Annotated in this window: 55 protein-coding genes (2 of these 55 running past the window's edge); 28 read left to right on the plus strand and 27 right to left on the minus strand. The window is 71.8% G+C overall.

Annotation, left to right across the window (positions count from 1 at the left end):
* On the plus strand, nucleotides 1-506 hold the 3' portion of the coding sequence (locus AB0I28_RS06095) for a hypothetical protein (protein WP_357489992.1). Its footprint begins 427 nt before the window's first position; only the last 506 of its 933 coding nucleotides appear in the window; its start codon lies off the left edge, out of view; its stop codon occupies nucleotides 504-506.
* A 13-nt stretch (nucleotides 507-519) separates the two neighbouring features.
* Here AB0I28_RS06095 and AB0I28_RS06100 read toward each other — a convergent pair whose 3' ends face one another.
* Nucleotides 520-1314 carry a hypothetical protein gene (locus tag AB0I28_RS06100; RefSeq protein ID WP_357489994.1) on the minus strand — a complete coding sequence of 265 codons (795 nt, stop codon included), beginning with the start codon at nucleotides 1312-1314 and terminating at the stop codon, nucleotides 520-522.
* 168 nt (nucleotides 1315-1482) lie between these two features.
* On the opposite strand from AB0I28_RS06100, the gene folB reads away from it, so the two are divergent.
* From folB to AB0I28_RS06125, 5 genes are all read left to right on the plus strand, one after another.
* Nucleotides 1483-1851, plus strand: coding sequence for a dihydroneopterin aldolase (gene folB, locus AB0I28_RS06105; protein WP_357489996.1), 369 nt, complete (start codon nucleotides 1483-1485; stop codon nucleotides 1849-1851).
* Nucleotides 1848-2363 (plus strand): 2-amino-4-hydroxy-6-hydroxymethyldihydropteridine diphosphokinase, encoded by a 516-nt coding sequence (folK, locus tag AB0I28_RS06110; RefSeq protein ID WP_357489998.1) that lies wholly within the window; start codon nucleotides 1848-1850, stop codon nucleotides 2361-2363. Before folB ends, folK begins: the two co-directional genes overlap by 4 nt.
* A gap of 10 nt (nucleotides 2364-2373) precedes the next feature.
* Nucleotides 2374-2892 (plus strand): DUF3180 domain-containing protein, encoded by a 519-nt coding sequence (locus tag AB0I28_RS06115; protein WP_357490000.1) that lies wholly within the window; start codon nucleotides 2374-2376, stop codon nucleotides 2890-2892.
* Between the two features lie 144 nt (nucleotides 2893-3036).
* On the plus strand, nucleotides 3037-4314 hold the full coding sequence (locus AB0I28_RS06120; protein WP_357490002.1) for a hypothetical protein: 1278 nt from the start codon (nucleotides 3037-3039) through the stop codon (nucleotides 4312-4314).
* Between the two features lie 130 nt (nucleotides 4315-4444).
* Nucleotides 4445-4888, plus strand: a complete 444-nt coding sequence (locus AB0I28_RS06125) for a hypothetical protein (RefSeq protein WP_357490004.1) — start codon at nucleotides 4445-4447, stop codon at nucleotides 4886-4888.
* A gap of 633 nt (nucleotides 4889-5521) precedes the next feature.
* Here AB0I28_RS06125 and AB0I28_RS06130 read toward each other — a convergent pair.
* A complete protein-coding gene (locus AB0I28_RS06130; protein ID WP_357490007.1) occupies nucleotides 5522-6520 on the minus strand; it encodes an ATP-binding cassette domain-containing protein in 999 nt (332 codons plus the stop codon).
* Nucleotides 6521-6523: 3 nt separating this feature from the next.
* Here AB0I28_RS06130 and AB0I28_RS06135 point away from each other — a divergent pair, with 3 nt between their 5' ends.
* The 3 genes from AB0I28_RS06135 to AB0I28_RS06145 are packed head-to-tail and all read left to right on the plus strand — an operon-like array spanning nucleotide 6524 to nucleotide 8954.
* Complete coding sequence (locus AB0I28_RS06135; protein ID WP_357490009.1) at nucleotides 6524-7243, plus strand: ABC transporter permease; 720 nt, start codon at nucleotides 6524-6526, stop codon at nucleotides 7241-7243.
* A complete protein-coding gene (locus AB0I28_RS06140) occupies nucleotides 7240-7923 on the plus strand; it encodes an ABC transporter permease (RefSeq protein WP_357490011.1) in 684 nt (227 codons plus the stop codon). Before AB0I28_RS06135 ends, AB0I28_RS06140 begins: the two co-directional genes overlap by 4 nt.
* A gap of 32 nt (nucleotides 7924-7955) precedes the next feature.
* Nucleotides 7956-8954 (plus strand): glycine betaine ABC transporter substrate-binding protein, encoded by a 999-nt coding sequence (locus AB0I28_RS06145; protein WP_357490013.1) that lies wholly within the window; start codon nucleotides 7956-7958, stop codon nucleotides 8952-8954.
* A gap of 69 nt (nucleotides 8955-9023) precedes the next feature.
* Here the strand turns inward: AB0I28_RS06145 and AB0I28_RS06150 are convergent, their stop codons facing one another.
* The 5 genes from AB0I28_RS06150 to AB0I28_RS06170 form a co-directional block, all read right to left on the minus strand.
* Nucleotides 9024-9791, minus strand: coding sequence for an ABC transporter permease (locus AB0I28_RS06150; protein WP_357490015.1), 768 nt, complete (start codon nucleotides 9789-9791; stop codon nucleotides 9024-9026).
* Complete coding sequence (locus AB0I28_RS06155; protein WP_357490017.1) at nucleotides 9788-10738, minus strand: ABC transporter ATP-binding protein; 951 nt, start codon at nucleotides 10736-10738, stop codon at nucleotides 9788-9790. Before AB0I28_RS06155 ends, AB0I28_RS06150 begins: the two co-directional genes overlap by 4 nt.
* Before the next feature lie 166 nt (nucleotides 10739-10904).
* Nucleotides 10905-11543, minus strand: coding sequence for a PadR family transcriptional regulator (locus tag AB0I28_RS06160; protein WP_357490019.1), 639 nt, complete (start codon nucleotides 11541-11543; stop codon nucleotides 10905-10907).
* Nucleotides 11544-11557: 14 nt separating this feature from the next.
* Nucleotides 11558-12502, minus strand: a complete 945-nt coding sequence (locus AB0I28_RS06165; RefSeq protein WP_357490021.1) for an epoxide hydrolase — start codon at nucleotides 12500-12502, stop codon at nucleotides 11558-11560.
* Nucleotides 12503-12512: 10 nt separating this feature from the next.
* Nucleotides 12513-13124: a TetR/AcrR family transcriptional regulator gene (locus tag AB0I28_RS06170; protein ID WP_357490023.1), complete on the minus strand. Its 612-nt coding sequence runs from the start codon at nucleotides 13122-13124 to the stop codon at nucleotides 12513-12515.
* A gap of 65 nt (nucleotides 13125-13189) precedes the next feature.
* Here AB0I28_RS06170 and AB0I28_RS06175 point away from each other — a divergent pair, with 65 nt between their 5' ends.
* A complete protein-coding gene (locus AB0I28_RS06175; protein WP_357490025.1) occupies nucleotides 13190-14080 on the plus strand; it encodes an alpha/beta fold hydrolase in 891 nt (296 codons plus the stop codon).
* Here the strand turns inward: AB0I28_RS06175 and AB0I28_RS06180 are convergent, their stop codons facing one another.
* Nucleotides 14081-15127, minus strand: coding sequence for an MFS transporter (locus AB0I28_RS06180; RefSeq protein ID WP_357490027.1), 1047 nt, complete (start codon nucleotides 15125-15127; stop codon nucleotides 14081-14083).
* Entirely contained in the window at nucleotides 15124-15738 is a 615-nt protein-coding gene (locus AB0I28_RS06185) for a disulfide bond formation protein DsbA (protein WP_357490029.1), read from the minus strand. The genes AB0I28_RS06180 and AB0I28_RS06185 overlap by 4 nt, the downstream gene beginning before the upstream one ends.
* A gap of 66 nt (nucleotides 15739-15804) precedes the next feature.
* Between AB0I28_RS06185 and AB0I28_RS06190 the strand changes: the two genes are divergently transcribed.
* The 4 genes from AB0I28_RS06190 (at nucleotide 15805) to AB0I28_RS06205 (ending at nucleotide 23326) form a co-directional block, all read left to right on the plus strand.
* Nucleotides 15805-17181 carry a PLP-dependent aminotransferase family protein gene (locus AB0I28_RS06190; protein WP_357490031.1) on the plus strand — a complete coding sequence of 459 codons (1377 nt, stop codon included), beginning with the start codon at nucleotides 15805-15807 and terminating at the stop codon, nucleotides 17179-17181.
* 86 nt (nucleotides 17182-17267) lie between these two features.
* A complete protein-coding gene (locus AB0I28_RS06195) occupies nucleotides 17268-19004 on the plus strand; it encodes a glycerol-3-phosphate dehydrogenase/oxidase (RefSeq protein WP_357490033.1) in 1737 nt (578 codons plus the stop codon).
* A 42-nt stretch (nucleotides 19005-19046) separates the two neighbouring features.
* A complete protein-coding gene (locus tag AB0I28_RS06200; protein ID WP_357490035.1) occupies nucleotides 19047-22757 on the plus strand; it encodes a hypothetical protein in 3711 nt (1236 codons plus the stop codon).
* 14 nt (nucleotides 22758-22771) lie between these two features.
* Nucleotides 22772-23326: an adenylate kinase gene (locus tag AB0I28_RS06205; protein WP_357490037.1), complete on the plus strand. Its 555-nt coding sequence runs from the start codon at nucleotides 22772-22774 to the stop codon at nucleotides 23324-23326.
* Between the two features lie 82 nt (nucleotides 23327-23408).
* Here the strand turns inward: AB0I28_RS06205 and AB0I28_RS06210 are convergent, their stop codons facing one another.
* The 3 genes from AB0I28_RS06210 to AB0I28_RS06220 all read right to left on the minus strand — a co-directional run bounded on the left by AB0I28_RS06210 (nucleotide 23409) and on the right by AB0I28_RS06220 (nucleotide 26719).
* Entirely contained in the window at nucleotides 23409-25526 is a 2118-nt protein-coding gene (locus AB0I28_RS06210; RefSeq protein WP_357490039.1) for a hypothetical protein, read from the minus strand.
* Between the two features lie 10 nt (nucleotides 25527-25536).
* Complete coding sequence (locus AB0I28_RS06215) at nucleotides 25537-26208, minus strand: hypothetical protein (RefSeq protein WP_357490041.1); 672 nt, start codon at nucleotides 26206-26208, stop codon at nucleotides 25537-25539.
* Nucleotides 26209-26278: 70 nt separating this feature from the next.
* Nucleotides 26279-26719, minus strand: a complete 441-nt coding sequence (locus tag AB0I28_RS06220) for a hypothetical protein (protein WP_357490043.1) — start codon at nucleotides 26717-26719, stop codon at nucleotides 26279-26281.
* 63 nt (nucleotides 26720-26782) lie between these two features.
* On the opposite strand from AB0I28_RS06220, the gene AB0I28_RS06225 reads away from it, so the two are divergent.
* The gene (locus tag AB0I28_RS06225) at nucleotides 26783-27793 is read left to right on the plus strand and encodes a WYL domain-containing protein (RefSeq protein WP_357490045.1); all 1011 of its coding nucleotides are present in this window, start codon (nucleotides 26783-26785) and stop codon (nucleotides 27791-27793) included.
* Between the two features lie 29 nt (nucleotides 27794-27822).
* Here the strand turns inward: AB0I28_RS06225 and AB0I28_RS06230 are convergent, their stop codons facing one another.
* Nucleotides 27823-28383 (minus strand): hypothetical protein, encoded by a 561-nt coding sequence (locus tag AB0I28_RS06230; RefSeq protein ID WP_357490046.1) that lies wholly within the window; start codon nucleotides 28381-28383, stop codon nucleotides 27823-27825.
* Nucleotides 28384-28456: 73 nt separating this feature from the next.
* On the opposite strand from AB0I28_RS06230, the gene AB0I28_RS06235 reads away from it, so the two are divergent.
* The 5 genes from AB0I28_RS06235 to AB0I28_RS06255 all read left to right on the plus strand — a co-directional run bounded on the left by AB0I28_RS06235 (nucleotide 28457) and on the right by AB0I28_RS06255 (nucleotide 33221).
* Nucleotides 28457-29827, plus strand: a complete 1371-nt coding sequence (locus tag AB0I28_RS06235) for an FAD-linked oxidase C-terminal domain-containing protein (RefSeq protein WP_357490048.1) — start codon at nucleotides 28457-28459, stop codon at nucleotides 29825-29827.
* Between the two features lie 57 nt (nucleotides 29828-29884).
* Nucleotides 29885-30460: a dihydrofolate reductase family protein gene (locus AB0I28_RS06240; protein WP_357490050.1), complete on the plus strand. Its 576-nt coding sequence runs from the start codon at nucleotides 29885-29887 to the stop codon at nucleotides 30458-30460.
* Between the two features lie 218 nt (nucleotides 30461-30678).
* A complete protein-coding gene (locus AB0I28_RS06245) occupies nucleotides 30679-30960 on the plus strand; it encodes a hypothetical protein (protein ID WP_357490052.1) in 282 nt (93 codons plus the stop codon).
* Nucleotides 30961-31041: 81 nt separating this feature from the next.
* Nucleotides 31042-31335, plus strand: coding sequence for a hypothetical protein (locus AB0I28_RS06250; protein ID WP_357490054.1), 294 nt, complete (start codon nucleotides 31042-31044; stop codon nucleotides 31333-31335).
* Between the two features lie 323 nt (nucleotides 31336-31658).
* Nucleotides 31659-33221, plus strand: a complete 1563-nt coding sequence (locus tag AB0I28_RS06255) for a long-chain fatty acid--CoA ligase (RefSeq protein WP_357490056.1) — start codon at nucleotides 31659-31661, stop codon at nucleotides 33219-33221.
* Between the two features lie 103 nt (nucleotides 33222-33324).
* On the opposite strand, the gene AB0I28_RS06260 is transcribed toward AB0I28_RS06255, so the two are convergent.
* The 4 genes from AB0I28_RS06260 to AB0I28_RS06275 are packed head-to-tail and all read right to left on the minus strand — an operon-like array spanning nucleotide 33325 to nucleotide 35913.
* The gene (locus AB0I28_RS06260; RefSeq protein WP_357490058.1) at nucleotides 33325-34191 is read right to left on the minus strand and encodes an arylamine N-acetyltransferase; all 867 of its coding nucleotides are present in this window, start codon (nucleotides 34189-34191) and stop codon (nucleotides 33325-33327) included.
* Nucleotides 34192-34239: 48 nt separating this feature from the next.
* Nucleotides 34240-34848 carry a hypothetical protein gene (locus tag AB0I28_RS06265; protein ID WP_357490060.1) on the minus strand — a complete coding sequence of 203 codons (609 nt, stop codon included), beginning with the start codon at nucleotides 34846-34848 and terminating at the stop codon, nucleotides 34240-34242.
* 52 nt (nucleotides 34849-34900) lie between these two features.
* Entirely contained in the window at nucleotides 34901-35080 is a 180-nt protein-coding gene (locus AB0I28_RS06270; RefSeq protein ID WP_357490063.1) for a DUF397 domain-containing protein, read from the minus strand.
* On the minus strand, nucleotides 35077-35913 hold the full coding sequence (locus AB0I28_RS06275) for a helix-turn-helix transcriptional regulator (RefSeq protein WP_357490066.1): 837 nt from the start codon (nucleotides 35911-35913) through the stop codon (nucleotides 35077-35079). Before AB0I28_RS06275 ends, AB0I28_RS06270 begins: the two co-directional genes overlap by 4 nt.
* 263 nt (nucleotides 35914-36176) lie before the next feature.
* On the opposite strand from AB0I28_RS06275, the gene AB0I28_RS06280 reads away from it, so the two are divergent.
* Both AB0I28_RS06280 and AB0I28_RS06285 read left to right on the plus strand, forming a co-directional pair.
* Nucleotides 36177-36371 carry a hypothetical protein gene (locus tag AB0I28_RS06280; RefSeq protein WP_357490069.1) on the plus strand — a complete coding sequence of 65 codons (195 nt, stop codon included), beginning with the start codon at nucleotides 36177-36179 and terminating at the stop codon, nucleotides 36369-36371.
* On the plus strand, nucleotides 36361-36564 hold the full coding sequence (locus AB0I28_RS06285; protein ID WP_357490071.1) for a hypothetical protein: 204 nt from the start codon (nucleotides 36361-36363) through the stop codon (nucleotides 36562-36564). Before AB0I28_RS06280 ends, AB0I28_RS06285 begins: the two co-directional genes overlap by 11 nt.
* A 447-nt stretch (nucleotides 36565-37011) precedes the next feature.
* Here the strand turns inward: AB0I28_RS06285 and AB0I28_RS06290 are convergent, their stop codons facing one another.
* Nucleotides 37012-37848 (minus strand): L,D-transpeptidase, encoded by an 837-nt coding sequence (locus AB0I28_RS06290; protein ID WP_357490074.1) that lies wholly within the window; start codon nucleotides 37846-37848, stop codon nucleotides 37012-37014.
* 206 nt (nucleotides 37849-38054) lie between these two features.
* Between AB0I28_RS06290 and AB0I28_RS06295 the strand changes: the two genes are divergently transcribed.
* Both AB0I28_RS06295 and AB0I28_RS06300 read left to right on the plus strand, forming a co-directional pair.
* Nucleotides 38055-39707, plus strand: a complete 1653-nt coding sequence (locus AB0I28_RS06295) for a DNA repair helicase XPB (protein ID WP_357490076.1) — start codon at nucleotides 38055-38057, stop codon at nucleotides 39705-39707.
* Nucleotides 39708-39831: 124 nt separating this feature from the next.
* The gene (locus AB0I28_RS06300; protein ID WP_357490079.1) at nucleotides 39832-40809 is read left to right on the plus strand and encodes an aldo/keto reductase; all 978 of its coding nucleotides are present in this window, start codon (nucleotides 39832-39834) and stop codon (nucleotides 40807-40809) included.
* Nucleotides 40810-41101: 292 nt separating this feature from the next.
* On the opposite strand, the gene AB0I28_RS06305 is transcribed toward AB0I28_RS06300, so the two are convergent.
* From AB0I28_RS06305 to AB0I28_RS06325, 5 genes are all read right to left on the minus strand, one after another.
* The gene (locus AB0I28_RS06305) at nucleotides 41102-42262 is read right to left on the minus strand and encodes a hypothetical protein (RefSeq protein ID WP_357490081.1); all 1161 of its coding nucleotides are present in this window, start codon (nucleotides 42260-42262) and stop codon (nucleotides 41102-41104) included.
* A gap of 11 nt (nucleotides 42263-42273) precedes the next feature.
* Complete coding sequence (locus AB0I28_RS06310) at nucleotides 42274-43395, minus strand: VanZ family protein (RefSeq protein WP_357490084.1); 1122 nt, start codon at nucleotides 43393-43395, stop codon at nucleotides 42274-42276.
* 256 nt (nucleotides 43396-43651) lie between these two features.
* Nucleotides 43652-44557, minus strand: coding sequence for an aminoglycoside phosphotransferase family protein (locus tag AB0I28_RS06315; RefSeq protein WP_357490087.1), 906 nt, complete (start codon nucleotides 44555-44557; stop codon nucleotides 43652-43654).
* A gap of 15 nt (nucleotides 44558-44572) precedes the next feature.
* Nucleotides 44573-44776: a hypothetical protein gene (locus AB0I28_RS06320; RefSeq protein ID WP_357490872.1), complete on the minus strand. Its 204-nt coding sequence runs from the start codon at nucleotides 44774-44776 to the stop codon at nucleotides 44573-44575.
* A 38-nt stretch (nucleotides 44777-44814) separates the two neighbouring features.
* Nucleotides 44815-45612: a DUF2785 domain-containing protein gene (locus AB0I28_RS06325; protein ID WP_357490090.1), complete on the minus strand. Its 798-nt coding sequence runs from the start codon at nucleotides 45610-45612 to the stop codon at nucleotides 44815-44817.
* 100 nt (nucleotides 45613-45712) lie between these two features.
* Here AB0I28_RS06325 and AB0I28_RS06330 point away from each other — a divergent pair, with 100 nt between their 5' ends.
* Both AB0I28_RS06330 and larE read left to right on the plus strand, forming a co-directional pair.
* The gene (locus AB0I28_RS06330; RefSeq protein ID WP_357490093.1) at nucleotides 45713-48025 is read left to right on the plus strand and encodes a helicase-associated domain-containing protein; all 2313 of its coding nucleotides are present in this window, start codon (nucleotides 45713-45715) and stop codon (nucleotides 48023-48025) included.
* A 928-nt stretch (nucleotides 48026-48953) separates the two neighbouring features.
* Nucleotides 48954-50375, plus strand: a complete 1422-nt coding sequence (gene larE / locus AB0I28_RS06335; RefSeq protein ID WP_357490096.1) for an ATP-dependent sacrificial sulfur transferase LarE — start codon at nucleotides 48954-48956, stop codon at nucleotides 50373-50375.
* On the opposite strand, the gene AB0I28_RS06340 is transcribed toward larE, so the two are convergent.
* Nucleotides 50368-50937 carry an isochorismatase family protein gene (locus tag AB0I28_RS06340; protein ID WP_357490098.1) on the minus strand — a complete coding sequence of 190 codons (570 nt, stop codon included), beginning with the start codon at nucleotides 50935-50937 and terminating at the stop codon, nucleotides 50368-50370. The genes larE and AB0I28_RS06340 overlap by 8 nt on opposite strands.
* Before the next feature lie 119 nt (nucleotides 50938-51056).
* Here AB0I28_RS06340 and AB0I28_RS06345 point away from each other — a divergent pair, with 119 nt between their 5' ends.
* Together AB0I28_RS06345 and AB0I28_RS06350 are read left to right on the plus strand one after the other, a co-directional pair.
* The gene (locus AB0I28_RS06345; RefSeq protein WP_357490101.1) at nucleotides 51057-53036 is read left to right on the plus strand and encodes a hypothetical protein; all 1980 of its coding nucleotides are present in this window, start codon (nucleotides 51057-51059) and stop codon (nucleotides 53034-53036) included.
* Between the two features lie 36 nt (nucleotides 53037-53072).
* The gene (locus tag AB0I28_RS06350; protein ID WP_357490103.1) at nucleotides 53073-53462 is read left to right on the plus strand and encodes a cold-shock protein; all 390 of its coding nucleotides are present in this window, start codon (nucleotides 53073-53075) and stop codon (nucleotides 53460-53462) included.
* A 61-nt stretch (nucleotides 53463-53523) separates the two neighbouring features.
* On the opposite strand, the gene AB0I28_RS06355 is transcribed toward AB0I28_RS06350, so the two are convergent.
* The 3 genes in view from AB0I28_RS06355 to AB0I28_RS06365 are tightly spaced (each overlapping or abutting the next) and all read right to left on the minus strand, a layout consistent with a single transcriptional unit that may run on beyond the window.
* The gene (locus AB0I28_RS06355) at nucleotides 53524-54318 is read right to left on the minus strand and encodes a 1,4-dihydroxy-6-naphthoate synthase (protein WP_357490105.1); all 795 of its coding nucleotides are present in this window, start codon (nucleotides 54316-54318) and stop codon (nucleotides 53524-53526) included.
* On the minus strand, nucleotides 54311-54916 hold the full coding sequence (locus tag AB0I28_RS06360) for a futalosine hydrolase (RefSeq protein ID WP_357490107.1): 606 nt from the start codon (nucleotides 54914-54916) through the stop codon (nucleotides 54311-54313). Before AB0I28_RS06360 ends, AB0I28_RS06355 begins: the two co-directional genes overlap by 8 nt.
* Nucleotides 54913-56030 carry the 3' portion of an MFS transporter gene (locus AB0I28_RS06365; protein ID WP_357490109.1) on the minus strand. The gene runs 400 nt beyond the window's last position, so 1118 of the gene's 1518 nt are visible here — the last part of the coding sequence; the start codon falls outside the window, past its right edge; the stop codon is at nucleotides 54913-54915. Before AB0I28_RS06365 ends, AB0I28_RS06360 begins: the two co-directional genes overlap by 4 nt.

Here is a 56030-nt window from a genome sequence, read left to right on the forward strand (position 1 = left end):
ACGTCGAGGAGGGCGCGGTCGTCCCCGAGGGCGTGCGCTGCGGCGACTGCGACGGCCCCTTGTGGACGGCGCTGGATCTCGACACCGCCGAGCCGGCCGTCGCCGAAGCCCTGGCGCACACCGGATGGAGCGGGCGACTGCGCGTCGACCTGTGCCACCGCTGCGACTTCACCGCCGACGTGGTCTTCCGCGACGTCGCCCCCGACGGCACCAGCACCCGTTCGCCGCACACCCCGCCGGGCGCGGGAGCGGAGTCCGACCCGCCCACGCACCGGCTCGTCCCCGGCGAGCGCTCCCCGGCCCGGCGGCCCGACGTCGCGGCCGTCGGCGGGCTCCCCGAATGGACCGACGACCCGCGCTACCCGGCCTGCCCGAACTGCTCGGCGACGATGGACTACGTCGCCCAGATCGAGCTCGGCGACCCCTGGGACAGCTACCTCGACGGGTACCTGACCTTCTTCCTGCACACCGAATGCCGGCTGGCCGCCGCGCTCTGCCAGGGCTGACCGGCCGGGCCCGTCACAGCAGGATCGGCACGAACACCTCGGTCGATGCCGCGTCGGCGGCCTTGGGAAGCCCGTGCTCGACGGTGAAGGCGCCCTCCGACCGTCCACTGGGGAGCGCGCTCGGCTCGGGCGCGGTCGCCCCGCCGACGATCTTGCCCTCCTTGTCGCGGAACAGCGCGGTCGCGCGGGTGCTCGGCAGAACCATGCCGTAGGCGGAGTCCACCGCGAACATGAGCTTCTTCGGCGGACTGGAGCGGTCGGTGGCGACCTCGCCGACGGTGATCGGCGCGAACGCGTGGACGCTGTTGACCGGCGCCCACCACTCCTTCGTGGCCACCTCCACGTCCATCCTGCTCACACCCGAGGCCGGAGCCGCGAAGGTGTTGCCGAAGCCGACGCGCTCACCGGGCAGCACCACGGTCACCTCGGCTTTCAGGAACACCGACTCGGCGGGGATCACGTCCTCGCCGTCACGGCCGACGAAGCGGATCTCGAAGCTGTTGAGGTAGGCGACCCGGTCGCCGATGTTCTCCACGACGACCCCGTAGGACAGGATCTCCTTGCCGCCCCTGGTCTCCAGCGACCAGCTGCGCTCGGGGATCTGCAGGGCGCCGGCGGCGGGCGGGGTGAGGTCGGGCGCGTTCACCGTGGGAGGCGGAGTCGCCGGAGCCGACCCCGAGGAAGAGGGCGAGGGCAGCGCCGGCCCGTCCACCGGCGGCTCGTCCTTCGCGCAGCCGATCAGTAATCCGGTTCCGGCCACGGCGGCGAGTCCCAGCAGCGCTCGGCGATCGAAGCGGTTCGCGCCCATCACGACTCCTTCGGTTCGGGGGCGGTGACGTCCGGGCGGCCCGAACGTCACCTTGAGGTCGTTGTGGGCGAATACCCGCGCCGGGGCGCACATAATCTCGGTGACGAACTCCGTTTCGGCGCCGCGCGTGGCTCCGCCCGGCGCCGCGAGGTCGGCTAGCGTACGTGCGTGACAGATCGCATCACCCTCACCGGCCTCACCGTGCGCGGTACGCACGGCGTCTACGACTTCGAACGCGCCGAAGGGCAGGACTTCGGCTGCGACGTCGTCCTCGAAGTCGACACCCGCCCCGCCGCCGAAAGCGACGACATCGCCGACACGATCCACTACGGCGAACTCGCCGACGCCCTCGCCGCCGTCCTCGCCGGGGAACCGGTGAACCTCCTGGAGACGCTCGCCGAGCGGCTCGCCGCGATCTGCCTGGCCGACGAACGCGTCGCGGCCTGCGAAGTCACCGTGCACAAACCCCAGGCGCCCATCGCGCACGCCTTCACGGATGTTTCGGTGACCGTCCGACGGGAAAGGCACAGCGGATGACCCGCGTCCTGCTCTCCTTCGGCGGCAACCTCGGCGACCCCGTCGCCGTCTTCCGCGACGCCCTCGCGGCGCTCGGTGACGCCGTCGTGAAGGTGTCGCCGGTCTACGAGACACCACCCTGGGGGGACGCCGACCAGCCCCCCTACCGCAACGCCGTCGTCCTCGCCGACCGCGCCGACCTCGACCCCGAGGGATGGCTGACCCTGGCGCAGGAACTGGAGAACACCGCCGGCCGGGTCCGCGACCCCGCCCGCCGCTTCGGGCCGCGCACCCTCGACGTCGACATCATCGCCGCCTGGGACGAGTCCGGCGAAGCGGTCACCTCCGACGACGAGCGGCTCACCCTGCCGCACCCGAGGGCGCACCTGCGCGCCTTCGTGCTCGTACCCTGGTCGAAGATCGAACCGGAGGCCGTCCTACCCGGGCACGGCCGCATCGCCGGGCTCCTGACCGACACGACACTGGCCGCCGACGCCCGTCAGGTGACACCGACGGGCGAGGCCCTGGGATAGGTTCTGCGCCATGCCTGCGTCCACACCGAAGAAGCCGACCCTCCCCCCGACCCGGCCGTCCACATTGTTCGTGGCCGCCCTCGGTGCCGCGGCCGTCGGGCTGCTCATGGTCACCAGGTTCTACGGCCGGATGCCCGGCGCCTCCTGGTTCACCGGAGTCACGCTCCTCATCGTCGCCCTCGTGTGCGCCTACACCGCCGTGCAGACCCGCGCGCGCATCGAACGCCGGCCGGGGACCCGGCCCGTCGAGGCGCTCAGCATCGCCCGATTCGCGGCCTTCGCGAAGGCCTGCTCGCTCGGCGGCGCCCTGTTCACCGGCTGGTACGCCGCGATCCTGGTCTACACGATCGCCCAGCGCGGACGCCTGTCCGCCGCCGCCGACGACCTCCTGCCGACCGCGTTCAGCTTCGTCGCCGGGCTCCTGCTGGTCGCCGCCGCCCTGTGGCTCGAACGCGCCTGCCGCATTCCCCGCCGCCCCGACGACGAGTCCACAGAGGACGACGTGCCGGACGGCGGCGAACCCGCCTGAGGACGCCGTCGGCAAGCATTAGGCCCATTTAAGGTCCATCGGCCGCCGAGGGGGTGTCGTGGGACACCCCGAGCCTTGTACCGTGCGGATCGACCCCGTCTTACCCCCGAGACGCATGGGTGATTTCCGCAGGAGTGAGCCGTCATGGCGTATGACGACGGAGGCCGCAGATACCCCGACGGGTACGGGCCGCCCGACGACACCAAACCACCCGCCCACGGCGACTATCGTGACGATCCGCACGGCTATGCCTCGTCGCCGGACTACCGCGACGACCCCTACTCGACCTCGTCGGACCTGCCCACCGTCGACAACCGGTTCACGCCCGACCCCGTGAGCGCGCTGGGCGACCGCCTCGACCACGTCTACGACGAGGTCGGCGACCGGGGCGACACCAACGACCGCCTCCTGGTGCACATCGTCTTCGAGGTCGTCCTCATGCTCGGCGCGGCCGGCGTGCTGTTCTGGGCCTGGCAGACCGACGTCGACGCCTTCAAGGGCACCCCCTTGAAGAACCTCGTGCTCACCTTCTCCGCGGTGCTGCTGCTGGCCACCGCCACCGCCCTGACCCTGCGTGTCCGCGCGGTCAACCTCGGCCTGTTCGCCTTCGCGTTCACCGCGGCGGCCCTGTTCTACAAGTTCTACGACGCCCAGGGCACGGCCGTCTCGGCGGTCATCGCCGTCGGCGCGTGCGCGGCCGCCGGGATCCTGCTGAGCCTGCTGATCCTGCTCCTCAAGATCCCCGGCTGGGCCGCGGGACTGGGCGTCGGCCTGGCGCTGCTCGCCGCCGTCGGCTGGCTGAAGGTCCCCGCGACGGTGCCCGACTACGGCTTCGACATCGACGACCGCGGCATGATCATCATCGGCGTCGCCGTCGCGCTGTCCCTCGTCGGCGGAGTGGTCGGTTCGCTTCCCGGCACCCGCCGCCTCCTCGGCGCCTGCCGCGACGCCGACAACGGCGGCAAACGCACCCGCGGCGCCGTCACCCTGACCCTGTTCGGGACCGTGGCCGCCTCGGTGCTCGCCGGTGTGGCCGGCGTGATCGTGGCGCTGGGAACGGCGCAGGGGCTGCCGACGCACGGCGTGCAGGGCACGACGCTGCTGTACGGAGGACTCGCGCTGGCCGCCGCGTTGCTGGGTGGGACGAGCGCGCACGGAAGGCGCGGCGGGTTCGTGGGGACACTGCTGGCGACGGCGTTGCTGCTGGGAGTCGTGCAGCTGGGGACGTCGAAGGGGTGGGACGTCGGGCCGGTCGTGTACGTGGCGGGCGGGCTGTTCGCGGGGCTGCTGGTGACCTGGCTGGTCGAGGGGCTGGGGAAGCCGGAGGAGCCGCGGGACTACGGCGGCGGTCGCGACGGGAGCGGCAGCGGCGGCGACGGCGACTCGCGGCGGGACCGGGAGTCGTTCGCTTCGCTGCGGTGAGGCGCGGTTGAGCGTGCGGGGTCTTCCTTCGGGAGGGCCCCGCTTACGTTGGTGGCTAGGATCCGTTCGCCATGGCAGGATGGCGGCATGACGGCCCGAAAGGTACATGCCGCGTAGGCGGCCGGGCGCGATGCGCGCCCAACAATGGACACCGCCCGCTTACGCGCGCATCGCGATCCGCGGACTGTCGGCGGCGACATGCCGTGACATCGCGCGTGCCGAACTGAGGGACGATCATCCGTTCCTTTGGCGCGGCGGCACCGCGCTGGCCCTGCACGGCCTGGGGAAGTTCCTGGCACGGCCGGGGAGGTACCTGTATCTCCGGCGCTCGCTGTGCACGGCTGGGGCGTGTGAACTCATCGACGACGTGGCGCACGCTCGGGACTACCTCGCGATGATTCTGCCGGTACTGCCGTTGCGTTCCCGGCGTGAACTGGGCCGGATGCTGGCGGGGCTGGACAAGGAGATCCTGCGCCGGACGATCCCGGATCCGTTCCCGCCCGAAGGGACGTGGCGGGTCCTACAGGGACTCTGCGGGTGGGAGTGGTGGCATCGGCGGATATACGAGGGGTGAGGGCTGCGTCGGAGCTGGGTCGTTCCGCTTCGGCAGGGCGTCTCGGTTCGCCACGGCACGGCACGGCCGGTCAACAGCTCAGCCGCTCGACGGGCTCAGCCCAGCGTCTCGGCAGGGCACAGCGTCTTCCTCGCGCCAGAGCCGGCTGGGTGGCTCCGCCCCCAGCACCCCCGCCGGGACTCCGTCCCGAACCCTGCTGGGAGGCTCCGCCCCCAGACTCCCGCTGGAGCTTTGCCCCAGACCCCGCCAGGAACTCCGTCCCTGGACCCGGCACTCCGCCGAACCTTGGGGTGGCGTGTTCTCGGCGGCGTCGGGTGGGTCTCGCTTCTGCCTCTTCGAGCCGCGCGGCCACCACCCGCCACCTGCGGTGGCGGTGGCAGTGGCGGTGAGCCGCGCCCGTCGCGCTGACGGTGCGGCGAGCTGCGCCGTCACATCGCCGTGGTCATGCCATCCCCGCCACGGCGCGGTCTAGTCGCACCATCACCGCAGCACGGCGGGGCGTGGACGGCCGAGCCAGCGCCGTCGCACGGCGCCCCGCGCCGCCCGTTCACGGCCGCCGCGCCGTCGCACGGCGCCGCCCGTCCAGGTCCCGCCGAGTTGTCCGCGGCCCGCCGTCGAATCCCCGCCCGGGCCTTACGCCGCCACCCCCGTTGTACCCGTCGTGCCGTCCGCTTGGGCCGCGCGGTAGATGTCGTCGGCTGTCATCGCTCCCAGCAGCTCCTCGCCCGAGCGCACGACCACGTGCCCCGTCCCGCCCTCCAGGAGGGCTGCCAAGGCGTCGTACAGCGTCGCCGCCGCGGAGACCTCCGGCGAATCGCGGTCCACGTCGTCCATCGGGCGCAGCATCGTCGGGTCGATGGTGGTCACCGAGAGCCGTTTGATGCCGCGGTCGGCGCCCACGAACTCCGCCACGAAGGCGGAGGCGGGGCGTGCCAGAAGCTCGGCGGGCGGCGCGTACTGCTCCAGCTTCCCGCCCTCCGACAGCAGCGCGATGCGGTCGCCCAGCCGCACGGCCTCGTCGACGTCGTGGGTCACCAGCAGGATCGTCTTTCGCACCGTCTCCTGCAGACGCAGGAACTCCTGCTGCAACCGCCCGCGCACGATCGGGTCCACCGCGGAGAAGGGCTCGTCCATCAGCAGCACGACGGGGTCGGCGGCCAGCGCCCGGGCCACGCCGACGCGCTGGCGCTGCCCGCCCGAAAGCTGATGGGGGTAGCGCTTGCCGTGCAGGCCGCTGTCGAGGCCGACGAGGTCGAGGAGTTCCTCGACCCGTGCCTTGATGCGCGACTTCGGCCAGCCCAGCAGCTTCGGAACCGTGGCGACGTTCTGCGCGACGGTCTGGTGCGGGAAGAGTCCCACATGCTGGATGACGTAGCCGATCTTGCGGCGCAGGCCGACCTTGTCGATCTTCGCGGTGTCCTCGCCGTCGAGCAGGATGCGCCCGGCGGTCGGCGCGATGAGGCGGTTGACCATGCGCAGCACGGTCGACTTCCCGCATCCCGACGGCCCGACCAGGACGGTCAGCGAGCCGGCCGGGACGTGCAGGTCCAGATGGGACACCGCGACGCTCCCCCCGGCATATTCCTTTCGAACACCCGACAACTCGATCTCGGCCGCGGCGGTAGCGTCCATGTCATGCCTTTCCGAGGTGGAGCGGACTTGCGTCCGGACGACGTGTCGGCCATGCTCGACGCCGTGCCGGACGATCCCTGGTTCTCCTGGTCGTACATACAGAACAACGCCGATGCTCTCGGCGCGGCCTTCACCGAACATGTGGAGCTGACGGCCCTGGCGATGCTGTTCGCCGCGGTCCTCGCGATCCCACTGGGGGTGTGCGCGTACCGGGCCCGCTGGCTCACGGCTCCCATCCTCGCACTGTCGGGCGTTTTGTACACGGTGCCCTCACTGGCGTTGTTCGCCTTGCTGGCGCCGTTCTTGGGTTTGACGGCGACCACGGTACTCGTCGGGCTCGTCATGTACGCGTTGTTGATCATCGTAAGGGGCACCCTGACCGGTTTGCGGCAGGTCCCCGAAGAGGTCCGCGACGCCGCCGACGGCATGGGATACGGCAGTTTCGCCATGCTCATGCGCATCGAGATACCCCTGGCGATGCCTTCCATACTCACCGGCCTGAGAATCGCCGCCGTCTCGACGGTCGCTCTGGTCACCGTCGGCGCCGTCCTCGGCCGCGGCGGCCTCGGCGGACTCATCCTCTCCGGCTTCCGGAACAACCTGTACAAACCGCAGATCGTGACCGCGACCGTGTTGTGCGTCGCACTCGCCCTCGCGTGTGATCTGCTCCTCTCCTGGCTCGGCAGGCTGATCACGCCCTGGACCCGGAAGGCGGCGCGGTGAACGACGTCATCTCCCAGGCCGTGACCTGGCTCAACGACCCCCTGAACTGGACCAACCCCGGCGGCGTCTTCGACCGGCTCATCGAGCACCTGTGGCTGTCGGCCCTCGCCGTCCTCCTCGGCTGCCTCATCGCCTGGCCGCTGGGCATCTGGGTCGGGCACACCGGTCGCGGCGGCGGCCTCACCGTCGGCGTCTCCAACGTCACCCGCGCGATCCCGACGCTGGCCCTGCTCAGCCTCCTGCCGCTGACCGCCCTCGGCTTCGGCGCGCCCTCGGTCGTCCCCGCCCTCGCCGTCTTCGCGATCCCGCCGCTGCTCGCGACCGCCTACAACGGTGTCCGCGACGCCGATCCCGACGCCCGCGACGCCGCCTACGGCATGGGCCTGTCGGGCCGCCAGGTCCTCTGGCGCGTCGAACTGCCCCTCGCCGTCCCGCAACTCGCCAGCGGCTTTCGCACGGCGTCGGTACAGGTCGTGGCGACCGCGACCCTCGCCGCTCTCGTCAACGGCGGCGGCCTCGGCCTGATCATCTCCCAGGGCTTCGGTCTTGGCATGTCGGTCGGCGGCGGCCAGATCCTCGCCGGTGGCGTCCTCGTCGCGATCGTCGCACTGGTGATCGAAGGACTCCTCGCGATCGCTGAGAAACTCCTCACACCCCGGTCACTTCGTCCAGCTCGGTGACTACGTCGCCCACGTCCAGTACGGTCTTCCTCATGTCCCTGACACGGAGCAAATCCCTCATCGCGGTGCCTGCGATCGGGCTGATGGCCCTCGCGCTCGCCGCGTGCGGCAAGGCCGGTTCCTCGGGAACCGACGCCCCGGAGGACGTGGCTGGCGCGGGTTGCGCGCCGGTCGCCGGGACCTCCCTGGTCGTCCTCGAAGACGACAAGAAGCTGCAGAACGCCGACAACATCATTGCGGCCGTCAACGCCGACGCCTCAAGCGAAGCGCTGCTGGCGGCCGTCAACAAGGTCGCCGCCGCGCTCGACACGCAAAAGCTCATCGGCCTGAACAAGGCGGTCGACATCGACCGCAAGACCCCGGCACAGGCCGCCGAGGAGTTCGCCGCGGCCAACGGTCTGGCCGACGGCCTGTCCGGCGGCTCGGGCGAGCTGACGGTCGGGCACGGCAACTTCTCGGAGTCGAACACGATCGCCGAGCTGTACAAGATCGCCCTTGAGGGCGCCGGCTTCACCGTCGAGCTCCAGGACGTCGGCAACCGCGAGCTCTACGAGCCGGCTTTGGAGAAGGGCGACATCCAGGTCATGCCCGAGTACGCCGCGACCCTCGCGGAGTTCCTCAACGGCAAGGCCAACGGCAAGGACGCCCCGCCGGTCGCCTCCAGCGACCTCGCGGCGACCGTCACGGCTCTCCAGGGCCTGGCCGAGAAGAACAACCTGGTCGTCGGCGAGGCCTCCCCGGCCGCCGACGTCAACGCCTACGCGGTGACGAAGGAGTTCGCCGACCAGCACCAGATCAAGACGCTGTCCGACTTCGCCGCCAAGTGCAGCGGCAAGGAGTCGATCCTCGGCGGACCGCCGGAGTGCCCGGAGCGCGCCTTCTGCCAGCCGGGTCTCAAGGAGACCTACGGGATCGAGTTCGGGCAGTTCTCCAGCCTCGACATCGGCCCCTCGACGCAGGCGGCGCTGAAGGCCGGCGAGATCACGCTGGGCACGGTGCTGTCGACCGACGGCGGACTCGCGGCGGGCTGACCGCGGGTAGCGACGGTTCGAAGAACGACGAAGGCCCCGGCCGATGCCGGGGCCTTCCCCATGTCGAGATCAGACCTTGCGCCGGTATCCGCGGAAGGTCAGCGTCGACAGCCACACCATCGCCGCCGCGAGCGCGAGCAGCCAACCGCCGCGGACGAGGGTCGCGCTCCAGTCGGCCGACTCGGCGAGCGCGCCCCGCGCCGCTTCGAGTGACCAGTCGACGGGATTGGCCGCGGCGATGCCCCGCATCCAGCCGGGCATGAGGGATTCGGCCATGAAGGCCGAGGACAGGAAGGTCAGCGGCAGGAGCAGGAAGATGCTCAGGCCGATGACGCTCTCGCGTTGCCGGACGGCCATGCCGAAGGCGTTGGACAGGGCGGTGAACACCGTTCCGAGCACCATCGACAGCACGATCAGCGTGATGGGGCCGAGTGGTCCGCCGGGGTAGTGGGCGCCGGCGGCCCAGCCGAGCAGGACGATGACCGCCGACTGGAACGCGGTGCTCAGTGCGGCGACGATGACGTTGGCGTTCATGATGGCGCCGCGCGCGACGGGTGTGGTGAGGAAGCGGTCGAGGGTGCCGCGCTCGATCTCGTCGATCGTGGTCATACCGGCCCACATGTTGGCCGAGACGGCGTTCATCACGACGATCCCGGGCACCCGGTAGTCCAGATAGGACCCGGCGCCGAAGCCGGGCAGTTCGACGACGCGCCGAAAGAGGTTCCCGAACAGGAAGAGCCACACCACCGGCTGCATCAGGGTGATGACGAGGACTCCGGGCTGTCGTGCCAGGGCCTTGAGCTGCCGGTGGGTCAGCCACCAGGTCTGTGCGATCACGAGGAGGCTCCCGTCCGGTCGAAGCGGCGCCCGACGTGGCGCAGGTAGACGTCGTCGAGAGAGGGCCGCGCGACGGTTACCGCGGCGGCGGGGGAGCCCGCCCGGTCGAGGGCGGCGAGGACGCCCGGTACGGCGGCGGCGCCGTCGTCGGCGCGGGCCGACAGCAGTCGCCCGTCGAGGGTCACGTCCCGCACGACCGGCCCGATCGCCTGCCGCACAGCGCTTTCGTCGGCGTCGTCGCGTAGTTCTATGTGGACGGCGTCGCCGCGCAGCTCGCCTTTGAGCGCGTCGGCGGTGCCGGTGACCAGCACCCGTCCCTTGTCGACGATGGCCAGCCGGTCGGTGAGCCGGTCGGCCTCCTCCAGGTAGTGCGTGGTGAGCAGGACCGTCAGGCCGTCGGCGTCCGAGAGCCGCGCGATCTCGGCCCACACGGCCGATCGCGCCTCGGGGTCGAGCCCGCTGGTCGGTTCGTCGAGGAACAGCACCTGGGGGCGGTGCACCAGGCCGAGCGCGACGTCGAGGCGGCGGCGCATGCCCCCGGAGTAGCCGCGGACGGGACGGTCGGCGGCCTCGTCGAGATCGAAGCGGGTGAGCAGCTCGGCGACGCGGACGCGCAGGGCCGCGCCGCCCATCCCGTACAGGCGCCCTTGCAGGGTCAGGTTGTCGCGCCCGCTCGCCAGGGGATCGGTCCCCGAGTTCTGCGCGACGACGCCGATGGCGCGCCGGACCCGCTCGGGGTGGCGCGCCAGATCGTGCCCGGCGACGGTCGCGCGGCCGGAGTCGGCGCGGGCGAGGGTGGTGAGGATCTTGACGGTGGTGGACTTCCCGGCGCCGTTCGGCCCGAGCAGGCCGAACACCTCCCCGGGCTCGATGGCGAGGGACAGCCCGTCGAGCGCGCGAACGCCCGGCGGATAGGTCTTCACGAGGTCGTGGGCCTCGACGTGCATGGGGGGACTCCAGTTCGCGGGTGTGCGGTGTCCCGCCCGCGGGGGTGGAGTCCCTGGTTAACCTTGCGAGTGCCAACTCGTCGACCAGGTGTCCCGTTCCCGCGGGACGGTTCGCGAGGTTCAGCGCCCCGGTGCGGTGTTCCCGCACCGCGCCGGGTGCGCGGCTTCAGTCGGTGTCGAGCAGCTCCTTCCACACCGAGGGCGGGCGTGTGCCCCTCTGGTGGTAGTCGCGCCACTCCTTCACTCCCGACAGCGTCTCGTCCTCGATCTCGGTGAGCAGCCCGCGGACCCAGGCGGCCTCGGCCTCGCGCATGGCGAGGGTGTACTCGACCTCGATGAGGAGGACGCGCGGCAGCTCGCCGGCGGCGGCCAGCTGCTCGCGCTGGGCGGCGCTCTCGGCGTTGAGCGCTTCGAGCCGCTGCCGGAGCAGTCGCACGACGCGGTCGGGGGAGAGCACCCCGAGGATCGACAGCGCCGCGCGGAAGCGCGGGTACTCGTGCTGCGGGACGGCGACGAGCTCGCCGAGCCAGTCGGTCAGCTCCTCGCGTCCGGCGGGGGTGATCGCGTAGGGGGTGCGCTCGGGGCGCCGCCCTTCGCGTTCGGTGGTGGCGGCCTCGATGTAACCGTGCTTCTCAAGGTTCTGCACGACGGTGTAGAGCGAGCCGACCTTGATGTTCATGTCCTGCTCCTTGCCGGTGCGGCGAAGGATGCGGGCCATCTCGTAGGGGTGCAGGGGCTCGCCCGGGGCGAGGAGGGAGAGCAGCGCGAGGGCCAGGATGTTGCCGACCTTGCGCCGCTGCGTCACGTTTCCCCTCCTCATTACTCGTAGACGAATATACGTCGACGAGTAATGGCGGTCAAGCTCCTTCGCGCAGCTCCCGGAAGAACCCCCGCACGTCGCCGACCAGCAGATCGGGGGCCTCCATCGCCGCGAAGTGCCCGCCGCGATCGAACTCCGACCAGCGCACGACGTTGTGGTCGCGCTCCACCAGCCGCCGGATAGCCGGGTCGGTGGGGAACACCGCGACCCCCGTCGGCACGCCCGCGGGCCCCGGCGGCGTGACGGGAGCCGGTTCCGGTGGCGCGCAGCCGTTCGGCTGCCGCGATCCGCTCCGCCTCGACCGGCGACAGGTCGGCCAGGTCGCCGTCGGGGAAGGCGAGGCCGCCGTTGATGTGGACGCCGACGACGTGGTCGGCGTCGACGCGGCCGAGTTCAGGCGAGACGATCGACCCGGTGTCGCCGCCCTGGGCGCCGTAGCGGCGGTAGCCCAGCCGCGACATCAGTTCCGCCCACGCCCGGGCGATGCGGGCGTGGTTCCAGCCCGGCGACAGCGGTGTCGAGTACCCGAAACCGGGCACCGAGGGGATGACGAGGTGGAAGGCGTCGGCGGGGTCGCCGCCGTGCGCGCGGGGGTCCGACGGCGGGCCGACGATGTCGAGGAATTCGACGAAGGACCCCGGCCAGCCGTGCGTGAGGATCAGCGGCAGGGCGCCGGGTTCGGGGGAGCGAACGTGCAGGAAGTGGATGTTCTGGCCGTCGATCACGGTGGTGAACTGCGGGAGGGCCGCGATCCGCGCCTCCCAGGCGGCCCGGTCGTAGTCGTGGAGCCAGCGCTCGGCGAGGCCCTTGAGGTAGCCGAGCGGGACACCGCGCTCCCAGCCCTCGCCGACTTCGGCGGGCCAGCGGGTCGCGGTGAGGCGGCGGCGCAGGTCGTCGAGGGCTTCGGGCGGGGTCCGCGGATGGAAGGGTCGCAGGTCTGCCATCCCACCGAGACTAGGTCCGGCGCGGCCGGAAGACCCGGTCGAGGTGATGGCCGATCACGGCGAGGGCGTCCGCGGCGGTCCGCTGCCCCAGGACGACGCTGGTGCCCAGTCCGCCGTACATGCCCATGAGCGCGGCGGCCTCGGCGCGCGGATCGGTGCCGTCGGCGAGCTCACCGGCGTCGGCGGCGGCCTGGAAGCGGCCGGCGACGTAGCGCTCCAGGGCGTCGGGGTCGCCGAGGAAGCGCTCGCCGGCCAGTTCCGGTGAGGTCATGGCGAGCACGGCGTAGGAGGTGTAGACGATGTGCAGCATCCGGCTGTCGGCGTCGGTGGGGAAGACCTCGCCGACGATCGTCTCGATGACCTCCCGGTGCCCCGGATCCTCGCCGAGTCCCCGGACGCGGGTGGCGAGACGATCGGCGAGCCGGGTGCCGACATGCTCCACGGCGGCGAGGAGGAGTCGCTCCTTGGTCTGGAAGTAGTACTGGACGAGCCGCAGGGAGACGCCGGCCTCCTGTGCCACGGCGCGCATGGTGACCGAGTGCAGTCCGGTGGCGGCCACGATCCGCAGCAGGGCGTCGGTGATCTGCGCGCGGCGCTGTTCGTGGTCGGCGAGTTTCGGCATCGCTTCCTCGGGGTGGCGGTCGTCGGAGTTTGCTGATACAAATGTATCAACAAGGGAGGTCGGCGATGTCCACAGGTGGTACCCGTCCCGGCGTGGCCCGCTTTCGCAGCGCACGCGCCCGGGAGAAGTTCCAGCGCGGCTATGAGACGGCCTTCGCGCTGTGGCCGCGCCCCTTCGAGCGAATCGACGTGGAGACCCGTTTCGGGCCGACCTGCGTCCACCGCCACGGCCCGCGCGAGGGCACGCCGATCGTCCTGCTGCACGGACACGGCGGCAACGGCTCCCTGTGGTATCCCCAGGTCGCGGCCCTCGCCGCCGAGCACCCCGTCTACGCCGTCGACGCCATCGACGACCCTGGTGGGAGCACCCAGAGCGCGCCGCTGACCGGGTCGCAGGACTACGCCGTGTGGCTCGACGAGGTCCTGACCGGCCTCGGCCTGACGCGGGTGCACCTCGTCGGCCACTCCTACGGCGGCTGGCTCGCCCTCAACCACGCCTCCCGGCGCCCCGATCAGGTCGCGACGATGACCGCGCTCGACCCGGCGGGCATCGAGGACGTCCGCATCCGCTTCCTGTTCAGCGGCATCGTCGGCATGCTCCGGCTGGTGACGCGCTCGCGGACGCTGCCCCGGCTGGCGCGGCGAACCGCGAACGCCGCGCTCGTCATCGACTGGCGCGTGTTCGGCCGCGTCCTGGACGCGGCCTTCACCTTCGGGCCGCAGCGCACCGCCGGGCGCCGCTACACCGACGCCGAACTGTCGGCGATCAAGGCCCCCGCGCTGGTCCTCATCGGCGGCCGCACGACGCTGTTCCACCCGGCGAGCGCGGCCGAGCGGATCCGCGCGCTGATCCCGCACGCGCGGGTCGAGACCATCGAGGGAGCCGGTCACGGGCTCCAGTTCGAGTTCCCCGACCGCGTCAACGCCGCGATCCTCGCCAACGCCGCCCGCGCCTGATCACACCGCCGGCGCCACCTGCGGCCGCCCCCGCTGCGTCCACCGCACGACCGGCCCGGTCGCCAGCCCCGCCGCGAGGAACAGCGCGCCGAGCAGGAGCCAGCCCGGTACTCCCCACCCGAGCACCGCCACCGTCAGCAGTCCCGGCCCCGCCATCCGCGCGACGGGCACGCCGGTGCCGAAGAACCCCTGGTACTGCCCCTGCGCGCCCTCCGGCGCCAGCCCGAAGCTGATCTCCCACGAGCCCGCCGCCAGCAGCATCTCCCCGAGGACCTGGAGCGCGGCACCCGCCAGCAGCACCAGCCCGGCCGCCCACGCGCCCTCCCACATCCCCGACACGGCGAGGACCGCGCACGAGACCGCCAGCGCCACGCCCGCCCACCGCACGTACCGGGAGGCGTCGGCGAGGCCGCGGACACCGCGCGCGACCCGCACCTGGAACAGCACCACACCGCCGGTGTTGAGCACGAACAGCGCCGCCACCGTCCACTTGGGAGCGTCGGTGCGCTGCGCGATCCACAGCGGCAGGACCACCGACAGCAGCGGCATCGTCAGCAGCATCACCGCGTTCAGCCCCGTCAGGACCGCGTACGGCCGGTCCCGCAGGACCGTCGGCCGCCCCGCGCCCGCCGTCACCACGCCGGCGACCCTCCCGACCCGCGCCCGCACCTTCGTGCGCTCCCCGCTTTCGACGAGCCCGGCCAGCAGCGCCTGACGCGCCGCCGCCAGCCCGCTCTGGCAGGTCGCGTACACGACCAGCACCGCCAGGAACGGCCAGAACGAGCGCACGACGAGGAACGCCGAGACCGCCGCGCCCGTGCCGACCGCCAGCCCGACGGCGACCGCACGCGGGCCGTGCCGGTCGGCGAGGGCACCGACCGGCACCCCCGCCAGGGCGCCGACGCCCCACGCGGCGGTCAGCGCCAGCCCCACCCGCACCGGCGACAGGCCCACGATCGTGGTGAAGAACAGCGCCGAGGTCACGTAGTAGGCGCCGTCGCCGATCGAGTTGGCGAGCTGCGCGCGGGCCAGGCGGCGGCCGTTCACCGCGTCACGGGACGCGGCCGGTTGCCGCGCTTGAGCTCGTAGAAACCGGGAGCGGCGGCCAGCGCGACCACACCGTCGAGGATGCGGCCGGCGTCCTCGCCGCGCGGGATCGGCGTGATGACCGGCCCGAAGAACGCGACCGGCTCGCCGTCGGGACCGGGCAGGTGGATCGTGGGCGTGCCCAGGTCCTCGCCGACGAGGTCGAGCCCGGCGTGGTGGCTGGCGAGCAGCGCCTCGTCGTACTCCTCGGTGCCGGCGGCCTCGGCCAGACCCCCGTCAAGGCCGAGTTCGGCCAGCGCGTCGGCGTAGAGCTCGGGCCCGATGGCACGTTTGTCACGGTGAATGCGGGTGCCCAGCGCGGTGTAAAGGTCGCGCAGGACGTCCTCGCCGTACTTCTGGGCGGCGGCGATCGCGACGCGCACGGGCCCGCGAGTGTCGGCGAGCCAATCGGCGTACCAGGCGTCGAGCCCTTCGCGGCCCTCGTTGAGGACGGCCAGACTCATGACGTGGAAGCGGACCTCGACGTCGCGGACCAGCTCGGCCTCCAGCAGCCAGCGGGAGGCGTTCCAGGCCCAGGGGCACTTGGGGTCGAACCACATGTCGATCTTCATGAGCCCGAATCTATGGGTCACAATGGCCGCCTGCCAGATCCAATTCCAGGTGGAATGATCAGGCCAATGGACTTTCATGTCAGCCTCGCCGAGGGCGACCTCACCGCGGGCATCTACCGGCGGTTCCGCGAGGCGATCGTCGAGGGCCGGATGCGGCCCGGCGAGCGCCTGCCCTCGACGCGAGAGCTGGCCAAGAGGCTGTCGGTCGCGCGCAACACCGTCGCGGTGGCCTACGAGCGGCTCACCGCGGAGGGCTTCTGCACGGCCAGGGTCGGCGCGGGCACCTACGTGACCTACGCGGCGCCCGGGGAGCCGGCGACGGGCGGGACGGCGCCGACACCGCGCCCGCAGTGGCGGACCGAGCCCGCGCCGGACCCGCGACGCTTCGACTACGACTTCCAGATCGGCGTCCCCGACCCCGCCCTGTTCCCCTACGAGACGTGGCGGCGCCTGGTGTCGCGGGAGCTGCGCCCATCGGCCGCGCCCGCGCCGGGCTACGCGTCCGCCGCCGGGCATCCCGGGCTCCGCGAGGCCGTCGCCCGCCACATCGGCCTGGCGCGGGCGGTGCTCGCCGACCCCGAGGACGTCCTGATCACGCAGGGCGCCCAGCAGGCCCTGGACCTGGCCTGCCGGGTGCTGGTGGAGCCGGGCGACACCGTGGCCGTCGAAGATCCGGGCTATCCACCGGCGCGCGACCTGTTCGCCGCGCTGGGCGCGAAGGTCGCGCGGGTTCCCGTCGACGACGAGGGCATCGAGGTCGAGCGGATCCCGCGCGGGACCCGGCTGGTCTACGTCACGCCCTCGCACCAGTTCCCGCTGGGCATGCCGATGAGCCTCGCGCGGCGGCGGGCGCTGCTCGACTGGGCCGAGCGGCACGACGGTGTGATCGTCGAGGACGACTACGACAGCGAGTTCCGCTACTCCGACCGGCCCCTCGAACCCCTGTTCAGCCTGGGCGGCGGGCGGGGGCGCGTGCTCTACGTCGGGTCCTTCTCGAAGGTGCTGTCCCCGCTGCTGAGGGTGGGTTTCCTGGTCGCGCCGAGTGCGCTGCGGGGGCCGTTGCGCACGGCGCGGCGGCTGTCGGGCTGGCACGGCGAGTGGTGGACGCAGGCGGCGCTGGCGAGGTTCGTCGACGAGGGGCAGCTCGGCCGGCACGTCCGCAAGGCCACGCGCGTGTACGCCGCCCGGCGGGCGCGGCTGGTCGACGGGCTGGCCGGGATGGACGGGCTCACGGTCGTGCCCGGGCCGGCGGGCCTGCACGTGTGCGTGCGCGGCGACTTCGACGGTGCGGCCGTCGCCGGGCGTGCCGCGCGGCTGGGCGTGCGCGTGCGCGAGGTGAAGCGCTACGGGGGCACGCGGGACGGGCTGGTGCTGGGTTTCGGCGTCATCGGCGAGGAGCGGATCGGGGAGGGTCTGCGGCGGCTCGGCGGCGTCCTCGGATGATCTCGGCGCCGGCTTGGGGAAGCAAGGTCAGGTGACGCGGACCCCTTCCCATCCCAAGGGGAGCGGGTGGGGGATACGGTCAACACGTGCCTCGTGATCCAAAGACAACCCGCAACGAAGCCGCACGCCTCGGACCGCGGCGGCGAGCGGCCGATTCGGCCGCCGTTCGCACGCGGAAAGTCGACGTGTGCGTGATCGGCGGCGGCGTCACCGGCGCCGGCGCCGCCCTCGACGCGGCGAGTCGCGGCCTGTCGGTCGCCCTCGTCGAGGCGCGGGACCTCGCGGCCGGCACGTCGAGCCGGTCCAGCAAGCTCATCCACGGCGGCCTGCGCTACCTGGAGCAGTTCGAGTTCGGGCTGGTGCACGAGGCCCTGACCGAGCGAGGGCTGCTGTACACGCGCCTGGCGCCGCACCTGGTGCGTCCGGTGCCGTTCCTGGTCCCGCTGGAGGCCCCGGTCTGGCAGCGCGCGTACTACGGCGCCGGCGTGGCCATCTACGACACTCTCGCGACCGCCCTCGGGCACGGGCGCGGCATGCCGTGGCACCGGCACCTCTCGAAGCGCGCGGTGCGGCGGCTGTTCCCGTCGCTGCGCACCGAGGGCCTGCACGGCGCGATCCGCTACTACGACGGCCAGGTCGACGACGCGCGTTTCGTGATGTCGCTGGCCCGCACGGCCGCCTCCTACGGTGCGCACGTGCTCACCTCGACGCGGGTCGTGGACCTGCTGCGCGACGCCCGCGAGGTCGTCGGCGTGCGGGTGAAGGACATGGAGAGCGGCGAGGAGTACGAGATCCACGCCCGCACCGTCATCGCGGCCACCGGCGTGTGGAGCGACGACGTGTCGCAGATGTTCACCGACCGGCCGGGCCTGCGGGTCCGCGCCAGCAAGGGCATCCACCTGCTCGTCCCGCGCAGCGCCATCAACGGCGACGCCGGGCTGATCCTGCGCACCGAGAAGTCGGTGCTGTTCGTGATCCCGTGGGGCGGCCACTGGATCATCGGCACCACCGACACCGACTGGACCCTCGACCGTGCGCACCCGGCCGCCTCGGCCGCCGACATCGAGTACCTGCTGGACCACGTCAACACGATCCTCGACCGTCCACTGAAGACCAGTGACATCGAGGGCGTCTACGCCGGTCTGCGGCCGCTGCTGTCGGGGGAGAGCGACCAGACCTCGAAGCTGTCGCGCGAGCACGCCGTCGTGGAGCCGATGCTGGGGCTGATGCTGGTGGCCGGCGGGAAGTTCACCACTTACCGGGTGATGGCCTCCGACGTCGTCGACCACGCCGCCCGCCGTCTCGGGAACGTCCGTCCCTCGCGGACGGCCGACATCCCGCTCGTCGGCGCCGACGGCTTCCACAACGCCTGGGCCGACCGCAGCGGCATCGCCCGCCGCCACGGCACCACCGTCGGAGTCGTGGAGCACCTGCTGGAACGCTACGGCGCGCTGGCGCTGGAGGTGTTGAAGCTCGTCGAGGAGGACCCGGCGCTGGGCGTCTCGCTGACCGGCGCGCCGGAGTACCTGGCCGCCGAGGTCGCCTACGCCGCGCGCGCCGAGGGCGCCCTGCACGTCGACGACGTCATGGCCCGCCGGACCCGGATCTCCATCGAGACACCGCATCGCGGCACGGAGTGTGTGGAGCAGGTCGCCGACGTCATGGCCGCCGAGCTCGGCTGGGACGCTGCCGCCCGCGACCTGGAGGTCCGCCACTACCTGGCCCGCGTCGACGCCGAACGCGACTCGCAGCGCCAGCCCGACGACACCACCGCCGACGCCGCCCGCCTCGGCGCGGCCGACGTGCGCATCCCCCACCCCTAGAGCCATCCGGCGCTACCCTCGCCAACAAGGAGGGGATGCGCGATGCGGCTCGACGACGCTCTGCGCCGCCACGGCGTGCACCGTGTCGTCGAGGTCCGTGCCGGTGGCCGGATCTCCTCGGGTTACGCCGTGGCCGCCGACCTGGTGCTCACCACCCGGCACGGTCTTCGCGACGCCGAGGCGGCCGAGATCCGGCCCCTGGAAGGTGATCCGGTGCCCGCCGAGGTCGTCTGGCGAGGTTCGGACGCGGTGGACGCCGCGGTGCTGCGCGTCCCGTCGGAGCCCTGGCGCGACGACCCGGGCATCGCCTGGACCCGTTGGGGCGAACCGGAAGGCGACGGGGTTCCCGTCGTCGCGCGAGGCTTTCCGAAGGCCAAGGCCGCCGAGGGCCTGCGTGACCTGGAGACGATGCGCGGCACCGTCGACCGGGCCACCGGTCTGGCGGCCGGGCGCCTCTCCGCCGACATCCGCACGCCGGAGCTGCTGTCGGGCGAGGAGGGCTACTGGCGCGGCATGTCCGGCGCGGTGGCGCTTGCCGAACCCGGCCTCCAGATCCTCGGTGTGGTCGCCTTCGACCCGACCGCCTACCGGGGCCGCCGCCTCGAACTGATCCCGGCCGCCGCGCTGCTGGCCGACCCCGCCTTCGCCGAACTCGTCTCCGCGAGCGCGCTGGAGCGCGTCACCGCGCGAGCGCCGTCCACCGTCGACACCAGGCTGATCGGGCCGTCGGTGCCGCTGCCCGCTGAGCACTCCGACTGGCAGCTGCTGCTCCCGAAGTACGCCGTGGTCCCCTTCCAGGGCAGGGAGGAGGCTCGCGCGGGCCTGCTCGACTGGTGCCGAGGGTCGCGGCCCTTCGACCTGGCCGTCATCACCGGTGAGGGCGGCGCGGGCAAGACCCGCCTGGCCGCGCAGCTGTGCGCCGAGATCGCCGTCGAGGGCTGGGACGCCGGTCTGATCGCCGAGACCGCGCTCAAGCCCGCGCCGGAGGTGCTGCGCCCGACGCTGGCCGTGGTCGACTACGCCGAACCGCACGCCGAGCCGGTCGGATCCTTCATCAGCGCCATGAACGGCCGCGGCCACGGTCCGCCCGTGCGGCTGCTCCTGATCGCCCGCGCCGACCTGCGCGAAGGCCGCTGGTGGCGCGATCTCAACGCCCGCAGCGAAGGCGTCGCCGATCATCTGCGCCCGCCGGTCGCCGCGCTCAACGCCGCGCCGCTGTCCACAAAGGATCGGCGCGCGCACGCGTCGGCCGCTCTGACGGCCTTCGCGGCCGCGCCCGGAACCGAGCTGCCCGACCTCGACGCCCCCGAGTACGCCCACCCGATGCGCCTGCACATGGCCGCCCTGCTCACCGCCCGCGACGAAGCGCCCGGCTCACGTGCGAGCGTCCTGGCGCAGTTCCTGGCACGCGAGGAGCGGCTGTGGCTGCGCGCCTGGTCGGCCGACCCCGACGAGGACGACCGGATACTGACCACCCAGGCCGTCGCGCTCGTCGCGCTGGCCTCACCGGGGCGCGGCGAGGTCGGCGAGATCCTGGCCGCACTGCCCGATATGGACGGACCGGCGCTGCGGCGGCTGACCCGCTGGATCGGCACGGTCTTCCCCGGCGGCGAGGACCGGCTCGTCTTCGGTCCCGACATCCTCACCGAGGAACTGCTCGACAACACCGAGGGCCTCCACCTGCTGCTGACCGAACTCATCGGCGCCACCGACGACCGCGCCCGCCTCGCCCGCATCCTCGACACCGCGACGCTGGCCGGCGCCTCGCCACGAGTCCGCGCGTCGCTGACGGTCGCCCTGCGCGGGCACCTGGCACGAGTCGCGGAGCTGGCGTTGTCCGACGAGCGCGGCACCCTGGTCCCCAGTCTCGACACCTGCCTGCGCATGCTCACCCGTGACCCGGAGTGCCGCCCGGCCCTCAACGCCGCCTGCGCCGACGTTCCCGACGGCATCGGGAACCCCTTCCAGTACTGGCCGCTGCGCTCGACCATCGCCGCCGGAGCCGTCGACCGGTACAAGACCCTCAAAGACGCGGAGAACTTCGCCGAGCAAGCCGCCGACCTGGCCACCTACTGGCTCCACGACGGGCAGATCGAGCTCGCCGACCGCGTCGTCGACGACGCCCTGCGCACCGGACATCCCGTGCCGCTGCTGCACACCAACGCCGCCATCGTCGCCTTCTGCACCGCCCGTCCGGCCGAGGCGACCGAGCACATCGACGAGGCGGTTCGGCTCAACGACGGCGATCCGGGCCTGCTCGCGGCGGCGCTGATCAACCAGGCGGTGGTCCGGTCCTGGCGGCGCGACCTGCATGGGGCCGCCACGTCGCTGCTGGAGGCGTCGAGGATCGTCGGCGAGGATCCGGCGGTGGAGGCCATGGCGCGGTTCACCGCGCACCTGCCGCCGTGGGAGCCGGGCGGGACCGACAACCTGCCCGCCGGTTTCCTGCTGCACAACCGATCCGCCGTCCCCGACGGCCTGCCGGAGGACCTGCGCAAGGCGGCGGTGACGCTCGCGCTCACCGTCGTGGCACGCTCCGGCGAGGCACAGCCGGACCGGCAGAGCGCCCACCACCTCGCCCAACTCGCCGGCGAGGTCGGCGACGACCTCGAAGCCCACGACCAGGTGGCGATGCTGGAGACCGCCGTCGCGTTCTGCCGGCGCGGCCCCGACGGCGACGCCGGCGCGCTCGTGCCCGGCGTCTCCCTCGTGGGGGCGCGCCACCGGATCGGAGACTCCACCGGTGTTCTCGACGAACTGGCCTGGGCCGTACCCGCCGCCGTCGACGCCGGCGGCCCTGAGACGCTGCTGGGCCACCTGCACGCCTTCGAGGCCGAGGCGCTCGTCGATCTCGGCCGCCACCGCGAGGCCGTCGCGGCGCTCGGCCGGGCCGAAAACGCCGGGAACCTCGACACGCAACCCGGTCTGCGACGGCAACTGCTGCTCCTGCGCGAGCGGGTGGCCACCGCTCTCGGTGAGCTGCACGATGCCCTCGCCTTCGCCGAGGCCGGCGTCGAGCTGGTGCGCGAGACAGTCGCGGCCGATCCGGCCCGGCGCCGGGACCTGCTGTTCAGCCTCTCGGCGGTCGCCACCGCCCGGGGAGCCCTCGGCCTCGACAGGGAGCCGGTCGCGACCGAGCTGGCGTCGCTGTGGCGGGAGTTCCGCGACCGCCTGGAGCCCGACGAGGCGCTGGGCCTGGGCTTTTCCTTCCAGGAGCAGGGGTTGCTCACCGAAGAGGCGGACGCCGAGTGGCTGGCCGGGCGCGCCCGCGCCCAACGGGTCGCCGCGGAGGAGGCCTCACGGGAGTCCTCGGAGCTGGCCGTCGCCGCGTCCCTGGCGGTGCTGCTGATCCGCCTGCGCGACCGCCTGCCCCTTGACGCCGAGGCGGTCGCCGAATGCCGCGCGATGATCGAAGGAGAACTCGACGCCGAACCGCTGTACCTCGCCCAGCTCGTCATGATCGGCGCGCTGGGCCGCCTCCGCGCCGGTGACCCGGCCGGCGCGCGGCGGGAACTCGCCGAGGCCGAGGCCGTCGCCGAGCGGATCACCGATGCCGAATCGGCGGCCGGAGTCCGCGTCCGGGTGGCGAGGGTCTACGCCGAGGCCGCCGACCCCGTCACCGCCAAAGCACTGTTCACCAGCGCGCACAACGCTTTGCGGGACCTCGCGGACTCTGTCCGTCGCACCGAACTCCTCGCCGAAACCGAGACCGGGCTCGCCGCGCTGGAAGCCCTCCCCGAAGCCCGCGACTGACTACCATCCCTCGAATGGCCCAGCGCATCCTCATCGTCGGCTCCTGCGCCGCCGGTAAGTCCACCCTCGGCGCGGCCCTCGCCACGAGGCTCGCCCTGCCCCTCGTCCACCTCGACCAGCACTACTGGCGGCCCGGCTGGATCGAACCCTCCACAGAGGACTGGCGCGCGCAGGTCGCCGGCCTGGTCGCCGAACCGCGCTGGGTCATGGACGGCAACTACGGCGGCACCCTCGACATCCGCCTCCCGCGCGCCGACCGGATCGTGCTCCTCGACCAGCCCCGCCGCCTGACCCTCTACCGGGCCGTGCGCCGACGGGTCCTGCGCAACCGCGTCGACGAACTCTACGGCTCGCCCGAGCGCATCACCTGGCCGTTCCTGAAATGGATCTGGGACTACCCGGCCCGAGGCCGGCGGATCCTCCTGGAGGCGATCGCCGAGTACGCGCCCGGCACCGAGTTCGTGCGGCTGCGCGGACCCGACGAGGTCACCGCCTGGCTCGCCGCGCAACCGGAGTCGGGAGAGGGCTTAGCACGAAAGACCGCCGGAACCCGGCGGTCTTCGAGGTGAGGAGAGCGCGGCGGCTAAGGAGCGTTATCCGTAGATATACAAGAAGGAAGCCGCCACATGGCCTCACCGCCACCCTATCCCGTTACTCCGGAACCAGCTCACCGAGCCGCGCCAGCCCATACGCGCGCGACCCCTCCGGCAGACCGTCCGGCACCTCCAGGCCCACCCAGGTCACCGGCTCCTCCACGGGCACGTCCGGATCCCACGGCCGCACCTCGGTCCCGTTGCCGCGCAGCAGTCCCAGTAGATAGCGCATGCGCAGACGGGCCTTGCCGAGCTCGGCGCGGACCATCAGCGACGCGGGCGCGGCATTGCCCTCGACGGTGTTGAAACCCGGCTCGCCGCGCAGGAACAGGTGCAGCCACCTCGCCGTCCAGCTCCCGTCGTCACCGCGCGCGAACACCACCGGCAGCGCCACGCGGCCCGAACCGCGCACGTCGGACCTCACCCGGACCGTTCGCGGCTCGAAGGGCAGCCCTTCCTGCTCGGCGGAGCGCTCCATGTAGCCGAAGAAGGACTCGGCGACCTCGGCGAAACCCTCGCCGGAGTACACGTGCACCTGCGGCATGACGTACCGGGCCTCGATCCTGCCCAGGTCCACGTCGATGAACTCCGAGGCCCCCGAGGGCGCCCCGACGATGTCCCCGGAGTGCGCACCGCCGTATCGCTCCAGGTCGGTGAAGGACAGCCAGCCCACCGAGGCGAAGTCGTCGTCGAGAAGCAGCGCCGACAGGTCGAAGTCGGTGGACCGGGAGCTCTCCCGCCAGTGCGCGAAGAACCTCAGCAGCTCGCCGTTCACCGCGCTGACCGACCCCCGGTGCAGGACACCGAAACCCGCCGCGGTCCCCTTTTGAGACAACCCGAGCGCGAGGTCGAGGAGCCCGGGTTGGTAGACCAGCAGCGGGATCCGGGGCAGACGCGCAGCGATCTCGGCGTCCAGGATCGCGCACAGCTCCCCGACGAGCCCCGGATCCAGCGGTGGCAGGGGATCGGGCAACACCCACGGCCGGCAGTCGCGGTTGACGAACAGGCGCGGCCCGCCCGGCTCGGCACGATCGGCGAAGTGCTCCCGCAACGACAGCAGCACCCTCCCCGACGCCCTCGGCGCGGCCGCCCGCACGGCGTCGAGAAGTCCAGGAGTCCCGAGCCGCGCGAGACGGTCGACCGAGCGCAGCAGCGTGCCCGGAGCCCTGCCGAGCAAGGAGAGCGCCCCGGTGGTGTCCCCAGTGGACAGGGAATCCTCGATCCGGGCCGCGAGCGTGCGCACGGTCCGCGAGCCGCGTGCCACCGCGAAGACCTCACCGGCCAGCGGCCAGCGCGGGTGCTCGTGCGGGTGCAGGCGCTCGCCGAGGCGCTTCCAGCGCTCGCGGTGGCGGGCGACGTCGGCGAGCCGGTCCTCGTCGGCGGCCACCACGGCGTCGAGGGCCGACAGCAGCGCCCTGCGCTCCGCCCGCCGGAAAGGGCGAAAGCGCGTCGGTTCGAGGAGTGTCACGTCGCCGTCCGACAGCGCGCAGGCCGCGCGCAGGACGTCGGTGACCGTGTCGGCCAGCGGCGGCAGGCCGCGCAGGATCCGCTCCCGGTTGACGACGGCCTTGTTCTCGCGGACGGGGACGGCCTCGGGCACCGGAGCGTCCACAAGGGTCTGTGCGAGCAGGCGCAGGTCGTACAGGTCCTCGGCGTTGAGCGGGACGGTGCTCGCGGCGAGCGCGAGGTACAGCGCGGCGGCCTCCTCGTCGGGCGTCCCGCCCAGATGCAGGACGGTGACGCGGTCGGTGGCCATGTCGAGGAAGAGCTCGTGGGCGGCGGCCATTTCCTCGTGCGAATGGTGGTAGCGCCCGTATCCGGGCAGTTCGAGGAGGTTGAGGGGTTGCTCGGGGGTGACGAGGAGTTCCCGGGCGAGGCCCAGCCAGAACTCCATGGTGTCGGGGACTGCGGCGGGGAAGTCGCGGAAGTAGACGTTGTGCTCGACGTGGCCGCCGACCAGCGCGCGCACCGCCTTGAGCACGCTCTTCCCCAGCCGTGTCACCGCTTCGGGCGCGAAGCCCGACAGGTGCGTCAGCAGGTCCGCCGACAGGGTGAAGCCCGCCGACAGCAGCGCGGTGTCGAGGCGGCGCGCGGCCGCCGTTCCGTCGCCGGGAGCGGCCGTTTCGGGCGAGAGGGCGGGCACGCGCAGGGTCTTGCGGATGAGCAGGGCCTCCATGCGCCCGAAGTTACCGGGCGGCGTCGAGCCGCTCGCGGGAGCGGGCGAGCAGGGGCGTGTAGTCGTGGTCGGGGAACAGGCGGGGGAGGGCGTCGAGCATGTTCGCGATCCGGCGTGCCGCCGACTGGAACTCCCACTCGCCGAGCGGTGCCCGGGTGAACAGGTGCTGCCAGCCGAAGGCGCCCTTGGTCAGGAGCAGGAACTCGGCGTAGGCGGGGAAGTCGAGGTCCATCCGCCACAGGCCGAGCGTGTGGTCGTCGAACCACACCTCGGGGTCGGTGACTCCCGGCTGGAGCCTGATCGCGGTGTAGGAACCGCTTCCGGTGAAGGGCGCGGAGTCGATGACGCGCAGGTCGGCCGCGACGCGTTCCTCCTCCTCGGCTTCGTCGTCGGAGTCGAGCATCGAGGTGAAGTCGGGAGGGTCGGCGCTCACCGCCTGAGCGAGGGGTTCGAGGTAGAACTCGCCGGTGACCGGCGCGTAGGGCTCCACGGTGGTCCACTGACCGGCGATCGCGCCGAAGCCGACCGAGCGCTCGTACAGCGCCGCGTCGAGGACGACTTCGTCCACAGTGGTCTCGGCCGCGGGCTCGCGGAGCTCTTGCAGGACCCGCACCCCAGGGCTGGCCCGCAGTTCGTCCTGTACGCGGAACCACGCGCGGTCCCAGGCGGTCGGCTCGGTCATGCCGGGGATTCTCGCAGCAGGACCGCGAGGGCGGCCGGCGCCCCAGACGCCGGCCGCCGCGCTCCCGCCCTCAGGCCCGGGTGAACTCCATGATCCAGTTCTTCTCCCACGTCCGCCCGCCGTCGGCTGAGTAGTACTGCTCCCACAGCGGGCTGTCGGTGTCGGTCGCCGACCACACGAAGCGCGCCCGGACCGGCTGCCCCTCGTGGGTGTCGTCGCCCTCGAAGACACCACGCGGGCCGTCGAAGGTCCCGACCACCGGCGGGAAGAGCCGGCCCTTGGAGTTGGTCCAGTACAGCGACCACTCCTTCGTCTCCACGTCGAAGAGCCGCAGTGTCGCGCCACGGGACTTCGGGAAGACGATCTCGTCGAAGTTGCCGCCGCCGTCGAAGAAGGAGCGGCACTCGACGGTCGCGGGGTACTCGTCCCATTCGGTCGAGCCGGCGAAGTGCTTTTGAAGCTGGCGGTTGACGACCGTCCAGGACCCGATGAGGAAGTCGAAATCGTTCATGTCCCCCATGCTCGCGGGCATAGCTGACATCTTCTGTCAGCATCCTGGGATAAGTTCGGCGGCATGCGCGCCAGCCGTCTGCTCTCCCTGCTCCTGCTCCTCCAGAACCGCGGCCGGATGAGCGCGCCCACCCTGGCCGCCGAACTCGACGTGTCGGTGCGGACCGTCTACCGCGACATCAACGCGCTGACCGCCGCCGGGGTCCCCGTCTACGGCGAGCACGGCCCCCTGGGCGGCTACCAGCTCCTCGACGGCTACCGCACGCGCCTGACCGGCCTGACCCCCGCCGAGGCGGAGGCGCTGTTCCTGTCGGGGATGCCGCAGCCGGCGGCCGAGCTGGGCCTGGGCGCCAACCTGGCCGCCGCCGAGCTGAAGCTGACCGCGGCGCTGCCGGTGTCCTACCGGGAGGCCTCGGGCCGCATCCGCGAGCGCTTCCACCTCGACGCGCGCGGATGGTTCCGGGAACCCGACGAGGTCCCGCACCTGCTCACCGTCGCCGACGCGGTCTGGCGGGAACGGCGGATCCGCGTCCGCTACCGCCGCTGGGAGCCCACCCGGGAGACCGTCACGCGCACCCTCGACCCCCTCGGCCTGGTCCTCAAGGCCGGGACCTGGTACCTGGTCGGCGCTCGCGGCGGGCAGCCCCGGACCTACCGGGTCGCGTCGGTGCGCTCCGTCCAGGTCCTCGACGAGCCCGCCGCCCGCCCCGAGGGTTTCGACCTCGCCGCGCACTGGGCCTCGGGCGTCACCGAGTACGAGTCGCGCGCCAACCGCACCCACGCGCGTGTCGCGGTGTCGGCGAAGGGCTTCGCCGACCTCACCGACATCCTCCCGAACCTCTCCAAGGCCGTCCTCGACGCCGCCTCACCGGCCGACGCCGAGGGCTGGCGCGAGGTCACGCTCCCCATGGAGTCGACCGGCCACGCCGTCGGCCAGCTCCTGCGCTTCGGCCGCGAGGCGCGCGTGCTCGGCCCGCCCGACCTCGTCGAGGCGATCACGGGCGAGATCGAGGCCGTCGCGAATCTCTACGGCCGCAGCGTCGATGCCGGCCAGGAGCGTTCGTTCAGGGAGTGAACCAGGGTGCGCGGCATCGCCGAGCACGCCTAGATGGGCGTCTCCTCGACCACGATCGCGACCATCTCGTCGAAGGTCTCGTTCGGGGCCTGACCGCAGTCGTCGGTGCGCGTGGTCATGTCGCCGACGGTCAGCCCGTACTGGAACATGTCCGCGCACTGGTGGTCCGGTTTGTCCTTGCTCGGGGGCGCGAACAGCTCCGCCGACACCGCCAGCGTCTGCAGGCGCCGGAGCAGCTCGGGACTCAGCGCGCCCTTCTCGCTCTTGCCCGCCGAGCCGGTGAACTCCCAGGTCCCGTCCTCGGCGACGACCAGCCGCTCGTCGATCCCGGCGAACCCGCCGGTCTTGGTCACGATGATCTGCAAGGCGTGGCCGGGCTCGACCCGCCCGTCGTCTGGAGGCATCGACGCGTCTCCCGAGGAACCCGAAGTGACCGGGCCGGGAATCACGCCGTCGGCGCCCGGCGCGCTGGACCCTGCCGTACCGTCGCCGGGACTCGAACCGCCGCACGCGGCGAGGATCAGCCCCGTCGCCGCCACGGCCGCCGAAACGGCGAGAAATCGTGTCACCCGCATGGCTTTGTGACGCATCGTGCCAGCCTACGGTTCCCCCAGCCCCACCCCGGGTGGACGCGCGCGGGTGAGTCCGGGCAGCATCCTGGGCATGACCGAGATCATCGCCGAGCTGACCGCCGCGCTGCCCGCCGGAGCCGTGGTCACCGACCCCGACGTCCTCGCCGCCCACACCCGCGACCACGCCGACCTCTGCGACGCCGGCACCCCGCTTGCCCTGATCCGGCCCCGCGACACCAACCAGGTCAGCATCGTCGTCGCCCTCGCCTCCGCGCACGGAGTCCCCGTCGTCCCCCAGGGGGCCCGCACCGGCCTCGCCGGCGCCGCCAACGCCGTCGACGGCTGCATCCTGCTGTCGATGGCCGCGATGAACCAGATCCTGGAGATCGACCCGGTCAACCGCCTCGCCGTCGTCCAGCCCGGCGTCGTCAACGCCGACGTCACCAAGGCCGTCGCCGAGCACGGCCTGCGCTACATGCCCGACCCCGGCTCCTACGAGTCGTCCACCATCGGCGGCAACGTCGCCACCAACGCCGGCGGCATGTGCTGCGTCAAATACGGCGTCACCGGCGAGTACGTCCTCGGCCTCGAAGTCGTCCTCGCCGACGGGCGCGTCATGCGCTGCGGCCGCCGCACCGCCAAGGGCGTCGCCGGCTACGACCTGACGCGCCTGTTCGTCGGCAGCGAGGGCACCCTCGGCGTGATCACCGAGATCACCCTGCGTCTCCAGCCGGCGCCGAAGCCCGCACTGAGCCTCGCGGCCGTCTTCGAGTCGACCACCGCGGCGGGCGCCGCCGTCACCGCCATCACCGCCGCCGGATGCGTCCCGAGCCTGCTCGAACTCATCGACAACGTCCACCTGCGCGCCATCGAGGCGCTCGCCCCGCAGGGCCTGCCGACCGAGGCCGCCGCGCTGCTCCTGGCCGCCTCCGACACCGGCGTCCCCGAAGACCTCGCCACCATCGCCCGGCTGTGCGAGGAGGCGGGCGCCACCGAGGTCTTCCAGGCCACCGACGCCCAGGAGGCCGACGCGCTGCTCACCTCCCGGCGGCTGGCCTACCACGCGATGGAGAAGCTGGGCGCGGTCATCGTCGACGACATCGCCGTCCCGCGCTCGCGCCTGGCCGAGGCCCTCGACGGGGTCGCGGCCGTCGCCGAGCGCACCGGCGCCCACGTCGGCGTCATCGCGCACGCCGGTGACGGCAACCTGCACCCCAACATCGTCGTCGACCGCGACGACGCGGCCTCGGTCGAGCGGGGGCGGCAGGCCTTCGAGGAGATCCTGGCGATGGCCCTGGAGATGGGCGGGACCAGCACCGGCGAGCACGGTGTCGGGCTGCTCAAGCGCGACTGGCTGGAGAAGGAGCTCGACGGCGTGAACTACTCGGTGCAGCAGTCGGTCAAGGCCGCCTTCGACCCGGCGGGGATCCTCAACCCGGGGAAGGTCCTCGGCGCGCGCTGAGCGAAATGTCGTACCCCTCGCCCATAGTGGGATCCATCGACACGAAGGAGGACGACAATGGCCAAACTCGTCTACGCGATGATCGCGTCCCTCGACGGCTACATCGCCGACGAGGACGGAGACTTCTCCTGGGCCGAACCCGACCCCGAGGTGCACGGCTTCATCAACGAGCTGGAGCGGCCGCTGGCGACCTACCTGTACGGGCGCAACATGTACGAGATGATGACCGCCTGGCAGGACCTGCCGGTCGACGAGCGCGCCGAGATGAACGACTTCGCCGAGTTGTGGCGTGCCGCCGACAAGATCGTCTACTCGACGACCCTGCCGGAGGTGTCGACGCCGAGAACGAGACTGGTGCGCTCCTTCGACCCCGAGGCCGTCGCGCGGTTGAAGGACACGTCCGAGGGCGACATCGCGGTGAGCGGGCCCGGCCTGGCCGCGCACGCGCTGCGCGCGGGTCTCGTCGACGAGTGCCACCTGTTCGTGGTCCCGGTCGTGCGCGGCGGGGGCCTGTCGTGGCTGCCCGAGGGCGTGCGCCTCGACCTTGAGCTGATCGAGGAGAAGCGCTTCACCGGAGGTGTGGTCTTCCTGCGTTACGGGGTGAAGAGGGGTGCCCCGCCTGCGGCGCGGTGAGGGGACACCTCCTCGGTGAGGCACCACGTGCACGGCCAGCCGGACGCAACGATTCCCAGCGCCGGTGGGCGCGAGTTCTCGCACCGTCGCCGGACGCATGGGCGTCGCCGGGCCGACGCATGCCCGACACAACCGTCCACAATGGGTGGTCCTTCGCTAGCCTGTCCACGTGCGCTTCCTCCCCTGACCCACCACGGGCAGAAAGGGTGACGACGACGATGGCCACCGACGACCCCCGCGACACCATCGGCCGCCTCCTCGAAGGCCTCGGCGACCGCCTCGACTCCGAACAGGTCCGGGCCACGCGCGCCCACCTCGACGCCGGCGAACCCCGCAAGGCCCTGGAAGGCCTTCTCACGGCCCTCAGCGGCCACGAGGTGCCCCTCAGCGCCGCCGAACAACAGGCCCTCCTCACCCTCGCCGCCGAACTGGACCTGCCGGCCGAGCAAGTACCCCCGTTGCGCGTGAGCGACGACCTCGACGGCTACCACGACTCTTGAGGCGCGGTGGCGTCTGCGCGCTTCGTTCGCGGTGGCTTTTCCGCCAACGTCTCGCCCACGCTGCATGACTAACCTGACACCGTGATCAATGCTCAGGTCCGCGGTGAGACTGGTGAAGTCCTCGTTCGGGGCGAATCCGGCCTGAACTGGAGCAACGAGATGGCCGGCCTCGATCGGTCGTCGTTTCCGATGATCGGCCACGTGTGCCCGTACACGGACACCATCTTCAACAGCTGGCAAGTCCCGACCCTGATGGACGAACTCCTCCGGCTGCCAGCCGGCGTGGCATCCGCCGAAACCATCGAAGAACTCCGATCGCTTTGCCAGTTCGTTCTCGACGGCCCACACCGATACCTGTGGTTCCTCGGTGACTAGCGCCGAGAGAACACGTCCAGCGACGTCGACCACTTGAGCCCGATCTGATTTTTGACGCTGCTCAGGCAGCCTCGCCCACCGCCGCTCCCCACCACCCCCGCCAGGCGTCCTCGTTCGCCGCCGCCCAACGGCCCCGGCCAGGCGTCCCCACACACCGGGGACCCGGCACCGAAGGCGGGGCCGCAGCCCGATCCCATGCCCGCAAGGCGTCCTCTTTCGCCGCCGACCAAGAAGCAGAGTGACGTACGGCACACAAACCGCGCTCGGCCTGCCAAGATGTTCTCCACACATCCTGCGCGCTCCTAACGCGAGAGGTTCCCCTCATGCTCAATCTCGCCGTACTGCTGGAGGACTCGGCTCGCGAGTTCCCCGACCGCGACGCCGTCGTCCTCGGCCCGACTCGCCTGTCGTACGCGCGGGTGGACGCCGCCGCCTCGCAGGTCGCCCATGCCCTCAAGGCCCGCGGGATCGGACCGGGCGACCGCGTCGCGCTGACCTGTCCGAACCTCCCGTTCTTCCCGATCGCCTACTTCGGGATCCTCAAGACCGGCGCGGCCGTCGTCCCCCTCAACGTGCTGCTCACCGAGCGCGAGATCGCCTACCACCTGTCCGACTCGGGCGCCCGCGCCTACCTCTGCTTCGAGGGCACGGCCGAGCTGCCGATGGGCCGCAACGGCTTCGCCGCGCACGAGTCGGTCGAGGGCTGCGAGCACTTCCTGCTGATCACCGCCGACCCGTCCGCGCAGTCGCCGATCGAGGGCGCCGAGACGCTCGCGAGCGCCACCGCCGAACAGTCGCCGGTCTTCCGTTCGGTGTCGACGGCCGAGACCGACACGGCCGTCGTCCTCTACACCAGCGGCACCACGGGCCGCCCGAAAGGCGCCGAGCTCAGCCACAGCAACATGGTCCACAACGCGCTGCTCGCCAACCGCCTCTTCGGCGCCTCACCGCACGAGATCCACCTGCTCGCCCTGCCGCTGTTCCACTCCTTCGGGCAGACGGTGCAGATGAACGCCGGCTTCTCGATGGGCGCGACGCTGGTGCTCCTGCCGCGCTTCGACGCCGGCGCGGCGCTCGGGTTGATGCAGGCGGAGTCGGTGACCTTCTTCGCGGGCGTCCCGACGATGTACTGGGCGCTGCTGAACCATCCCGACGCCGAGAGTTTCGACCTGGCCGAGATCGCCCGCGCCATGCGCATCGCCGTCTCGGGCGGTTCGGCGCTTCCCCTCGAAGTGCTCAAGGGCTTCGAGGAGCGCTTTGCCGTGCCGATCCTGGAGGGCTACGGCCTTTCCGAGACGAGCCCGATCGCGACCTTCAACCGCGTCGACCGTCCCCGCCGTCCCGGCTCGATCGGCCTGCCCGTGTGGGGCGTCGAGGTGAAGGTGACCCGCCCCGACGGCACCGAGGCCGAGGTCGACGAGCCCGGCGAGATCCGCGTGCGCGGCCACAACGTCATGAAGGGCTACCTCGACCGTCCACAGGAGACGGCCGAGTCGATCGACGCCGAGGGCTGGTTCCGCACCGGCGACGTCGCCCGCCGCGACGCCGACGGCTACTTCTACATCGTCGACCGCATCAAGGATCTGATCATCCGCGGCGGCTTCAACGTCTACCCGCGCGAGGTCGAGGAGGTGCTGCTGACCCATCCCGACGTGAGCCTGTCGGCGGTCATCGGCGTCCCTCATGAGGCACAGGGCGAGGAGATCAAGGCCTACGTCATCCGCAAGTCCGGCGCCACCGTCAGCGAGGACGAGCTGATCGCCTGGTGCCGCGAGAACATGGCCGCCTACAAGTATCCGAGGTTCGTCGAGTTCCGCGACGCCCTGCCGATGACGGCGACGGGGAAGATCCTCAAGCGCGAACTGACCGCCGAACTGGAGGCCTAGGCCGCCTCGAACGCGGTCGCATAGAGGGCGAACAACCGCGGGCCGGTCGCGGGCTGACCGGCGCGCAGGTGCACCCAGCACTCGGCGGCCAGCCTGGACGGCCCTAAGGCTTCGCCTGACCGGCCACCGCGGCCTTCTGCTGCTCCTCCACCCAGGCGAGATGCTTGGGCCAGCTCTCCGTCCACAGTGTCCGGATGTCCGCGGGGTCCAGGCGGAGACCGAACTCCGCCGACAGCACCTCCCCGAACACCTCCGGGCTGTCCAGCACCCGCTCCACGGTGCGGTCGGCGTACGCGCGCGTGTAGGTGCACCCCCGCACGACCGCTTTCACTTCGGCCATCGGCCGCTGCACCACCAGGACCCGCTTGAACGGGGACTCCGGCGAGTTCGCCCGGAACTCGCAGGCCTCGGCGAAGTCGGCGACCTCGCGCGGTTCGGTGCGAAAGTCGAAGGACTCCACCGACCCCCGCGCGTCCGGGTGGCAGCGCCAGATCCCGTCGCCGAGGAATTCGAGGCGGTGCGACCAGATCCCGTCGGCGTGAACACCTTCGGCCAACGGCAGCGGCTCCAAGAACCCGTCGCCCAGCCCCGCGTCGGCCAGAAACCGCCCCTCCGGCAGGTCGACGAGCAGCGGCATGTGGTTGCGCCACATGTCATCCCCGCGCGCCGCCCGAAGGACGGCACCCTCCACATAGGTCACCGTGAACCCGATCGCCCGCAGAGCACGGGCCATCAGCGCGTTCTGCTCGTAACAGAACCCGCCACGCCCGGCCGTCACGAGCTTCGCCACGACGTCGGTCCCCGCGAGACTGATCCCCCGCGAGAGCTGAATGTCCAGCGCCTCATAGGGAATCGTGCTCACGTGCGCGCGATGCACCGCCCGCAACGTGTCCAGGTCCGCGCGAACCTCACCGAGGTGCCCGACCCGGGCCAGGTAGGCGCCGAGTTCGACGCGGCTCAGAGACGACATCCGACCAGCATCCACCGCGAGGCGCTGGACGCCAAGTCTTCGTCGGGTTCAGTCGTGGAAGCGCCCGCCGGAGTGTTTCTCCAGCGCGGCCCGCAGCGCCGCGGGCGACGGTTTGACGTCGCGGAGATAGCAGGCGCGGTAGCCCGGCCGGATGACGGCGTCCCAGGTGGGTTGGAGGCCCGGGATGACGCCGCCGTGGTCGTGGGTGCGGATGATGAGCTGGTCGGCGCCGTCGCTCTTTTCGATGTACACCGCCTTGACCCAGTCCCAGGGGACCCGCACCGGCGCGGCCCCTCGCGGACGGATGGTGAGGGCCTCACCGTCGATCTCGACGCGGTTCTCGCGCTCGTTCTGGTCGAAGGCCCAGGCGGCCATGGCGGCGAGCGCGAGCGCGAGGCCCCGGTCCAGCCACAGGGTGGTCCCCTCGGTGTACCGGGGATTGAACAGCAGGTAGCCCGCCATGAAGAGCAGGATCCCGCCGAGGACGACGGGGACGACGCTGAACTCGTTCCTGGTAAGGAACACCTCGCCGGTCGGGTACGGCCCGTGCGGTTCGGCGTCCTTCGCCAGGCGGTACTGCCGCCACGCGTAGTACGCCCCCGCCGCTCCGGCGAGCACACCGGCGATCTGTAAAGCCGTCTCCAGTTCGGGATCCACCCGGCAAGGCTACGGCGGGATCGTCGCGGTGCGGGTCAAGCCATACGGAGAGTCAGCGGGCCACTGTTCGCAGGAATCCCCGCCAGTCGTCGGCCGACATCGCCAGGACCGGCGACCCGTCGGCGAGCTTGCTGTCGCGGACCTCGAACCGGCCCGAGTTCGTGCGCGCCTCAACGCACTGACCGCCCTGTCCGCTGCTGCGGCTCGACTTCCGCCACGGGGAAGCGTTCACGTCAGGAACTCCTCTATGGGGATCGCATGATCTCGGATCACGTTGAGAACATCACGATACGCCGCAACGGCGGAAGGCTTCTCGATGTAGCGGCAGCCGTCGAGGCTTTCCAGGTAGACGACATCGGGGTCGAGCGGGTCGTTGAATTCGAGGATGGTGCAAGCCGTGGCCTCAGGCGCGGGATGGTCGGCGAGGAGCATGGGGACGACCAGCAGCGTGACTCTCGGAAGCACAGCGGCGTCTCTCAACTGAAGCAACTGCCCGTAGAGCACTTCGGGACCACCGACCGGCCGACGGATCGCCGCTTCGTCGAGGATGATCGTGGTGCTCGGACCATCCACTTTGCCGACCCGCTCCCAGTAGTCTCGCTGCCTGCGCTGCTTGAACCGGCGTGCCTGTTCGAGACTTCCCTTGTCCGACAACGGATGACGCCGGTAGAGGGCGGTCGCATAGTCGTCGGTTTGCAGAAGGCCTGTGACCAGTTCTGGATCGAAGATGAGCAGACGGTCGGCGGTCTGTTCCATCTCGGCGAACAGAGCGAAACCTTCGCGAACGCCCTGTCCGTACTCCTCCCACATCCCCGGATCGTCAGCCTGCCGGTACATGCGCTCAAGCTCAGACGTCACGGCCGTGTCCGCCCCGTACAACCGGGCGAGCCCGCCGATCACGGTGAACGGCATCGAGGTCGCCTCGCCGTTCTCAATGCGCGCAAGGGTTCTCCGCGACTTGATCCGGCCCGACCGCTCGACGTCGTAGGTGCTCATGTCGGCGCGTTCCCGAAGCCTGCGGAGCCGCTTTCCCAGCTGCCGACGCGTAAGTAGTGGCGCTGCCATGGCCTCATGATGCCCCACCGACGCCCCAGGTCAGAGCGTCCACGCGCCCCGGTTCGCCAGGGCGATGCGCCCTGGCCCAACGCCCTACCGTGTCGGGCGGCCTGCTCCGTTGTCCCGTACTCGCAAGGTCCGTAACGTCCGTCGAGTACCGGCACCGTCACATTGTGCGAGGCGACCGGTATAGGGGCGGCCCTCGGTCGCTGACCTCCGGACCGTTCGGGGGCTGCCCCTCCATTCGCTACCGACACCGCAGAGGAGAGGCCATGGCCGTGGTCGTCGACTGGAGCGCGATCGCCAGCGCCCACCGAGAAGAGACGGCAACCCGTCACACCGACGCCGGCAGGCCCGAAACCGTCGGCACTGGAATCTGTAACGACTGCCGCCGGACCTTCCCCTGCGACCCCGCCCGGATGGCGGAGATGAAGCGGCGCGCGGAGTGGACCGACCATGTCCGATGACCGCTCCCCGGCCGCCCTCTGGGCCCGCTGGCGGACACACACCCAGGCCGTCCACCCCTACAAGGTCTGCGTCGAGAACTGCCCCGAAGGCTGGCCCTGCGAAACCCGACGGGAGACCGAGCAGGCTCTACGGGAGCAGGGCATCGACCCGTACGCGGTTCTGCGCGGTGAGGTTTCCCTGCCGACGGGTTAGGTCACCGCCGTGGGGGCCAGTACGCCGCGACTTCGTCGGTATGGCGTTGCGGCAGGTCACCCGGGGCGAAATCCAAAGCTCGGGCCACGCAGGCACCCCCGAGACGCCCGGCGGCTCGTAGGCCGGGGCACCCCACCCCCGCACCCAAGGCAGAGGGGGTGTGGGTGGAGACGGAGTCTCCCCCACCCGCGAGCGAAGCGAGCACAAAGGGAGCGCAGCGACCGCGAAAGTATGGTGCGCCGGGGAGGACCGTGCCCGTTGGTCCTGCCCCGGCGCGTGCCCCCGGAGTTCGTTCCGCGCCAATCGGTCGGGTGCCCAAGCCTGACGGATCGGCTAGTCGGCTTGACCGGAACAACTATTACTTTGACGCCGGGGGCTGAGTTGAGGCTTGGGGCACTCTGGGAACTTCCTGGGAATTTCAGCCCATCTCCCGAGTGCGGTCGACCCCTACGTGCCCGGTTTGCGACCGAACGTGTGGACGGTCGTATCCGTTTTGAGGGTTTCATAGAACTTTACGGCATCTTTGTGCAGGAGGTTCACACATCCGTGGGAACCGAAGGAGTCGTGGATGTACGTCGTGGTCTCGTGGAAGCCCATGCCGTCGATGAAGTGCTGCCAGTAGGGCAGCCACACCTTGTACGGCTTCGACCAGGCCTTCTCGGAGCGCCAGTCGATCTTGTACTTGCCCTCCGGCGTCTGGTAGCCGCCGCCCATGCCGGTGCGGGTGATGGTCGGGTCGACGATGATCTCGCCGTCCTTCATGATCCACGTGGTCTGGTGGGTGAGGTCGATGCAGGCGACGAGGCCCTTGTCGCCGTCGCACTTGTCGACGTCGGTCTCGGCGAGGCGCTTGGCGATCTTCTCGGTCAGGGGACCGGCGCTGCCTTCGCTGGGACGGATGTCGTAGCGCTCCTGGAACTTCTTGATGGCCTTGCAGTCGTCCTTGCTCTGCTCGCCGTCCTCGACGAGGGTCCCGAAGCCGCCGAGCTGGTTGAGGAGCTTCTCGACCTTCGCCTGCTTCTTGCCGACCGGGCAGTTGTGCTTTTCCTTGGGCTTGGGCGGGGGCGCTTCGCTGGTCTCCGACGAGGAGGGGTCGGGGCTCGGCGAGGCGGGTCCTTCGGAGGGCCCTAGGCGCGGCTCCGGCATGCCGGAGGAGGGGTCTTGGATCGTGGGGTTGCCCACGGGGTCGCCGTCGTCGCCGGCGAAGGCGTACGTGCCTCCGGCGATCAGCCCGGCGACGGCCACCACCGCGGCGGTGATCAGCACGGATCGTCTAACCCGCATCGCTCCTGCCCTCCCTTTGTGATTGTCAGCGGCGCGCGCGCCGGTATAACCCTTGATATCGAAATAGACGCGCGCCGAACAGCCGGAAGTTGCGCCTGTGTCCGTATTGAGACCAATCCGAGTCTGTGCGGGCGCTTACTTCGGCGTCACCCGGATTCGTGCCACACTGGAAGATCTGTTTTCGCACCCGGGAGGGGGAAGCCGCTGTGTCCACGGGGCCGCTCATCGTCCAGTCCGACAAGACGCTACTGCTGGAGGTCGGACACCCCGGGGCCGCCGAGGCCCGGGTCGCGATCGCTCCCTTCACGGAGCTGGAGCGCGCCCCGGAGCACGTGCACACCTACCGGATCACCCCGCTGGGCCTGTGGAACGCCCGCGCGGCCGGTCACGACGCCGAGGCGGTCGTCGACGCGCTGATCAAGTTCTCGCGTTTCCCGGTGCCGCACTCGCTGCTCGTCGACGTCGCCGAGACGATGGACCGCTACGGCCGCCTCCAGCTGGTCAACCACCCGACGCACGGGCTCGTCCTGCACGGCCTCGACCGCGCGGTGCTGGTGGAGGTCGCGAAGTCGAAGAAGCTGGCGGGGATGCTCGGCTCCTTCCACGACGCCGACACCGTCGCGGTGCACCCCTCGGAGCGCGGCCGCCTCAAGCAGGCGCTCCTGAAGCTGGGCTGGCCGTGTGAGGACCTGGCCGGCTACGTCGACGGCGAGGCGCACCAGATCGAGCTGGCCGAGGACGGCTGGTCGCTGCGGCCGTACCAGAAGGAGGCCGTTGAGTCGTTCTGGGCGGGCGGCTCCGGCGTGATCGTGCTGCCCTGCGGCGCGGGCAAGACCCTGGTCGGCGCGGGTGTGATGGCGCAGGCGAAGGCGACGACGCTGATCCTGGTGACCAACACCGTCTCGGTGCACCAGTGGCGCCGGGAGCTGATCGCGCGCACGTCGCTGACCGAGGAGGAGATCGGCGAGTACTCCGGTGAGCGCAAGGAGATCCGGCCGGTCACGATCGCGACCTACCAGGTGATGACGGCCCGATCGAAGGGCGCGTTTCGCCACCTCGACCTGTTCGGCGCCCGCGACTGGGGCCTGGTCCTCTACGACGAGGTGCACCTGCTGCCCGCGCCGATCTTCCGTTTCACCGCCGACCTCCAGGCGCGCCGCCGTCTCGGTCTGACCGCGACGCTCGTGCGCGAGGACGGCCGCGAGGGCGACGTGTTCTCGCTGATCGGCCCGAAGCGCTACGACGCGCCCTGGAAGGACATCGAGAACCAGGGCTGGATCGCGCCGGCCGACTGCACCGAGGTGCGGGTGACGCTCACCGACGCCGAGCGCATGACCTACGCGACGTCGGAGACCAACGAGAAGTACCGGGTGTCGTCGACGGCCCGCACGAAACTGCCGATCGTCAAGGCGATCGTCGACAAGCACGCCGGGGAGCAGGTGCTGGTGATCGGCGCCTACCTGGAGCAGCTCCACCAGCTCTCGGAGCACCTCGACGCGCCCATCATCGAGGGCTCGACCTCGACGAAGAAGCGCGAGGAGCTCTACGAGGCCTTCCGCACCGGGAAGGTGTCGACGCTGGTGGTGAGCCGCGTGGCGAACTTCTCCATCGACCTGCCCGAGGCCGCGGTCGCCGTGCAGGTGTCGGGGACCTTCGGGTCGCGGCAGGAGGAGGCGCAGCGGCTCGGCCGGGTGCTGCGGCCGAAGGCCGACGGGCGCCAGGCGCACTTCTACACGGTGGTCTCGCGCGACACCATCGACACCGAGTACGCCGCGCACCGCCAGCGTTTCCTGTCCGAGCAGGGCTACGCGTACACGATCGTCGACGGCGACGACGTGCTGCGGCCGCTGGACGGGTGAGGACGGTAGCGGCAGGCCTTTCGGCACTTTCGGGTACAGGCCGCCTGCCGGAAACCATCACCGCCGTCGGCGCCGATTCAGCACCGGCTAAATCCCTTCGGGAATGCCGAGCGGGAGAGGAGGGTTGCCCCAGACGATCTTCCCCGACCCGAAAGGCACCACCATGGCGCGCATTGGCAGCACCGATCTCGACGTCTCCCCGCTGACCCTCGGCGGGAACGTGTTCGGCTGGACGGCCGACGAGGCGGAGTCCTTCGCGATCCTCGACGCCTACGTCGCCGGCGGCGGCAACTTCATCGACACCGCCGATGCGTACTCGGCGTGGGTCCCGGGCAACTCCGGCGGCGAGTCGGAGGCCATCATCGGCCGCTGGATGGCCGCGCGCGGCAACCGCGACCGGCTCGTCATCGCCACGAAGGTCTCCAGCCACCCCGAACGGCCGGGCCTGTCGGCGGACAACATCGCCGCGGCCGCCGAGGACTCGCTGCGCAGGCTCGGCACCGACCGCATCGACCTCTACTACTCGCACTTCGACAAGGAGCCCTACGCTCCGGTCGCCGAGACCCTCGGCGCCTACGACGCGCTCGTCAAGGCCGGCAAGGTCCGCCACATCGCGGCCTCGAACATGACCCCCGAGCGCCTCACCGAGTCCCTGGACACCTCCGCCCGCGAGGGCCTGGCGTCCTACGTGGCCATCCAGCCGAACTACAACCTCGTCTCCCGCGACACCTACGAGGGACCGCCGGCCGACATCGCCGCCGAGCGCGGGCTGTCGGCGATCCCGTACTACGGCCTCGCCTCGGGCTTCCTGACCGGCAAGTACCGTCCGGGCGCGAACGTGGACAGCGCGCGGGCCGGGTCGGCCGGCAAGCACCTGGAGACCGAGCGGGGCCGAGCCGTGCTGGCCGCCCTCGACGCCGTCGCCGCCCGCCACGACGCCGAGCTCGCCACGATCGCGCTGGCGTGGCTGCTGGCCAAGCCGACCGTCGTGTCGCCGATCGCGAGCGCGCGGACCGTCGGGCAGCTCCCGGCGCTGCTGGCCGTCGCCGACGTGAAGCTCAGCGCCGAGGACGTCGCCGAGCTCGACGAGGCCTCGGCCTAGAGCGCTAGGGCGGGCCGCGATCCCCCGTCAGATGATCGCGGACCGCCCGACTGTTCCACCTTGGCCTTTCGCCGCCCCCCGACGCCATGGGTGCGGCCGGCGTCAGGCGTGGTCATGATCGACATCACACGCTCGATATGCACTGGTCGACCCCCCTAAGTGCTGAATATTCGGTACGAAGGTGCGGACACGAACCACAGGGGGACCGCGAACACCGCGGCGCCCGCCCCTCGCCCCTCGCCCACGACGACGAGTTCACCGCCCGCCCCTGACCGCAGTGAAGCCGCGCACGTCAGTCGTCGGCGTGCTCCGCCTTGTAGGCGTCGGAGTCGGGATGCCCACCCCACATGCGGAGCACCGCGCCCGTCACGTCGGTGACATAGGAGCCGTGGAAGTACTCGTCGCTGAGCGACACGCTGATCTCGATAGGCCCCGGCGTCGTCTCGAACTCCGTGCTCATCGCCGTCCCGCGCGAGATCAGCACCGCCGCCGAGTCGTCGCCGGTGATGCCGGTCGCGCGTTCGGCGGCGGCCGTGAGCGATGGGATGAGGCCCAGGTCGAGCTCGTGGAGGTCGAAGAGTTCGGCGGCGAGGTCCTCGGGCTGGATCATCGTCGGGCCGGTCCGTTCGGCGGCGCCATAGCGGTACTGGAAGTCGTCGGCGGTGACGGCGCCGGGCGTGGTCGGCGCGGTGGTCAGGACGAAGTCGCCGAAGAGGCTCAGGTCGACGACTTGGGAGTCGCCCATGACCTCGATGAGCGCGTCGACGGCGTCCTGCGCGCCTTCCTCGCGGACGAAGTCGCCGGTGCTGCTGGTGAGCTGGTCCCAGTTGACCGCGATCGGGCCGCCGAGGCCGACGGCGAAGGCGAGCGCGAAGACGGCCAGGCGCAGCGGCAGTGCCCTCGGTCCGATGCCGAAGGCGCCGGGCGCGGTGCCGGGGTCGGGTTTCCAGACGGGCGCGGAGGTGGGGACCGTCTCGCCGCTCTCTTCGAGCGCGTTGCGCCAGGTCGTGTCGGGCGTGTCGATGATCCACACGTCGGGCCGGTCGAGAGAGTGGCGGCCGACGACGACGGGCGTGCCCGGCTGGTAGCGGGCCATGGCGAACATGTCGACGGGGGTGCGGATCACGGTCTCGTAGGGGGCGCGGTCGCGGGGTGCGATGACCAGTCCGACGCGGCAGAAGGGGACGTTCTCGACGGAGGCCGCGGTGCGCACGACGCGGGTGACGCGGGCGAGGGCGGCGCGGCCTTCGGCGAGGGCCTTGGCGCTGTCGCCGGCGGAGGGCTTGACGGTCACGCGCACGGACCGGGCGACGGGGGCGAAGGAGCCCAGGATGATCGTGACGGGCAGGGCCGTCACCCAGATCCACAGGAAGTCGGGGTCGCCGGTGACGCCGTTGAGGATCGCGCCGCCGGTGAGGAATCCCAGGGCGAGGAAGGAAAGGATTCTCAGCATTTGCGGTCACTTTAGCGACCTGAGACCACTTCGTGTTCACGAGCGAGCGGGGCGTCACGGAGGATCGCGGTGTTGACGGTTCCGGTGATCTGCTCGTACGGAGTGCGACCATCGCGGCGCAGCAGCGCGGCCAGCGGCGACCACACCCAGGCGACGGCGACGGCGGCCGCGATGAGCCATCCGTACCAGGGGTCGCTGGGGTCGTCGCCTTCGGCGGCCAGGCCCACGCCGAACCACATCAGCCACAGTGGGGAGAGCAGGATCGCCTGCCGCAGCAGGAGCGTGCCGCCCCAGGGCCGGTCGCCTTCGGGGCCGACGACGCACAGCAGCATCGCGCGCTTCCCGAGCGTCCAGCCGCCGGTGGCCCACGGGATGAACCAGAACCAGGCGAGGCCGGCGCCCGCGCCGATCGCGACGAGCAACCCGTCGCCGACCGCCACGCCCGCCAGCACCAGCCCGCCGACGATGAGCGTGAACGCGAACAGCCACCCGAGCAGGTCGGTGACATAGGCCAGCGCCCGCCGGGTGAACGTGACCCGCGCGGCGAAGCGCCGCCGGTCGGCGCTCGGGTCGACAGTGGGCAGGAGGCGGATCAGCGGCCCGGCGATCAGCCATCCGGCGACCGCGCCGGCGGTGTTGCACAGCAGGTCGTCGACGTTGAACTGCCGGTACGGGCAGGGGTAGACGAACCACAGGCCGGTGAGCTGGGTGAGTTCGAAGAAGAGGGAGGCGCCCAGCGCGATCGCCGCCGACGCCGCCAGGCTCCGGCGCCACAGGTAGCGCAGGTAGAAGCCGAGGGGGAGGAGCAGGGCGACGTTGAGGAGCGTCGGCCACGCGGCGGCCGAGCCGTTGCGGGCGATGTCGCCGGCGAAGGCGAAGGGCCGCAGGTTCGGGTGGGAGGCGTAGGTGTGGGTCGAGCAGACCGCCGCCGGGTCGGCGGGGAGGGGGACGACGGTCTGGAGGAACGCGGCGAGGGAGTAGAAGACGAAGGTGTAGAAGACCAGGGCCGCCCAGCCGCCCGCGCGGCCGCGGCGGCGGTAGGAGACGAACGCGGCGGGAAGGACGATCGCGACGGCGAGGACGGGGAAGGCGTAGACGGCCGCCTCGACGGGGAGCAGGTAGTGCTGGAACATCGCGCGACCGCCTTGCGTTCGACTGGCCGGATCGGTGATCGGGTCGGGTGATCGGAACGAGGCGGACAACGATCAAGGGGATCAGGACAGATTAGGGCAGGGCGGGGCGAAGGGTGGGCGGGTTTTGTCATAGGTCGCCCGTATCGTGAAATTCAGGGGTCCCCCCGGGCGGGGGCGATGGGTGCTGCCCTCGGTGAGGTCGGGGTGGGATCGGTGAGCGCTGGTCTGCGGGGTGTGGTGACGCTGTCTCCTGCGCTCAGCCGCCGCCCACAGCCCCCGTGAGCCGTCGCAGGGCGGCGTGAGCCGGTGGCCCCCAGCTCGGTTTCCCGCCGGGCCCCTCGTCGGCCGCGATGAACAGGCAGGCGAGCGCGCGCTCCACCGCCACGCCTCGGGCGCGCCGCGCGGTCGCGGGATCGAGGGCCGGCCGGTAGGCGGCGTGGAAGCGGTCGACGGCGCCGTCGGGCAGCAGGATCCAGGCCGCGGCGAGGTCCCAGGCGGGGTCGCCCGCGAAGAGGTCGCCGAAGTCGATCACGCCGCAGAAGGTCCCGTCGGCGGTGAGGACGTTGGCCGGATGCAGGTCGCCGTGGAGCCACAGCGGCGGGCCGGTCCACTCGGGCGCGGCGGCGGCGTCCTCCCAGACGGCGCGGACGGCGTCGGGATCCTCGACGAGCCCGCGCTCGGCGGCCGTGGCGAGCTGCCCGGCGAAGCGCTCGGCGCGGTCGGGCGACCGGGTCCCGCGGTCTCGCCCCGCGGGCGCCCCGGCGGGAGCGGGCAGATGAAGGGCCGTGAGGAAGGCGGCCAGGGCGTCGGCGGACTCCTCGGCGCGTGTGGCCGGCGCGCGGTCGGCGGGCTCACCCGGCACCCAGGTGGTGACCAGCCAGGGGCGCGGAAACCGCTCGGAGGGTTCGCCGAGACGCTGCGGTACGGGAACCGGCAGGGGAAGCCGCGACGCGAGAGCGGGCAGCCAGGTGTGCTCCTTGCGCAGCAGCGCGTCCGCCGACGGCGTCGCCCACGGCAGGCGGACGGCGAGGTCGTCGCCGAGCCTCCAGAGCTGGTTGTCCCACCCGCGCGCACCGAGCCGCAAAGGATGATCGGCCAGGTCAGGGTGCTGATCGCGGAGCAGATCCCGGATCAGATCCGCCGTGATCTCGGTGCGGGTCACGCCGGGTCGCCGGGGTCAGTGACCGCCCGCGTAGGAGTCCAGCCGCGTCGGTACGGGCTCGGAGTGCTCCCAGTTCAGTCCCTCGACGGGCAGCGGGAAGGTCAGGTCGTCGCCGAAGGGCGAGCCGGCGGCCGGCCGGTCCGAGGTGGCCTCGGTGATCGGCAGGTGGCCGTCTTTAACGACCTTGACGCGGGACTTCTTCACAGCTGAGGACGCCATGGTCGCTAGTTTGACATGCCCGCCGCCTCGCCGCCCGCTCAGCCTGCGATGGGCGCGATCACCGAGGCGGTCTCGGCGACCCGTTCGCGCAAGACGTCGCGGTGAGGGAGCGCGAGCACCGGCTCGCGGCGCCAGTTGGGGCGCACGCCCCGGTCGGCGAGGAGGTACAGCACACGCAGCGTGCGCAGGCTGTTCGTCACGTTCGGCGCGATGAGCGCGCGGTCGCGGGTCTCGAAGGTCTCGCCGACCGTGGCCAGCCACCCCGTCGCGGCCTCCTCGTCCAGCTCGGGCCGCGTGAGCGTCAGCGCGACGGCGTGCGCGAGCCGGTCGTCCTCCATGTCGCGCCACGCGTACTCGGTCGGCGCGGTCATCCGCCGCGCCGCGAGCTCCAGCATCGACTCCGGCGCGACCTCCGCCCGCCGTCCGAAGGCGCCGAGAAGGTCGGCGCCGTGCGCCACGGCGTGCAGCCACCCCAGCGTCGCGTCGTTGCCCCGCAGGTCCTCCTCGGCGCCGTACCAGTCCGCGAACGCCGCCACCCACCGCTGCTCGAAGACCCCCGCTTCCACGATCGTGTGGAGGATGAGCGGCGCGAAGCTCCGCGCCTGGATCTCGGGGTCGCCGAAGCGTTCGGCCATCACGTCGCCGAGCCCGCGCAGCGCCGCGTCGTCGAGGACCCCCTGCCCGATCCACGTCGCCAGAACCGCATAGCCGTGCCGATCCCGCGTCACCGGATCCGGTGACCGCAGCGCCTCGCACAACTCCGCGACGAGCCCCGCCACCTCCCCCTCAGGGGGTACGGCGAACCCGCCGTCGACGATCCTCTGCCAATCCGTCATGGACTCACGCTAGGGAAGCCGCCCGCCGCGCGCATTCCGATAAGGGGCGTCACGCGTGGCCACGCCTCGGTAGCCCTGTGCACGGCGTACCTTTGACGAGATGTCCGCACCCGCCCTACCAGGAGACCAGCTCGCCGCCCGGCTCCGCCGCATGTCCGACGAAGCCCTCGCCGGGCTCCTCCGCGACCGTCCGGACCTCGCCGTGCCCGAGCCCGCCGACTTCGTCGCGCTCGCCGCCCGCGCCACCGCGCGCGCCTCGGTGGCCCGCGCGCTCGACGGCCTCGACCGTTTCGCCCTCCAGATCCTCGACGGCCTGCGCTACGTCGCGGGCCCCGACGGCACCGCCGACCTCGACGCCCTGCTCACCCTCGTCGAGGACACCGAGAACACCCTCGCCACCGTCGACCGCCTGCGCGGGCTGGCGCTGGTGTGGGGCCCCGACGCGCAGATGAAGGTCGCCGACGCCGTCACCGACCTGCTCGGCCGCTACGTCGCCGGGCTCGGCCGCCCGGCCGAGGAACTCGACCCCGACGTCGCCGCCGTCATCGCCGACCCCGCGACACTGCGCCGCACGATCATGTCCGCGCCGCCCGCCGCGCGCGCCGTCCTCGACCGCCTCGCCGCCGACGGCCCCATCGGCACCGTCCGCACCGGGTCCCTGCGCGACGACGCCGCCGACACGCCCTTGCGCTGGCTCGTCCGCCACCGGCTCCTCGCCCTCGTCGGCGACGAGGGCGACGACCGGACCGTCGAACTCCCGCGCGAGATCGGCATCCTCCTGCGCCGCGACACCGGACCCCTCGGCGAGCTCCAGCCCTCGCCCCCGCAGCCCGACCTGTCGGTCGTCGACGCGCGAGCCGTCGACAACGCCGGCGCCGGCGGCGTCATGGAGGCCGTCCGCCTCACCGAGACGCTGCTGACCGCCCTGGCCGACACACCCGCCCAGACCCTCAAAGGCGGCGGGATGGGCATCCGCGACCTGCGTCGCCTGGCCGCCGGAGCCGACGTCGACACCGCGCTCGCCGCACTGCTGCTGGAGATCGCCTACACCGCGGGTCTTCTGGGCGCCGAGGAGGAGTGGCTGCCGTCGGCGGCCTTCGACATGTGGCGCACCGTGCCCATCGCGACGCGGTGGGCGAGGCTGGCGCGCGCCTGGTTCGTGATGCCGCGCGAGGTCGCCCTCGTCGGCGGCAAGGACGACAAGGGCAGGCCGTACAACGTGCTGGCGCCCGAGCTGAGCCGCACGATCGTGCCCAAGCGCCGTGCCGAGACTCTGGGCATCGTCGCCGCGCTGCCCGCCGGCAGTGCGCCCACTGTGGACGATGTGCTCGCGCTGCTCTCCTGGCACCATCCCAGGGCCCGTGACCTCGACCGCTCCCGCGCCGTCCTCCGCGAGGCCGCCGCGCTCGGCGTGATCGCCCGCGACGCGCTGACCTCCTACGGCCGGATGCTGCTGGCCGAAAGGAATCCCGACGACGATCCGCTGGGCGTCACCGCTCCCGAGGTCGACCCCGTCGTCGAACGCCTCGACGCGCTCCTGCCGCCGCCGGTCGACGAGGTCGTCGTGCAGACCGACCTCACGATCGTCGTGCCGGGCCCGCCGTCGACGACCCTGGCGACCGAGCTGCAGATGCTCGCCGAGCGCGAATCGCCGACGGTGTACCGGGTCTCGCCCGCCTCCGTGCGCCGCGCGCTCGACGCCGGCTACACCGCCGACGACCTGCATGCCCTGGTGCGCAGGCGATCCCGGACCGACATTCCGCAGGCCCTGACCTACCTGATCGACGACACCTCGCGGCTCCACGGCGGGCTGCGCGTCGGCACCGGCGGTTGCTACCTGCGCGGTGAGGACGCGGCTTTGCTGACGGAGGTCTACGCCGACCGTCGGCTGGCGCGGTTCTCGCTGCGGCGGATCGCGCCGACCGTGCTGATGACCAGGGCGCCGATCACCGAGCTGCTGGACGCCCTGCGCGAGTACGGATACGCGCCCGTGCCGGAGGACGCGGCCGGTGCGGCGGTGCTGACGCGGCCGACCGTGCGGCGTGCCGCACACGCGGCGAGACCGCCGCACGCGACCGACGCGGTGCCCAAAGTGGACGGTATTCCGCTGCTCGCCCTCATCGAGAGGCTGCGGCGCGTCGACGCGCACGCACGGAGCAGGCCGGCGGCGATGAGTTCGGTCGGTGATTCCTCGGCGGCGCTTTCGGTGCTGCAGCAGGCGTTGCGGGAGAAGCAGTCGGTGTGGGTCGGGTACCTCGACGGGCACGGGGCGCAGGTGACGCGGCGGTTGCTGCCGGTCTCGCTGGGGGCGGGGTACCTGCGGGCCGAGGACCAGCGGACGGACACGCTGCACACGGTGGCGCTGCACCGGATCACGGCGGCTTCGCTGGAGGAGCCGGTGGAGGGGGCTTAGGCGGGGCGGGTTTCGCGTGGCGTGGGGCGGGGCACGGTGGGTATCGCGTGGCGTGGCGTGCGGCGGTTTGGTGGCGCTGGGCGCGCCGACGTGCGGGTGGGTTTCGCGCGCGGCGTGAGGCTGGCCTCGACGGGATCGGCGCGCGGGCGGCGGACGGGTTCGCGCGGCGATGTCTTGGCTCGGTGCCGGTGTGTGCTCGGCAGCCTGGATCCGCTGGGGAAAATGTCGTACCTCGCCCGTATCGTGATTTTTGGGGCCCCTTTGGGGTGGGCGATGACGCTTGTCCGCCGTACGGGGCGCACCCCCGGCGTGCCTTCAGGCCGGTCCCCGCGAGGGCTTCACCCCCGGCGTGCCTTCAGGCCGGTCCCCGTGAGGGCTTCACCCCCGGCGTGCCTTCAGGCCGGTCCCCGTGAGGGCTTCACCCCCGGCGTGTCCCGAAGTCGTGGGCGCAGACCGCAGCCTCTGTTTTGCGCTCGCGGCTCGCGGCTCGCCCCGAGCCCGCACCCTGACGTGTCCCCCATCACCCCGCCGCCCTCCATGCGCTCTCTGCGTGCCCCTTCCGTCCCAGCTCACCCCACTACATACCCCGCACGCCCACGGCCTCACAGCTAGGTCCCAGGTTCGTCTCAGTCGCGTCTCAGCGCACGCCGCCATATTCGAAATACGCCTCGCGGCGACACTGACGGGGCGGGCGCCGGGTGAGTCGGAGTGTTCTCGTTTCAAGTCGACGAGGGGCGATGGGGCGAGAGAACTGACGACCTCCCTACACCCGGCGCCCGCCCCAACCCTCAGCAACACCAGCAACACCAGCGACACCAGCGACACCGCGAGCGCCACATTCTCCGGGGCCGGGGCTTCGCGGGCGGGGGCTTCGGCCCCCGCCCCGCGTATTCGCCGCCTCGATCATCGGGTGCGTACCCTCGGTTCCGTGACGGAACTCGCGGTCGGCTTCGACCTGGACCTGACCCTCTTCGACACCCGGCCCGGCATCGGGGCGACCTGGCGCGCCGTGTCGGCCGAAAGCGGCCGCTTCATCGACGCCGACCGCATCGTGTCCCAGATCGGCCCGCCCATCCAGGACCTCATCGCCCCCTACGTCCCCGCCGACGAGATCGACGACTACGTCGCCCACTACCGGCGCATCTACCAGCACCACGGCCTCGCCGTCTCCCCGCTCCTGCCGGGCGTGCGCGAGTCGATCGCCGCCATCCGCCGCAACCACGGCAAGGTCTTCGTCCTCACGGGCAAGAACGGCCACGACGCCAAGCGCCACATCGAGCACGCCGGCCTCGACGTCGACGAGATCATCGGCTGGGTCTGGGCCGACCAGAAGGCCGCCGCGATGCGCGAGCACGGCATCTCCGTCTACGTCGGCGACCACCCCGCCGACATCGCCGCCGCGCACTCCGCGGGCGGCGCCGGCGTCGGCGTCCTCACCGGCAACGACACCCCCGACACCCTCGCCTCGGCCGACGTGATCCTGGCGTCCCTCGCCGACTTCCCCGACTGGCTGGAACGCCACCTCACCGAACTGCGCCTCGCCGCCCTCGACGCGGCCTTGCGCTCCTTCGACTCGCTGATGGTCGCCTTCTCCGGCGGCGCCGACTCCGCCTTCCTGCTCGCCGCGGCCGTGCGGGCGCTGGGCGCCGACCGCGTCGTGGCGGCCACCGCGATCTCCCCGAGCCTCCCGTCGGCCGAACTCGACGCCGCCCGCGACTTCGCCGCCGAACTCGGCGTGCGCCACGTGACCCCGGTGACCGACGAGATGGCCCGCGACGGCTACCGCGCCAACGCCGGCGACCGCTGCTACTTCTGCAAGGCCGAACTCCTCGACACCCTCGGGCCGCTCGCCGACTCGATGCGCGTCGGCGCCGTCGCCACGGGCACCAACGCCGACGACGCCGTCGCGGGCTTCCGCCCCGGCATCCGCGCCGCCCACGAGCGGGGCGCCACCACGCCGCTGCGCGACGCGGGCCTCACCAAGGCCCAGATCCGTTTCACGTCACGGCAGTGGGGGCTGTCCACATGGGACAAACCGGCCGCCGCGTGCCTGTCCAGCCGGGTCGCCTACGGGATCGGGATCACCCCGACGCGCCTGGCTCGCGTCGAGCACGCCGAGTCGGCCCTGCGCGCCGCCCTCGGCAAGGCGGGCGTCCCGGTGCGCAACCTGCGCGTCCGCGACCTCGGCGACCAGGGCGCCAAGGTCGAGATCGACGCCGAGCACATCGGCGCCCTCACCCCCGAGATCCTCGCCGAGGTGCAGGGCTTCCCGGCGGTCACCGTCGACGAGAAGGGCTTCCGCTCGGGCGCGATGAACGAACTCCTGCCCGAACCCGAGCGCTTCAGGTAGCCGCGAAGGCCACGTCGGCGGCCTCGGGCGTGATGTCGACCTCGTTGCTCAGCGCCCACTCCGCCGCCCGCGCCGCGACCGCCGCCGAAACGATCTCGTCGCGCCACGGCACCGCCGGAATGTCCTGCGTGGCGTGCGCGTCGTGCGGGAGCACCACCCGAAACCCGCGCGCGGCGGCCGTTCGCGCCGTCGCCGCGACGCACATGTCCGACATCACGCCGCAGATCGCCAGCGACGTCACACCGGCGCCGACCAGCACGTGCCCCAGCTCGGTCTCCGCGAAGCCGTCCCCGTGCGGCTTACGGATCACGAACTCCCGCGGCCTCCCGACGACCGGCAGGTACAGCTCCCAGCCCGGTGTACCCGGCGCGTCGGCCGAACCGGGCTTCCCGTCGTTCTGCAGGTGCACGACCACCGCGCCCGCCCGCCGCGCGCGGTCGAGGAGACCGGCGACGCGCTCCAGCAGCTGCGCGGCGGCCGGAACGGCGTCCGCACCGGTCACACCGGCCTTCTGGACGTCGACGATGATCAGCGCCTCGACAGGCGCGGCAGTGGCGGTCACGCCGCACATGATCGTCGATCCCCGCGCCCGGGCGGCGTGCGGGGGCGGTCGGCCGGGCCTTCCCAAGAGCCGGTCCCGCCCGCCACGTAACCTGATGCGCTGGAGGAGAGGTGGGCTTCGTGACCGACACCCCGCGCGACCAACGCGGACGACTCGTGCCCGCCGCGGGACTGCTGGCCGCGGCCTGGCTCGTCCCGGTCGCCACGCACCTGCTGTCCGTGGACTGGCTGCTGCTGCCGCTCATGGTCGCCGCCCTCGCCTGCGTCCTGCGCGCCGGCCGGTCCCTCGTCGACCGGCTGATGATCGCCCTGTTCATCACCATCGGCGGTTTCATCGTCTTCGGCCTGATCTACTCGGCGTGGCCCTGGGGCCTGGCGCCGATCCCGATCGCCGGCACCTGGTTCACCGCCGTGCTCGCCATCGGCTTCTTCACCGGCCGCCGGCCGAGCATTCCCACCCGCGTCCTCGGCACCGACCTGCTCGTCTTCGCCGCCTTCGTCGTCGGCGGCCTGATGGCCCGCTGGCCCGTCCTCGGCCGCGGCTTCGAGACCTCCCTGCGCTACACCTCGGCGCGCGAGGACATGTTCCGGCACTTCTCGCTCTTCGACGCGATCGGCTACTTCGGCGGCTACCCGGTCTTCAACGAGCCCGAGGTCCAAAAGATCACCGCCGACATGGACGTCTACCCGCCCGGCGCGCACTTCTTCTACGCCACGGTGGACAACTTCCTGCGCAGCTCCAGCACCCCCGGCGACACCGAGATCCAGTTCTGGAACTACTACGGGTACACCGCCGTCGGCTTCGGCCTGCTCTGCGCGGCGATCGTGTGGGCCACCCGCTGGGTCGCCGGCCCGACCGTCGCCGGGTGGCGGCGCGCGCTGGCCTGCTCCTTCGTCGCCGTCGTCGTCTGCTCCGGCCCGCTGACCACGCTGTTCTGGCAGGGCTACGACTCCGAGATCATCGGCCTGGCGCTGCTCGCGGTCACCTTCGCACTGCTCCTGCGGCCACCGCCCTCGGCCTACGAGTGGATCACCACGGTCACGCTCCTGGCGGCGGCCACCGTGATCACCTACAACCTCTTCGCGCTGTTCCTGCCCGCCGCGGCCGTCGCCGCGATCATCGCCTACCGGCGGCGGCTGCTGCCCATCTGGAAGTACACCGCCGCCGCGATCGTGGTCGCCGGCGCCGCGGCCTCCTTCGTGTTCTGGCAGCAGCTGCTCGTCGGGCTCGGTCCCAGCCACACCAACGAGATCGGCGGGATCGTCCCCTTCGACCGGGGCACCGTCGCCGCGCTGGGCCTCGTCGTCATCGCCGCCGTCCTCACCCGCACCGGCCGCCGGGTCGCGGTGTGGCCGATCGCCGGCGTCACGATCATCGTCGGGCTCGGCATCGTCATGGCCTTCGCGGTGCAGCAGCTGGCGACCTTCGGCGAGACCAGGTACTACCTGGAGAAGTTGATCCACGTCGTCTACGTGATGGCCCTGGTCGGCATCGGCGCGGTCACCCTGGTCCTCAAACCCTGGCGGCGCCTGGGCACCCGCCGCGTCGAGGAGGGCGTCCCCGCCCTCATCGCCCTGGTCATCATGGTCGTCGCCGCCGGGATGCTCCCCTCGGCGACCGACAAGATCTTCACCGCCTGGCCGACCTTCCACCCCGGCCCCAACACCACCTGGGCCCAGGGCTGGACCTCCCGGAAGGTCCAGTCGCCCTTCGACGACGCCACCAAGGCCCTCCTGGAGAGCGGCCTGATCGACGGCTCGCCGAGCCTGGTCGTCTACAACAACGACGGCCACTTCAACCGGCACGTCACCATGTTCGTCGGCGTCCTCAACCGCGACACCGGCCAGATCACCCCGCCCATGGAGGCCGTCGACGACATCGACGGTCTCGGCGACCCCACCCTCGACGCCGACGGCCGCATCACCGGGCCCGCCGCCGAAGCGATGAACACCCTCAAAGAAGCCATCCGGGCCACCGACCATCCCCTCCAGGTCATCGTCGGAAACGAAGCCGTGGCAGCCGAACTGGCGGAGTTCTCCCTGGCCAACCCGGACCTGAAGCTTCGGGTGGAGCACCTGCCGGAGATGCAGCTAGCCTAGGCGGGTAAGTGTTGCGTCTACGAGCTGAGGTCAGCGGTGCCCACGGGTCGAGTCAAGTGGTACGACACCGAAAAAGGTTTCGGATTCATTTCCCGCGATGACGGGGACGGCGACGTCTTCGTGCACAAGGCCGCGCTGCCGACGGGTGTAGAGGCCCTCACCCCCGGCCAGAAGATCGAGTTCGGCGTCATGGACACCCGGCGCGGCGTCCAGGCCATGACCGTGAAGGTCCTGGAGGCGCCGCCGTCGGTCGCCGCCGCGGCCCGGCGCTCGCCCGAAGACCTCAACAGCCTCATCGAGGACATGATCAAAGTCCTGGAGATGAAGGTGCTGCCGTCGCTTCGGCGCGGCCGCCACCCCGACCGCCGCTCCACGGCCAAGATCGCCGAGGTCGTCCACGCCGTCGCGCGCGAGCTGGAGGTCTGACAGTCCGGGCGGGGGCGGCCCACCGCCGCCCCGGCCCACCGCCACCCCGGTCAGCCGCGACCTACAACGCGACCTTCGGCACCAGCCCGGCCTCGGCCGCCCGCCCGAGCAGCGTCCGCACGGCCGCGTACCCCTCGTCGCCCAGGTCCTCGGTGAACGAGTTCACGTACAGCCCGATGTGCTGCGCGACCACGTCGTCGGCCATCTCCTGGGCGTGCTCGACCACATAGTCCCGCGACGCCTCCGGATGCGCCCACGCGTAACGCACCGACGCCCGGATCGTCTCGGTCAACTCCGCCGTGTCCAGGCCCTTGCGGGCCAGGATCGCACCCAGCGGAATCGGCGTGCCCGTCTCGCCCTCCCACCACTCGCCCAGGTCGGCGAGGGACGTCAGCCCGTACCGGTGGTAGGTGAAACGCGCCTCGTGGATCACCAGACCGGCGTCGAAGCGCCCGTCGCGGACCCCCGGCATGATCTCGTGGAACGGCACGACCTCGATCCGCCCCGGCTCCACACCCGCCAGCCACAGACGGAACAGCAGATAGGCCGTCGTGCGCTCGCCCGGCACGGCGATGACGGCCCCGGCGAGGTCGGTGCGCCCGGCCGTCAGGACCAGCGGACCGCACCCGCGCCCGAGAGCGCCGCCGCAGGGCAGCAGCTCGTACTTGTCCAGCAGCCACGGCAGAGCGGCGTAGGAGACCTTCACGACGTCGAACTCACCGCGCTCGGCGGCGTGGTTGGTCACGTCGACGTCGGCGTAGGTCACCGAGACCTCCGGCCCGCCGACGAGCCCGTGCGTCCACGCGTGGAACGTGAACGTGTCGTTGGGGCAGGGAGAGTAGGCGAGCTCAAGCAAGGCCGCCGACCGCCTTCGTGAGGGCCGCGAAGGCGTCCTGCAGACGCCAGCCGTCCTTGTCGCGGGGGCCGACGATGTTGGAGATCGTGCGGATCTCGGCGAAGGGCACCCCCAGGAGCTTCGCGGCGGTGGCCACCCCGAAGCCCTCCATGGCCTCGGCGTGGGCGTCGGGATAGCGGCCGGCGAGTTCGTCGGCGGTCTCCTGGGTCCCGGTGACGGTGGCCAGCGTCAGCACGGCGCCGCGGTGCCCGTCGACGTTGGCGGTGATGGAGGAGTCGGCGCTGATGGAGCTGACGCCGCCGAAGCCGAGGGAGACGACCGGCAGCCAGCCGCGCGGGCTCTGGGCGCCCAGGTCGGCGGCGATCGCGCGCGTCGCGACGACCGTGTCGCCGATCTCGGCGCGCCCGGCGAAGGCGCCGGCGATGCCCGCGCTGACGACGCCCCGGTAATTGCCCTTGGTGAGGAGGAGTGTGGTGGCCGCGGCGGCCTGTGCGGGACCCAGACCGATGGTCTGAACGGAAATGTCGGCGTTGTCCTTGAGTCCCGCGCGCACCGCGTCGCGTTCGGCGTCGACCGCCGTAACGATGAGGAGAGTCACGGGTTGTCAGGGTAGTCCTCCGCCCTGGAGCGCTTGCCGGGTCGGTACAGGTGGTAACCGGCGGGGGCGTCGTTCTCGCCGTCGGTGGCGAACGGTTCGGGCGTACTGACGGTGGGTGCCTCCGTGCCGACGGTCTCGGCGCCCGATTCGGTGACCGGCGCCTCGTCGAGCAGGTGCGGATCGGAGCCGGTGAGGCGCTCGCCGCGCAGGCCGCGGGCGCTGACGGCGGTCTTGATCGTGGCGGCGAGCACGGCGATGGCCATGACGGCGATGCCGAGGGGGCCGTTGAAGGGGACGAGGCCGAGGCCGCCGCCGGCGACCCAGGCGAGGATGAGCAGGGTCTCGGAGTGGGCGAAGGCCGAGGCGCGGAATTCGGGTCGGACGCGTTCTTGGATGACGGCGTCGCCGGCGAGTTTCGCCGCGCCGGCGGCCGCCGCGGTGACCACGCACAGGGCGGCGACGCTGCCGAGGTTGTAGACGCCGGCGGCGCCGACGGCGACGGTGAAGGTCGCGGCGAGCGCGGCGGTCTGGACGCGCAGGGGCCGGTGGATGCTGCGGCGGGCGAAGGCGGCCGTCGCGGCGAAGGTGCCGATGGCGAGTGCGGCGGCGACGACGCCGAGGGCGAGTTGCTGGGGGAGGCGGCCGGTGATGGGGAAGTCGCCGGCGCGGGCGCGGAAGGCGAGGTAGAGGGTGAGGAAGCCGTAGCAGAAGCGGAGGGCGGCCGAGCCGAGCAGGCTCGCCCACACGAGGCGTCCGGTGAGGACGCGGGCGGTGCGGCGGCCGGGGAGCTGGAAGAGGCGGGGGACGGTCTCGGGGGGCTGGGAGTCGGTGCGGGGTGGCAGGCGCAGGGCCCAGACCATGCCGACGAGGAACACGACGGCGGCGGCGCGCAGGGTCCATTCGGGGCCGAACCAGATGGCGAGCAGGCCGAGGGGGAGGACGACGGCGCCGGCGACGGTTCCGTAGAGGGATGCGCGGGCGCCGGCTTCGACGAGGGTGAGGCGTTCGGGGAGCAGGCGGGGGAGGGCGGCGCTGCGGGCGACGCCGTAGGAGCGGGAGAGCAGGAGGATGCCGAAGGCGGCGGGGTAGAGGCCGAGGCCGTCGAGGTTGTCGG

This window comes from Phytomonospora sp. NPDC050363 (assembly GCF_040655735.1).
In the GTDB taxonomy this organism is placed as follows: domain Bacteria; phylum Actinomycetota; class Actinomycetes; order Mycobacteriales; family Micromonosporaceae; genus Phytomonospora.

Coding starts and splice junctions, on each gene's coding strand:
- AB0I28_RS06245 (WP_357490052.1), top strand. CDS start 30,679: ATGGCCACCGACGACCCCCGCGACACCATCGGCCGCCTCCTCGAAGGC.
- AB0I28_RS06205 (WP_357490037.1), top strand. CDS start 22,772: ATGGCCCAGCGCATCCTCATCGTCGGCTCCTGCGCCGCCGGTAAGTCC.
- AB0I28_RS06115 (WP_357490000.1), top strand. CDS start 2,374: ATGCCTGCGTCCACACCGAAGAAGCCGACCCTCCCCCCGACCCGGCCG.
- folK (WP_357489998.1), top strand. CDS start 1,848: ATGACCCGCGTCCTGCTCTCCTTCGGCGGCAACCTCGGCGACCCCGTC.
- AB0I28_RS06235 (WP_357490048.1), top strand. CDS start 28,457: ATGACCGAGATCATCGCCGAGCTGACCGCCGCGCTGCCCGCCGGAGCC.
- AB0I28_RS06285 (WP_357490071.1), top strand. CDS start 36,361: ATGTCCGATGACCGCTCCCCGGCCGCCCTCTGGGCCCGCTGGCGGACA.
- AB0I28_RS06100 (WP_357489994.1), bottom strand. CDS start 1,314: ATGGGCGCGAACCGCTTCGATCGCCGAGCGCTGCTGGGACTCGCCGCC.
- AB0I28_RS06120 (WP_357490002.1), top strand. CDS start 3,037: ATGGCGTATGACGACGGAGGCCGCAGATACCCCGACGGGTACGGGCCG.
- AB0I28_RS06240 (WP_357490050.1), top strand. CDS start 29,885: ATGGCCAAACTCGTCTACGCGATGATCGCGTCCCTCGACGGCTACATC.
- AB0I28_RS06185 (WP_357490029.1), bottom strand. CDS start 15,738: ATGAAGATCGACATGTGGTTCGACCCCAAGTGCCCCTGGGCCTGGAAC.
- AB0I28_RS06135 (WP_357490009.1), top strand. CDS start 6,524: ATGCCTTTCCGAGGTGGAGCGGACTTGCGTCCGGACGACGTGTCGGCC.
- AB0I28_RS06320 (WP_357490872.1), bottom strand. CDS start 44,776: ATGGCGTCCTCAGCTGTGAAGAAGTCCCGCGTCAAGGTCGTTAAAGAC.
- AB0I28_RS06165 (WP_357490021.1), bottom strand. CDS start 12,502: ATGGCAGACCTGCGACCCTTCCATCCGCGGACCCCGCCCGAAGCCCTC.
- AB0I28_RS06190 (WP_357490031.1), top strand. CDS start 15,805: ATGGACTTTCATGTCAGCCTCGCCGAGGGCGACCTCACCGCGGGCATC.
- AB0I28_RS06260 (WP_357490058.1), bottom strand. CDS start 34,191: ATGTCGTCTCTGAGCCGCGTCGAACTCGGCGCCTACCTGGCCCGGGTC.
- AB0I28_RS06255 (WP_357490056.1), top strand. CDS start 31,659: ATGCTCAATCTCGCCGTACTGCTGGAGGACTCGGCTCGCGAGTTCCCC.
- AB0I28_RS06155 (WP_357490017.1), bottom strand. CDS start 10,738: ATGCACGTCGAGGCCCACGACCTCGTGAAGACCTATCCGCCGGGCGTT.
- AB0I28_RS06175 (WP_357490025.1), top strand. CDS start 13,190: ATGTCCACAGGTGGTACCCGTCCCGGCGTGGCCCGCTTTCGCAGCGCA.
- AB0I28_RS06145 (WP_357490013.1), top strand. CDS start 7,956: ATGTCCCTGACACGGAGCAAATCCCTCATCGCGGTGCCTGCGATCGGG.
- AB0I28_RS06325 (WP_357490090.1), bottom strand. CDS start 45,612: ATGACGGATTGGCAGAGGATCGTCGACGGCGGGTTCGCCGTACCCCCT.
- AB0I28_RS06230 (WP_357490046.1), bottom strand. CDS start 28,383: ATGCGTCACAAAGCCATGCGGGTGACACGATTTCTCGCCGTTTCGGCG.
- AB0I28_RS06280 (WP_357490069.1), top strand. CDS start 36,177: ATGGCCGTGGTCGTCGACTGGAGCGCGATCGCCAGCGCCCACCGAGAA.
- AB0I28_RS06290 (WP_357490074.1), bottom strand. CDS start 37,848: ATGCGGGTTAGACGATCCGTGCTGATCACCGCCGCGGTGGTGGCCGTC.
- AB0I28_RS06215 (WP_357490041.1), bottom strand. CDS start 26,208: ATGACCGAGCCGACCGCCTGGGACCGCGCGTGGTTCCGCGTACAGGAC.
- AB0I28_RS06130 (WP_357490007.1), bottom strand. CDS start 6,520: ATGGACGCTACCGCCGCGGCCGAGATCGAGTTGTCGGGTGTTCGAAAG.
- AB0I28_RS06170 (WP_357490023.1), bottom strand. CDS start 13,124: ATGCCGAAACTCGCCGACCACGAACAGCGCCGCGCGCAGATCACCGAC.
- AB0I28_RS06305 (WP_357490081.1), bottom strand. CDS start 42,262: ATGCTGAGAATCCTTTCCTTCCTCGCCCTGGGATTCCTCACCGGCGGC.
- AB0I28_RS06220 (WP_357490043.1), bottom strand. CDS start 26,719: ATGAACGATTTCGACTTCCTCATCGGGTCCTGGACGGTCGTCAACCGC.
- AB0I28_RS06275 (WP_357490066.1), bottom strand. CDS start 35,913: ATGGCAGCGCCACTACTTACGCGTCGGCAGCTGGGAAAGCGGCTCCGC.
- AB0I28_RS06225 (WP_357490045.1), top strand. CDS start 26,783: ATGCGCGCCAGCCGTCTGCTCTCCCTGCTCCTGCTCCTCCAGAACCGC.
- AB0I28_RS06330 (WP_357490093.1), top strand. CDS start 45,713: ATGTCCGCACCCGCCCTACCAGGAGACCAGCTCGCCGCCCGGCTCCGC.
- AB0I28_RS06310 (WP_357490084.1), bottom strand. CDS start 43,395: ATGTTCCAGCACTACCTGCTCCCCGTCGAGGCGGCCGTCTACGCCTTC.
- AB0I28_RS06125 (WP_357490004.1), top strand. CDS start 4,445: ATGCGCGCCCAACAATGGACACCGCCCGCTTACGCGCGCATCGCGATC.
- AB0I28_RS06210 (WP_357490039.1), bottom strand. CDS start 25,526: ATGGAGGCCCTGCTCATCCGCAAGACCCTGCGCGTGCCCGCCCTCTCG.
- AB0I28_RS06200 (WP_357490035.1), top strand. CDS start 19,047: ATGCGGCTCGACGACGCTCTGCGCCGCCACGGCGTGCACCGTGTCGTC.